The organism is Brumicola blandensis, from assembly GCF_031846165.1.
In the GTDB taxonomy this organism is placed as follows: Bacteria; Pseudomonadota; Gammaproteobacteria; order Enterobacterales; family Alteromonadaceae; genus Glaciecola; species Glaciecola blandensis.
The window spans coordinates 980,415-1,038,085 of sequence record NZ_JAVRIE010000001.1; the positions used below are offsets into that span (position 1 = coordinate 980,415).

Below are 57,671 nucleotides of genomic sequence, written 5' to 3' on the forward strand. Positions count from 1 at the left end.
TCGTGAAATTGATTTACCTTCTTGTCTGGATTAATAAAAAAGAGTGGCTATGGAACAACAAGCTTTAAACCAATTGATGCGCGATAGTGCAAACGACGCAATCACAACAAGCCAAGAAGAATTCAATGTGCAGCTAGACTATTCAGTCGACAGTGTGGCGCAAGTGGATCAAATCATTCTTCAATTCTTGGAAAACTATAAAGAACAAGCCCTAGAAGACAAAGCCGTGTTCACCATATGCAATATATACGGTGCGTACATTGGTGAAACGTTTAGAAAACTAGCTGGCGGTCAATGGCAATACAATATCGAAAACGAAGATGCACCGACCATCATGTTGATTTTTAATGACAAGTCTTTTGCTTTCGCCGGTATTTGTTATGAGAGACTTGTGAATAATAGTAAAATTAGCGTCAAACGATATTTTGACGAAGCCCTTGGGCAGTTGACGCAGTAGTAATGAATGAAAGGCCCTAGACTATTCTTTTAAGGGCCAGTCTTTTATCAAGACCTTAACATTTGCGCTTAAGAATAAATACCACACTATTAGCATTGTCACCAGCAAGCTCAGAGCGCTAGGCCAAGAAAACTGAAAGTGTAGTTTTGTGACGATATAAAGCTGCAATAATATGTCAACGCAAAGAACAATGCCGATAAACCAAGGTAAAACGTAAAACAACTTGGCTTTACCTGCTTTCCAAATTTTTTCTCTAAAACCAATTACAAAAATTAAAACCAAGGCTGGAATTGCGCTACTCAGTGATAGATAAAATTGATATTTATCTGGATAAAACAAACTCAATAGCAAACCACCGTCCTCACGAAACGATAAAGAAGCAATGAAAACGACAATGCTTCTAGCAAGAAAAACCAGCGATAGCATTAACATCAGGGGTGGTTTTACACGCCCATTCTCATCATATTTATGTAGAGGCAATGGTAATTTCATGTGCTTGCTTTTAGTTTCCTTGAGCGGCCGTAGTACAACAGCCGCATTTTATACAAGGATCATCGCTAGAAGTATAGTGCTTTTCTCAAGCCTTTACTTCGCCTTACTCTATTTTACCCTTTGCCTTTATAGGCCACTGATTTGAGACTCCCATTGAATACTCACCTCATTTTCTGCATTCACATCTTCCACCATAATCATGAATAATGGTCCACTGTCCTCATCCAAGGTTAATTCACTTTGCGTTAGAATTATTTCAGTGCCATCAATCTCAGCAACAGCGAATACCTGATACGTATTATTCCTCAAAAACAAACTCGATTGATTGCCAAATACGACGGTACGAGTCGCTTCTGCAGTGGAAATAATTTCATCACTCTTGACGAAATAAACCACTATTCGAGAGAAATCTAAATTATCAACTAGATTCACCACTTTCACTTGGTGTTCGTATATGCTGCTTCCCTCAGAATTAGTTGTTTCAAGGGTTCGCAGAACCGGCCTATAAGCATCTACAATACCGTCATCATTTTCATCAATATTACCGTCGCCGTCTTCATCAACCGCTTCTTCTTGAATGTAATAGAATATTGTTTTGTAGGTATTTTCTGGCAAGCTCAACAATTGATTGGCAAATAACTTCTCTTCTGAATTTGTGTCAATAATTCTCACGCTAAAATCGCCATTATCTTTGTCTAAAGCAGTACTGAAAGTATTTTCAGCTAAGCTGGTAACATCAGCTGTTTCCGCGTTAGTAGCGGTAAAAATATCAACTGCCCCCGTATAATCTGGTAATAATTCACTCACTTGCATACCATTAAAGAAGCGTACCCTCGCCTCTGAGTCATCATCTGGCAAATTAGTTGTCGCGCTATTGGAAAGAAGATCTAAGACCACAGGAGCGCTACCAACACCTGTGTTATCGCGAATAGCGAGGACATATTGCGCGGTTAAGCTAAAAGTCACTTCATTTGATTGATAAACAACGTCATTGCTTCCGGCCTCAGTAACATAAAAAAGGTACTGTTCTTGATCGTACTTTAAATTATCAGAAAGCTCTTCTGGACTAAAGCTACCGATCAATTCTGCTTCATTGAAGGTTTCATCAGAGTCTGACAAATAAATATCATAGGCTGCTGTATTGCTACTGATATTCAGTACTCTCAAATTAAATTGGTCAAGATCATCGTCTTCATCGTCATCTATCACAGGTATGTCATAGCTTAAGATATTAGGTGCAAGAATATCGCCTGCCAACACTATCATATGAATACTATCAGCACTGAGCCTGAGTTGTTCTTGGCTAATCAGCGTTAAATCCGAGCGCGCTGAACTATCTTCTTCTTGCCAAGCGAGTTCAACAAAATAGGTATCAGTCGGTATCGTCTTAGTAGTGCCCGCTTCGCCAAAGCGGACCGAAGAGTAAGTAATCTCGACTTCATCATCATCGTCCTCGTCAAGATCTTCGTCTAGGCTTAAGAAAATTGCTGGCGCATTGGGCGATGCATTGTAAAGTTTAATGTATGCATCTTCGCCGTCATCGTCACTATCCGAACCACAAGCAGCCATTAATAATGCACTTGCGACAATAAAAGATGCTTTAAAAAGAACGGAAAGCCCCTGCCTATTTTTGTTGTTTATCATGTTTTTTCCTATATATGTGAAAGCGAACAAGCAACTGATTATTAATGCTTGTTATCACACGATAGGTCTCTGGATTAGCGAGGAAGTTCTATACCTTTACAGTCTTTTACAAAGCTTGAACTTTACTTACATTCACGGGCAAAAACTGACACTTCTTTACATTGCACTGTCAGTTTAAGATGTTGTGTAAACTCATGTATTATTGGGCTGTTCTGATTGCAGACTAAGGCTGAGAGTCATGTCGTCAATCACGTCATCGAGATCATGAAATGTTTTGGTCGTGACATAGATACTCATACTAGACCTAACACTGATATTGATGCCTTTACTGACGCCCAAGTTTGTATTTTGCAGAGCAAATTGAATTCGTTGGAAGAAACTTTTTGCTGTTTCCTCTTCAATATCCGTCAAACACAATAAAAATTGTTCTGGCGCAATTCGACCCAGAATATCAGACTCTCTAGTGATGTTTTTAAACGTCATGGCAATTTGCTGCAGCGCTTCATCAGCGTTGCTTGAGCCTAATAAACGATTCACCTCTTTAAAATTACCCAAGTCAAATAAGGCCAAGGCATTCGACTTGTTGCCTGAGGGTGCACTAACCTTTTTGATTTTGGTTCTTGCTGCTTGGCTATTTAACAACTTAGTGACTGAATCGTAAGACTGCGCTTCAAGCTGCTTGCGATGGAACGCAAAAGCAAAAAATAGAATCACTGATAAGACAATCCCTATCGAAATATAGATAACACGCTCTCTGTTTAGTTTTGCTATGTTCAAATCCGTTTCTAGCTCATCTATTTTACTATATAGGCTCGCCACCCCTAGCACCTTTCCTGATGACTGGTTATTCGCTAATTTAATGCGCATTTGTTGGGAAAAAGTGTCTAAGTAATACTTGGCTTTAGCTTGGTCACCCAATGCTAAATGAGCCCTTGCAAGTAAATTCAAATGATCAGCGTTTCCTCGCATGAAGCTAAGCGATGCTGGACCTTTACTCTCTTCCTCAACAACAAAGCCGCCCAAGCAAGCTAAATCTTCCTCGTAAATACACACTTCGGTTTTAAACCATCGATGCATTCCGGCATATATACTGGTTTCCATTCCTTCAAAATAGGCTTTCCAATTGCGCACAACTTCCTTTAATGCTGGACCGTTCTGCAAACTTTGATGATACCGCCCTAATGCATAGTAATACCAAGCATGCACAAGATTACCGAGCTCTTCTTCACGAGCCGTATCCAATAAATCAATTACTTTCAGCGCCTCTTCGTATTGTGAGCTAGCAATCAAAGAAGTAAATACACTAATGAGAGAAGCATATTTGTTAGCCCCTTCATAGTGCTTAAACCCCAGTTCATAAGTTTTCCAAAACTGCTCTGCGGCTAATACATGTTGACCAATTCGACCATATAGCAGGCCTATTTGATTATGAATATGCGCAACCGTAGGTTGATCACCTCGAAACGAATACTTTTCTAAGAGTTGATACAAACGAGCGAGTTTTTCTCCCTCACTGATTTCTTCTTCACAATAAGTCATTAGGCCAAGCTCCGCGCTTAAGCTAATATCATCGTGTTTTTCTTTGGATAACTCTCGTGCCTGAGCGTAATAATCACAACGTTTCTGATCTTCTTGTACATCATAAATGAAGCCTTTCTGGTAGACCGAAGAGGCATAGTAATATTGTGATTGGTCAGCCTGAGGGTCTGCTAGTAACTTATCAATTTCGGTTTGCGCTTCGGAAAAATTGCCAGTACAAATTAGCCAGTGCGTTTTTTCTGCACCCAACTGAAAGCGCGCATCTTGGGGGATGCTATCGCTATCGAGAAAACGATTAAGTTGTGGCATTAATTCACTGTTTGGACAATCAAAGGTTTTCACTTTCACACGTTCGATAAAGTCATTGATGTCGGGAGTATCTTGGGCGAGAGCAACCTTGATATTAAATGAAACGAGTACTGACAATATCGTGACAAACTTGATGCTGGGATGAAAAAACACGGATTACTCTTGTCTAATTGAAAAAGATGATGGTGAATAATTACACGGCATTACTTCTTTTTCAATTTATCTGATGAATACAAAAACATTAGCTTGGCAGTCACTGGCAGGCCACTATCGAATTAAGCGCTAGTTTGTGCAGAAACAAAAGGCTGGAAAGCGATAAAGGAGTTCTGTTAAAACTCGGTTTACGCTATACTTCGCGCCATTAAAGCAAAGCATGAAAAATCTAATGACAGTTAATCAGTATAAGCCTAATCAGACCACCACTATGGAAGGTCCCAAAGACGTTTTAGCGCAGCAATCTATTGCCGTTAAACAACTTGAACCAACTCAGCAAACCACGAAAATTGGCTTTGTTAGTTTGGGCTGCCCAAAAAACCTAGTCGACTCAGAACGTATTCTAACTCAGTTACGTACAGAAGGTTATGACGTGGTGCCAAGCTATAATGACGCGGCGCTGGTCATCGTAAATACCTGTGGGTTTATCGACTCTGCAGTGCAAGAATCTCTAGACACGATTGGAGAAGCATTAGCCGAGAATGGTAAAGTAATTGTGACTGGCTGCTTAGGCATTAAAGAAGACGAAATTAGAGAAGTACACCCAAATGTATTATCTATTACCGGTCCACATGCGTACGAGGAAGTTGTCAATCAAGTCCACGAGCACCTCCCAAAGCCAGAGCATAACCCTTTCCTGAATCTGGTACCTGACCACGGTATTAAGTTAACCCCAAAACACTTTGCGTATTTGAAGATTTCTGAAGGTTGCAACCATCGCTGTACTTTCTGCATTATTCCGTCAATGCGCGGGGATTTAGTCAGTCGTCCAGTTGGAGAGGTACTGAGTGAAGCCAAACGCTTGAAAGCAGCGGGGGTAAATGAACTATTGGTTATTTCTCAGGACACTAGCGCCTATGGTGTCGATGTGAATTATAAAACTGACTTCTGGGACGGGATGCCGGTCAAAACACACATGCAACAGTTGTGTGAGAAGTTGGGTGAAATGGACATGTGGATCCGACTACATTATGTGTACCCTTATCCACACGTAGATGACTTAATCCCCCTGATGGCAGAAGGTAAAATTCTGCCGTACTTAGATATCCCATTCCAGCATGCCAATAAGCGTATTCTTCGCCTGATGAAAAGGCCTGGTTCTGCCGACCGAACGATTGAGCGAATCAAGAAATGGCGCGAGATATGCCCAGAACTCGTTATCCGCTCAACGTTTATTGTTGGATTTCCGGGAGAAACCGAAGAAGAGTTTGAAGAGTTATTGACCTTTCTGAAAGAAGCACAACTCGACCGAGTCGGTTGTTTTAAGTATTCTCCTGTAGAAGGAGCAAAGGCAAACGAGCTACCTGATCCTGTCGATGAAGATGTAAAGGAAGACAGACTCCAACGCTTCATGGCTGTACAGTCAGAAATTAGCCAACAACGCTTACAAGATAAAATTGGTAGTGAGTACAACGTTGTTATTGACAGTATTGATGCTGAAGGCGCCGTTGCTAGAACTTTCGGAGATGCTCCAGAAATTGATGGTGTTGTACACCTAAATGGTGTTTTCGACGTCCAAGCCGGCCAACGTTTATGGGTTGAAATCATTCATGCTGACGAACATGATTTATGGGCAGTTCCCGTCGAAGAAGACGATGAAACCAGCACTGATTAAGTTATTTATGGTGCGTAATTTTCCATAAATTCGAAAAAGAACAGAAAACGAGTTTTTTTCAAAAAGTCATATTGCTAAAAGCCCACAAAGGTTACGCGTATCATTACGTGTAACCTTTTTCATTCTATTCACTTAAATACTACTCACTTAAATACTACTCACCTAAATACTAAGCACCTAAATATCGCTGCGGTTTAATCTTTCTAAGTCTTCTGGTGTGTCCACACCATGAGGTGGTGCATGGTTAGCAACGTCAACATGAATGTCGTAGCCATGCCACAGCACCCTTAGCTGTTCGAGCGATTCTGTCTTTTCTAATTGGCTAGGTGCTAAACTAGCATACTGATTGATAAAGCCGGCTCGATAACCATAAATACCAATATGCCTTAAGTATACCGATGCTAATTCGGCAATATCCGCGTTTTGAGCAACGACACCACTTCCCGCAAAAGCATCGCGGTCAAAAGGTATTGGCGCGCGTGAGAAGTACATTGCTCGCTTTCGCTTATCACTTAGCACTTTGACTACATTTGAATTGAATATGTCATTTACATCTTCAATCGGATACGCAAGTGTTGCCATTGGAATATCCTGGTTGTCATGTAAGTTTTGCGCTACCTGTTGAATGTTACCACTTGGGATAAATGGCTCATCGCCCTGCACATTAATCACAATCGTATCGTCGTCAATATCGTTGATGGTGATCACTTCTGCAATCCTGGTGGTACCCGACTCATGAGTATTGCTAGTCATGCACACCTCTGCACCGAAACTACCAACGATTTTTGCAATTCGTTCGTCATCGGTAGCCACAATTACTCTTGTGGCACCTGCTTCAACAGAGCGTTCGACGACATGCTGAATCATGGGTTTTCCATGAATGATAGCCAGAGGCTTGCCAGGAAAGCGTGTTGAACCATATCGAGCTGGAATAACGACAATAAAGTCCATTTATGCTCCCTTCAGGCTTTCAAGCTCATCAAGACTTAGCTCCCTAGCTTCTGTGTCCAACAGTACGGGGATATTATCCTTGATAGGATACGCAAGCCTGTCGAAGCGACAAATAAGCTCAGATTGTTCTTTTGGCAGCAAAAGCTTACCTTTGCACACAGGGCATGCAAGTATGTCGAGTAACTGCTTATCAAAAGCCATATAACTCTCCTTTTAGTCAATTTCTAATACAAGCTAACAAATCCTACAACTTACTGTACGCTGTTAAGCTTCTGTTCTATTTTCTCAAAAAATAACGCTTCTATATCCCCTTCAACTTCCAAATACCAACAGTTGTCGTGCGCGAAAGGTTTTATTTTCACCGCGTCTTTTTCAGTCATTAGCACCATATTGTTGGGTAAATCGTGGTTGGTAAATTGGTGATGATCCGGAAATGGCAGTAATTCACTACACTCGATTTCAAGCGCTTTGAGTGTAGAAAAAAAGCGTTTTGGGTCGCCGATACCTGCTAGCGCTGAGCATTGGTTGAGTGTGGATTTTTCTCTTATATTGTCACTTATTTGACCGCTTTTGACGTTTACCCAGCGTGTCGCTCTCAGACGCATTTGGACCGTTTTAGATTTCAATTCTTGTGAAATACAAGATGGAACTAACTCGCTATTGTGAACAATAACATCGACATTCTTTAGTCGTTTTTGAGTTTCTCTAAGCGGACCTGCGGGTAGCAAAAACCCATTCCCAATGCCTCTACCATCCATGACCACAATTTCAAAATCTCTTTTTAAAGCATAATGTTGCAAACCGTCATCACAAATAATCACATCGCAAGACAGAGTGGTCGATAAATAATCAGCCCCTCTTCTGCGCACCGGATCTATCACTACCGGACAAGACAAACGTCGACTGATTAAGGCAGGTTCATCGCCAACCAAACTCGGCTCATCAGTCGACTTAACGTGGTATGGAAATTCTGTTTGATCACCACCGTAACCTCTCGATAAGATGCCACAAGAATATCCTTTCGATGATAGGTGTTTTGCAATGGCAATTACCGTGGGTGTTTTACCATTACCACCTACGGAAATATTACCCACAATAATGACCTTTGCTGCAGGTTTACCCGATGAAAGTAGACCAAGCCTAAAGGCGAGCCTTCGTAAAGCGCTCAATAAATAAAACAAGGTACTTAGCGGTAAAAGAAGGTAGACCCATTTACGCTCGCTAAACCACGCTTTTTGAAGCGACATCATTAAGCCTGTGAAAACTGCATTTGATGCAGTTGCGAATACATACCTTGCTTCGCCAGCAATTCAGTATGCGTGCCCCGCTCTATTATTTCGCCTTGCTCTACTACTAGAATAAGGTCGGCCTTTTCAATCGTTGACAAGCGATGTGCTATCACAATGTTTGTGCGGCTCCTTTGCAACTCATCTAGTGCTTGCTGAATGAATTTTTCCGATTCGGTATCTAGCGCCGAAGTGGCCTCGTCCAAAATCAATACCGGTGAATCAGCTAGGATAGCTCTTGCAATCGCAATCCGTTGGCGTTGGCCGCCGGATAAGGTCACGCCATTTTCACCAACAATTGTGTCGAACCCATTCTTTTGTTGGTTCACAAAGTCGGTAACATGCGCAATATCCGCAGCTTTAATGATTTGTTCTCTGGTAACCGTGTCTGCGCAGCCATAAGCGATATTGTTCGCTACGGTATCGTTGAACAAGGTGACTTGTTGAGACACCAAAGCAAACTGTCTGCGAAGTGACTTTAAGCTAAGGTCTTCAATAGCATCACCATCAATAATAATGTCGCCTGAATCTGCTTGATAAAAACGAGTCAGAAGATTTGATAAGGTTGATTTACCGCTTCCTGAACGACCCACTAGAGCGATGGTTTGTCCTGCTTTGACATCAAAAGTGATGTTCTTCAGAGCTGGCTCATCTTTACTCGGATAAGTAAACGTCACATCTTTAAAAGATAAATCGCCACTAATGCGCGTGAGCTCGCGTTTCCCGGAATCTACTTCGTCTTCATGGTCTAATAGCTCAAAAATGCTGGAACAAGCTGCCATACCTTTCTGAAACTCATTGTTCACGGTAGTGATCTGTTTTAACGGTTTTAGCAAAGCCATCATAGCGAACACGACAGTGGTGAATACGCCTGGGGTTAAGTCTTGTAGCATACTTGGTGTACTTGCCAAAAATAAGACAAATGCCAAGGCAACAGAAGCGATCACTTGGATGGTAGAGACACTCAAAATCTGTGCCGTAGCAAGTTTCATAGTCTGTTGACGATTGTGATTATTCGTTTCTAAAAATTTCTCTGATTCTAATTTTTGTCCACCAAACATCAACACGACTTTATGTCCTTTCACCGCCTGCTCAACACCCGTCGTCAAAGAGCCCATTGCTTTTTGGATTGCTTTGCTGACCTTTCGGAAACGTTTGCTCACAAAGCTGACAATAATGGCGACTAAGGGGGCAATGATGAGGAATATTGCAGATAGCTGCCACGAGTTGTAGAACATCACCACTAATAAGCCAATGACAAATGCCCCCTCTCTGATCAAGGTCAAGAAGGCCTTTCCTGCAGCATTTGCGACTTGTTCGGTATCAAACGTCACTTTTGATATGAGATTGCCTGCAGATTGATGATCGTGAAATTCGACAGGCAAATGAATATATTTTTCGAACAACTGCTGACGCATTTTCATCACTACTTGAGAACTTATCCAACTCAAAGTGTAAGTCCCCATGAAATTGAATAAGCCGCGCACGATAAAAATGGGAACGATCGCATAGGCTGCAATGCGCAAGAAGTCAGAATTATCGTCATTCAAGCCCACATCTATCATTGGTTGTAGTTGTGAAATCACTAAAGAATCAATACTTGCATAGCCGAGCATGCCAATAATGGCGATAAAGAATGGCAGTTTGAATGGGACTAAGTATTTTAAAAAGCGTTTTACCACTTTCTGCTCAGGCTCTAAATTGGCAGTCATTCTGCGCGTAGCTCCTTGTTTTATAATTTATTGCTGTTAGGGCCTGTTGACCTTTACCACCAGAATCTATTTCTTCGCACATTCTAACGGAAGCGGCCTTAATCCCCAAATATTCTTAACGACGACGGATATTCATGTACCAAGGGCTTAAAAAGTCGCCACGCATGGTGTGAATATGGTAACCCTGCTGTCCAATTTCAATCCCTATGCTGCCGTCATACGCTGTATTAAGCACCTTTGTACCAATCGAAGCATAATTTGAAAGAACGTACGCATGCGGAAAGCCCCACTGATTCATAAATTTGCTACTAACCAAGGCGTATTCCGCTTGCACATGCTTTACAAACGCTAGGCTTGATGACGTTTTACTGCCGTGATGTGGCGACACCAGTATCGTTGATTTGAGCTCACCTGTATTTTTATATAAAGCGACAAGCTTACGCTCAACCTCTGCCTCAATATCTCCTGTTAATAAAACGCTGAATTCCCCTTTGCTTATTTTCAATACACAAGACTCATTGTTATTCTCACCACTCACAGCATGTAAGGGCCAAAGCACATCGATTTTTACGCCTTTCAACCATGGCTCCTGATTTTTATCTGTGCTTTGATAGCAGCCATAATCAGGACCAAAGGCATTTTTAACGTTATATGTACTGAACAAGAAACCATTTCCCCCAGCGTGATCATTGTCGTAATGCGAGTTAACTAGGGTATCCACATCGAAAGAAAAGTCTCCCCTCCTGCCACCCATAGGCAAAATGCCATCAGGAAATATTCGCCCAGTATCATAAATTAACACTTCGCCTTCTGATTGAATTAACACACTTAAACCTTGTCCCACATCTACAAGGGTCATTTTCCACCTGTGTTTTGGTACAGGCCACTCAAAAATGCTTAGGAACATACAAACAATGAGGCTGGAAACAATCAACTTACGTTGAGGCCAAAAAGGTAAGGTGATGAAGAGTAAGAGTACGATTACCAAACACCAAAAAAGGCCTGGATACGCTAAGCCACGAAAACCAGACATAGGCAATGATGTAGCAAAGGTGAGCAAGGACAATAGCAGATCGAACAAATCATCAAGAACAAACAGAATAGAAGTCGCCGCACTATTGAACGAAAGCAGCAGCAAAATAATAGATAGTAAGCTAAGAGGAACCAAAACAAACGAAAACAGGGGCAACAGCAGTAAATTAATAACAGGTGAAATGATGGATATTGTGGCAAAATTAGCGGCTGTAGCGGGTAACATAAACACACTTAAAAATACTTGTAAGTAAATGAGGTTCAGTACTTTTTGTTTGAGTGACATCCCCTTTTGTGTAAAACGCCATATAAAGAAAACAATCAACAGCACTGCTGAAAAACTAAACCAAAAGCTCAGGCTCAGTATGGATAGCGGGAACATAATTAAAAAAGTACACAGTAGAAATAAGAAAACGCTAGTAAAGCGCCAATACAAGGAGAAATAGACTAAGTAGAGATAACATATTAGTCCAAGAAGCGCTCGTAAAACGGGAACTTGCAGACCGCTTAGTACGGCATATAAAGCACAACAAGGTAGGCTAAGTACTAAGCAAATTCTAATGACGTTCCTTTGTAAAAGAAATGCACTTCGATTTTTGCCGCTTAATTTGCCACTTAGCTTAGCGCGTAAGTGATAAAATAGAAAAGCGATGGCTTTGAATATTACGATGAACAAACCTGTCACAATAGCCAAGTGCATGCCAGAGATAGCAAACAAGTGTGCTGTCCCGCTAACTTGGAGTATTTCCCAATCTTCAGCTGTCAAACCCTGACGCGCGCCAACAGCAAGCGACATGATCCAGCGACTGTGCTCCAAACCTATGCTCTGAACTTGATCAACAAGGGATTGGCGCCAAGTGATACTAGCATCGACAATTTGATTTGAGGGGCTGGCGCGCACCTTCCCCAAGGCAACAATATTCTTGCTTGCCAGCCATTTTTGCAATACAAAATCGCCAGAGTTTAACACACTGTGTGGTGGCGCTAATGTCACTAGCAATTGAACTTGATTGCCCTGGCGCAGTCGTAAAATAGGTGCAAACCATGACACTCTAACAAACACGGGCTGAGTCAACGAGGTCACACCCAAACGCTTGATTTTGATTATATATACTTTGTTCGCGGGCGGTTTTTCCTGACTTTTTTTGATCTTAGCTAAAGGAGTTGGATATACATAGGTATCTTCGAGATAATTGATCTGTTCACCTTGATTTTGTTCAATATGAAGCGAGTCTACAACGCCCTCTATCATGATATTTTTATTAAAAAAACGATAGGGGAGTTGCCAAGACGAATACCAATGTCCTACACTGCTCGCCCAAAGAATGCCGATGACCAAACCTGTTATCCAATTTCTGGAACAAAAGTACAAACAAAGTGCAGTTAAAACACACAACACAGGTAGCATAGACATCGCCGGTAAGACTGGCCAGAACATGCTACTAAAGCAGATCATGATGAAGGCGAACATCGGTTTTTCATGACTTGCCAATGAGGTCTCCTAGAGAGATAAAAACAGAAGAATGCCGAAAAAGTTTATACGACGTTATATGCCGGATCACAAAGCAGTGAAAGAAAACCGTTACCTCAAGGTATTCGGTAAACTGCTTCACGATCCTAATTTGTGGCATTTAAATCGTCGTTCGGCGAGTGGCGCATTCGGTGTTGGTTTGTTTTTTGCGTTTTGGCCAGTACCCTTTCAAATGATTTTTTCTACCGCTGTGGCTATCATCTTTAGAGTCAATTTACCTTTGTCGATAGCAACCGTTTGGATTACCAATCCACTCACCATGCCACCTATATTCTACGGTGCTTACCTTGTCGGGAGTACTGTACTTGGGACTGAAGTTGATAAATTTACGTTTGAATTGAGTTGGACGTGGTTAGCAGAAAGCTTAGGCACTATTGGCCCAGCCTTCCTATTAGGGTGTGCAATTTGCTCAGTGTTTTTCGGAGTATTGGGGTATTTCAGCTTAGATTGGGTTTGGCGTTATTCGGTCATGCGCGCTTGGAAAGCTCGGAAGTCTGCATAGACTTCCAAACTCATGCAGAGTGAGCTTATTGCTCGGCGAAGAAGGCTAACATTTGGTCTTCGTTCCACACCTCGATATTCAAAGATTCAGCTTTAGTTAACTTAGAGCCCGCTTTTTCACCCGCGATCAATAAGTCGGTTTTCGCTGACACACTGCCCGACACCTTAGCACCCAAATCTTGCAACTTAGCTTTCGCTTCACTTCTGCCCATTTGCGATAAAGTACCCGTCAGAACGATGGTTTTGCCTAGCAAAGGCTGCTGTTCTTTTGATGCCTCTTCTATTGCTGGCCAAGTGATCCCCAAAGCAATCAACTCTTCGATAATATCAATATTGAGCGGCTCACGCATAAAGTGGAACACGTGCTGCGCAACGATTTCACCAACATCTTGGACTTCAATCAATGAATCAATATCCGCGCTCATGATATCGCTCAGTTCACGGTAGTGAAGGGCCAAATTTCTTGCGGTCGACTCTCCTACTTCACGAATACCCAAAGAGTATAGAAACTTGGCGAGCGTCGTTGATTTTGCAGACTCCAACGCATTTAACAAGTTGACCGCAGACTTATCTCCCATGCGTTCTAAGGATGTCAGCATTGGCAGGTTGAGTTTAAAAAGGTCGGCTGGGTTTTTAATCAAGCTTGCTTCAACTAATTGCTCTACAATCTTGTCTCCTAAGCCATCAATATCGAAGGCCTTGCGAGATGCAAAGTGCTTAATTGCCTCTTTACGCTGTGCCGCACACACGAGACCACCGGTGCATCGCGCTACAGCTTCAGACTCTGTGCGTTCAACGTGTGACTCACACACTGGGCAATGTTGAGGAAAAGCAATTTCCTTGGCATCTTTAGGTCTTTCAGCGAGCACTACAGATACGACTTGTGGAATAACATCTCCAGCGCGACGGATAATCACTGTATCGCCAATACGAACACCAAGGCGGTTAATTTCATCTTGATTATGTAAAGTGGCATTCGACACTGTGACACCTCCAACGAACACCGGCTCCAAACGAGCAACAGGGGTAATGGCCCCTGTTCTACCCACTTGAAACTCCACGTCTAATAGTCGTGTCATTTCTTCTTGTGCTGGGAATTTTTGTGCCATCGCCCATCGTGGCGCTTTAGACACAAAACCAAGTCGTTGTTGGAGGCCAATATCGTTTATCTTAAAAACGACGCCATCAATATCGTAAGAAAGGCTGTTACGCTGCTCTCCAATTTTTCTGAAATAATCGATACAAGCTTGAGCGCCTCTCGCTACTGAAGACTCTTTACATAATGGAATGCCCCAGTCACCTAGCGCTGCTAGACGTTCTGTATGCAAATCGAGCTTAGTCAAACTCTCACCTTCAATGACGCCCATGCTGTAGGCATAAAACAATAAGGGGCGTTTCGCGGTAATTCTCGAGTCTAACTGTCGCAAGCTACCTGCAGCAGCATTTCTTGGGTTCGCAAATACTTTGGCACCCGCCAATCGTTGATTATCATTAAGCTGATCAAAGCCCTGCTTGGGCATGAAAACTTCTCCACGAACTTCAACGCGAGTAGGAATATTGTCTCCTCTCAGCTTGATAGGCACATTAGCAATAGTTTTCACATTTTGCGTAATATTTTCTCCGACTTGACCATCACCGCGTGTCGCCGCCTGAACTAATACGCCATTTTCATACAAAATCGACACTGCCAAACCATCAAGTTTTGGTTCACAACTAAACTCCAGATCGTTGAAATTTAATAAGCGGTCTTGCAGACGCTTTTCAAATGCGTTGAGGTCTTCTTCTTCAAAGCCATTGTCGAGTGACAACATTGCAACTTCATGCGTGACTTGCTCAAACTTCGACAAAGGAACACCACCAACCTTCTGGCTGGGAGAATCCGGACTTTGCAATACAGGGAATGCTTTCTCTAATTTAATAAGCGCTTTCATTAAGCGATCATATTCTGCGTCAGGAATGCTAGGCGCATCCATCACGTAATATTGGTAATTATGATCTTCTAATTGTGCTCGTAAGGTTTGTACTTCAACTTGCGCTTGTTCTTGAGTTAATTCGGTCATGCCTACTACTGTCGGTTAATTCGTTTTCTTTCAAACTCGCGGATACGCTCAGAATACTTCTGCAAGCCTTGTTTCGTGAGTACGCCTCGACTGCCATCCAAAATTTGGCAACCGAATTCATCTGCCAATTTCCTGGCCGCATTGTGCATCATATTAAAAACCTGCTGTGGCTCGCCTTCAATTGGCAACATCATAAACAGGGACAAACCTCGTGTACTAAAGTTTTCAATATTATCAATATCGAAAACCCCTGGTTTGAATAGGTTGGCTAGAGAGAACAGCACAGGACCTTTGCCATTGGTATTCACATGGCGATGGAAAATATCTTGTTCGCCAAATTTAAAGCCTAAGGTGAGCAGCATGGGTAGCAAAGCAGAACCAATGATTTCGTTACCCTCAGGAGCTCTAACATTCAATACGAGAACATCAGTGGGTTGCTCGACGGCGCCGCTTTGTCCTGCTGAAGGCTCAGCGTTTGCGCGCGCATCCTCACGTGAGGCAGAAATGGGCTCTACGTTGCTACTGGTATGTGATGATGCTTCTTCAGTGAAGTCGATGCGCATTTGTTCTTCGTTCGTCTTCACTGCATTTTGCACTTGAGGCTCTTTACGGATTTTATCCGCAACGCTCTTTTTGCGCCTGGAAACCAGTTTTCTAGCCTGTGCTGCGAGGCTAATTGGCTTCTCTTCTTCCGCTTTTGGTACTTCTTCTGCGTCAAGTTTAAACTCTGGCTCTACTCGCCCTTGAGAATCAACTTCCGGACGAACTGTTTTGGTAGGTGCTGCGGCTTTTGCAGGCGCGGTGGCTTCGTTACTCATCGGCGGTGTTGAAGCTGAAGAGGTAGGTGTTTCATCAGTATTCACAGGAGGCGTTGCCGCTTCTGGTTTCAATAGGAACGGGGGTGGCTCTGGAATACTCGTATCTGAAGATTGTGGCCGACTAGTTTCACTAGGACGAGTTTGGCGTTTAAACTCTGGCTTAGGTTGTGTCACGACACTGCCATATAACTTTGCTGGCGCCTCTTCGTGCTCCGCTGCCAGTTGCGCAAAGTCCATTTCTGAGTGGCTTAGCGAAAGACCTTCGTCTAATTCTGGTGTGTTAACTCTTACGCTACTCTCAGGTTCACCACCGCTTTGGTTTACGTCACTTTGCGACTCAAGCTCTCTTTGAATATCTATATCATCACCAACCAGCGCCTCACTTCTGACCATAGGATCAGTGGGGTCGATGTCCGGCATGCTATCTTGTTCAGCAACATTATGCTCATCGTTTTCTTCAAGGTCAGGGATGCTTTGATTAGTGAATTGCTCATTGCCTGCAGATGCGCCAGAAATAATGCGCACCGGCCCCACGCCAACATCATCGTAACTGTCGTCACTGGTACTGTGTGCTAATGGATCAACTGTAGGCTCGTCACCGTCGCCCTGCCAGTCTCTGGATTGAAATTTAGGTCTTTCATTGGCTTTGGCATTTTTTCTTATTGTCCAAATACCATGTACAAGGATCGCGACAATCACCACGACCCCTAGTATTAAAAATGTATAGCGCAAATCTTCCATTTATAACTACTCTTATTTTTATTCTGTAATAGCTGACACTTATTCTGCGATTGCTAGTGCTTCTTCTACGTCAACAGCAACCATTCTGGAAACACCTGGTTCAGCCATTGTAACACCAGTTAAATGACTTGCCATTTCCATCGCCACTTTATTATGCGTTATGTAAATAAATTGTACGGTTTTCGACATCTCAGAGACCAATTTACAAAAACGTCCAACATTTGCGTCATCTAAAGGAGCATCGACTTCATCCAACAGACAAAACGGCGCAGGGTTTAACCTGAATATAGCAAACACTAATGATAATGCGGTTAGTGCTTTTTCTCCACCTGAAAGCAGGTGAATTGTACTATTTTTCTTACCGGGTGGCTGAGCCATAATAGTGACACCAGTGTCTAGCATATCATCATCGGTAAGCGCTAAGTGTGCACTGCCACCACCAAAGACCTTTGGAAAAAGCATTTTCAGGTCGCCATTAATTTGATCAAAAGTGGCCTTGAAGCGTGACCGTGTCTCTCTATCAATCTTTCTAATCGCAGTTTCTAGTGTCTCTAGCGCTTGTGTAAGGTCGTCATTCTGAGCATCAAGATGATTTTTACGTTCAGATTGCGATTCAAATTCTTCGACTGCAGCTAAATTTACAGCGCCCAGTCGCGACAGAGATGCACTTGTGCGTTCCAAGTTTTCTTGCCATAGCTTTTCATCGATGTCGTCAGGTAGGGTTTCTAAAATTGGTTTTAGTGCTTGTTGCATATCTTGCAATTGTTCTAGGTGTGACTGCGCTCTGACTTTGCAACCTTCAGCCTGTAGACGCGTGCTTTCTATCTCAGATTTAATGCGCTCCGCCGCCTGATTAATACCTGATTGTCCTTTTTCTGCCTCAAGTAAACGCGCGTCAATCTCACTGAGTTTTTCTTGTAATTCTGTTTGACGAATCTGCTCAGACTCTTTTGCCTCAAGCAGCTCTTGTAGCTTATCTTGCTGCTCTTCTAAAGGCATGGACAATTCTTCTGCTTCTTCCTGGAGCAACTCGATTTTCTCTTTGATTTCTTCCAACTGCTCTTCTCGAGAAGACTGCTTCTCTTTGAGTAACGAGTATTTATTCTTGACTTGTTGTACTTGTAATGCCGAATTATGCGCTTGAGACACTAGTTGCTCAACATGAGCACGCGCTTGTTGCAAAGCTGCAGTCAGTTTTTCACCCTGCTCTTGCGTGTTGTGCATTACCTCTTCATATTCTGCAAGCTCTAAGGCATGGATTTCAACCTGTTCATTTAAGGTTTCGAGCGTTTCCTCTTCCTCTTGAGCATTCAGTTGATTCCGCTCTTTTTCTTGATACAGGCGCTGATAACGCATTTCTTGTTGTGCTATCTGTTGTTGTAATTGTGATAATTGCGTACTCAGCTTAAAGCTTTGCTCATCGTAATCTTTACACAAGGAGTCAGCCGCTAATTTGAGTTCGTTTATTTCAGCGAGTGCTTGCTGATGTTGCATCAAAGTCGCTTGTTTTGCTCCAACCGTTTCTTCAACTGTCGCGATCTGGCTGGTCAGCGCTTTTATTTTAGCCACCCGACTCAAGCTTTGGTCAACTCGCGTGCCTGCACCGCTGATCATCGTATCTTTACTCACCCACAAGCCACATTCGCTGATGAGAGACTCGCCCGGCTTGAGCTGTGAGCGTAAAGTAAAGGCTTGATTGATATTTTCGACTAGCTTAATTTGGCAAAACAACTCGGGGACAAGTGGGTTTTGTAGCTTGGAAGCCAGCGTATTGACTGGCTTTGTTTCGCTCATATCACGCGTAAACACCAACACTTGTCCATTGCGCTCAGGTAGAGCTGATGGGTCAAGTTCGTTTAAGCTGAGGTCGTTAATGACTTTAGGAAGCTGATAAATGGCTAGAACAATTTCAAATAGTGATTCGTAGCCCTTTTCAACCTGCAAGTATTCACTCATCGGCACGGCATGGTCCATTAATCGTTGATAAGCTTGATCACCCAAGCCATTATCAGAATGGTCATTTTGTTCCTGAATAGAATCCAACGCTGCCTTTTGAGCGCTCAATCCCAACAATTCATTCTGACTTGTCGTTAACTGTTTATTCAGTTCATCAACTTTGGACTGTGCATCAGACAAGCGTGTAGATGTATATTTACGGTCTTCCTCTGCTTGTTCTAATGCTTCGTTAACCAATAACAATTCAGTTTGCAGTTCTTCAGCTTCCGTTTTTGGATCATTGTCGTTTAATTCACGGATCTCACTATCTAGTTCTCGAATACGCGACTCTGTGCGCAGCTGCATACTTAAAGTATTTTGTATTTGTCCATGACAGGTTTGGAGCTTTTGTTTGATAGCGTGATACTGCGTTTCACTTGCACGGTTCTTCTCGCTAAACTCGCTTAAGGCTTCTTCAGCCTCTTCTCTCGAGATTTGAGCATTCTCCAAGGCCTCTTCCATCAGAAGTTTATTGGGTTCTAGTTCAACCAATTCATCTTGTACGACAGATAATTCAATCGCGGTTTCGGCATACAGTTCGTCCAACTGTTGTGATTGAGTTTGCAGTTGCTGCAACTCCATTTGGATTTGTTGTTTTCGTTTTTTCGAAAATAACTGAGACTGTTCTATTTTAGTGATGTTGGTGCTGGTTTTAAAAATTACCTGCTGAATATCGTTGATACTTTGTTTGAGCGCTTCCTGCTGTTCGCGAAAAGCAATGATGTTGGATTCATCGCCCCTTTTCCTGGAAATAACTTCCTCTAACTCGGTTTGTTTTTTTTCAATTTCAGCTTCAGCTTGAGTAATCAGCTCATTTTGTTTTAACCAACGAGCCACCGCTAGCTGCCCTTTTAGCTCTCTCTCACTGGCTTTCAATTCTTTATATCGGGTAGCTGCGGCGGCTTGACGTTTTAGTTTACTCAACTGCTCACCCAACTCTGAACGCACATCATCTAAACGTTCTAAGTTTTCTTTCGTGTGCTTAATTCGGTTTTCAGTCTCACGTCGCCTTTCTTTATACTTGGAAATACCCGCAGCCTCTTCCACAAACACCCTAAGTTCTTGGGGTCGACTCTCGATGAGCTTTGAAATCATGCCTTGCTCAATAATCGCATAACTTCTTGGCCCTAAGCCCGTCCCTAAGAATAGGTCTGTGATATCACGCTTACGACATTTACTGCCGTTCAGCATATAGCTCGACATTGCTTCCTTCGTTACTATCCGCTTAACAGACAATTCATTGTAACCGGCGTACTCGCCAGCAATGCGTCCCGATGAGTTATCAAAAACCAATTCGACAGAGCATTGAGATACTGCTTTTCTCGCTGTGGAACCATTAAAAATAACATCTGTCATAGCATCGCCGCGTAGGTTTTTAGCAGAGCTTTCACCCAAAACCCAACGAACCGCATCAATAACATTCGATTTTCCACAGCCATTCGGCCCAACCACTGCAGTCATTTCCCCAGGAAATGGTATGGTGGTAGGATCGACAAATGATTTAAAGCCCGCGAGCTTAATCTTTTTTAGGCGCATGAATCTCTACTGGTTTACTTTTATGTTATGAATAATCCCTAAGCTCAAAGCTTAAGGCCAAATGAAATGTAACAAAAGAAAAACTTAGTAACAATTCGCCTTAATTTACGGATTACACTACGATTTTTGTTCTATATACTGCTTTCGTAGAGTGCTAAAATCTAAAAAAGGAAACTAGAAAATATGAGTAATAAAAGTGGGGCAAGTTATTTTTTTGATGGCTTCAGCCTAATTGGAACCAAGGGCTTGAAGCGTTTCGTTTTTGTGCCTTTGTTTATAAATTTATTGCTTTTTTCTACTGCGTTTTATTTCTTAATTCCGCAAATCCAAAGTGGTGTTGAATACATTGTCAATTTAATCCCCGAGTTTTTAGGCTGGTTAAAAACCATGCTCACTTATATTTTATGGCCGCTGGCACTGATCAGTGTGTTACTCGTCTTTGCACTGATTTTCGGCAGCCTTGCAAACTGGATTGCGGCACCATTTAATGGGCTATTGAGTGAGAAAGTTGAGCGTCACTTAACAGGTCAGAGTATGGGCGATGAGGGCTTGCTAAGCGCTTTGAAGGATGTACCCAGAACCCTCGGGCGAGAAATGTCAAAAATGTTGTATTTTATTCCTCGGGCGATTGGTTTTTTGATTTTATTCTTCCTGATCCCAGTATTTGGTCAAATACTTTGGTTTATGTTTACTGCGTGGATGATGGCTATTCAGTATTGTGACTACCCTTTCGATAACCACAAGGTGGGTTTCCAGCCAATGCGAAACCAGTTGCTGCAACGCAAAGGTCAATGCTTCAGCTTTGGGATCATGGTTAATATATTCTCTTTAGTCCCTATACTGAACTTCTTAGTAATGCCTGTCGCCATATGCGGCGCTACCTCTCTTTATGTCGATGAGTTTTCAGGCCAACGACGCACAGTAAGATAGTAACTTAGCGAGGCTCTATAAATCTGTCCAAAAAACGCCAGCGTCATTGTCGCCATTTTCAAATGCGGCAATGGCTAGGTTGTCATTAATAGCCGAGTAATTAGCTGTATTAACCAAAACCTGTCGCCATAAAGTTCTGTAAACACGGGGGATATTGCGTAGGTCGTGATATTCTAAAAAGGTCATTTGATGACTTGGTTTATAAGACTTTACGTCGGTATTTTTACATGTATTCGAAGGACTAATTCGATGAAGAATGGGATTATTACTCTCAAGCATTTGTAGCTTGTTGTGTGCGTCTAATGCTGTTGTCCACGTTGTATAGCGTTGCTCTGGTTCATATACTAAAACTGTCGCTTGTTTCTCTTCAACTAAGGACGGTTCCGAATCTCCTGCTTCATCTTGAGGCTTAGGATCAGCTAGCTGATTTTCATTATTTGCCGGCTCAACTGGCATTTGTTTCGCCAAGAGTAAATTTGGCGCCTGGTTCTTATTACAATGATAGTTTGCTAATTCAGGAGGTAGTGCATATTCATCGACAAAACCCGCAAAGTGAGCCAATTCATGTACGAATACCGCATAGGTATCTGATTGATCTAAATACATCACGCCATTGTTAACATTCGCTTTACCTTGTTCAGCAAACACTACCATGTGAGTAAAGCCCAAGGGTGTTTTCATTTTACTCAAGGGATATAGGTCGCATGAAAGGCGTGGCTGACCATCGAAGTTGGCTTGGCAATCTAGGGCGTTCGGCTTCAACCAGATCGGTTCGGCTAGGCAAATTGGTAAGGAAGCGAGTCTCGCGTCTTTTTCATATTCAGCTCGGAAAGATAACGCCTGTGCAAAAGAAACCAATGAGTTCGCAACAAATTGAACTGATTGAGCACACTCAGCATTTTCAGGGGGAACATCCCTTAGTACAGAAAGAGATTGAGGTGAGTATTTATCTAAGATCTTGAGCATGGTGACTGACGCAGCATAATCTTGCTCAGCAGCTGTTTTAAAAAATGCCTTAGCCTGCTCCTTCTCTCCTTTCTTCCAATACAAGTTCGCGACTTTATGAGCACTACTCGCATCAAAGGCAGCGGCTTTTGATAACCAACGCATAGCCTCATCATCATGCTTAGCTTCAAAGGTATATTTGGCCATTGAAATAATGGCGGGTTCATAACCTTGCTCGGCCGACTTTGTCATCCACTTCATTTTTTCGTCAAACTTTCGCTGCAATAAGGCGTATTCGAATTGACTCTGTGGATGCCCTAATTCTGAGGATTTTTTCAACCAACGACGAATCGATTTGGCGTCTTTACTCTGCATCGCATTGTAATAAAGAGCACCGCTACTGCCCATATCACCGGCAAGTTGCAACCAATGTTGTTTATCGAGTTGAATAGCAAGTTGGGTGAATAAGGTTTGCGCGTCGCCATTTCCGTTTTCAACGGCTGGGAAGAGTAATCGCAAAGCTTGCTCTTTATCATCTAGCTTAGTCGCTTGCGCAACCAAACGTTGTGGTGATTGACAAACATCGGCGAAAACCAAAATGCTTAGCGCACTAGCTAGAAGCAAGAGTCGAAGATATGCAAAAAGTAGTATCAAGCTTGTTCCACCTTAAGGTTCAAGACAGGTCATTAGCGCTAGACTCATTTACTGTGTAATCTCAGCGCTCTTACGTTTCTCTCTTAAGCGACTTAGCTCAATGCGCGAGTACCGATGTTCAACATACTCATAAACATTCGTACTAAGAGCTAATTTAAAGTAATTTGAGGCTTTGATTCGGTTACCAAGATCACTGTGGTACTTGCCTAGATAAAAATAAGCCTCGCACAGTCGATCGTTAAGCTGTTTTTGGCTTGTCACGTCGTCAACCAGGTCAGCGACAACAGCGGATTCGTCTATTTTACCTAGATAAAAATCAACGATACTGGTGGCCCAATTATCATTGCTTAAGCCCTGCCGGTTCTTTGCTAGGTTGCTTAGTGCCGACGCACGATCTACTTCTTGCTCGACAATAAACGTCCACAACACTCGATATGGGTCAGCTTTATCTCTTGCTTGAAAACGGTTAAGGTCATCTACCGCCAATTCAGCACGGCCACCATAATACAAAGCAATACCGCGGTTCAGAATGGCAAATTCATAATCTGGATTGATATCTAGGGTTGAATCGAACGATTCATATGCTTGTATGAAGTCCATCTGCTGGATATGGTGAATACCTATCGAATTGTGTGCTTCCGCCATATCAGGCTTCAATTGCAAGGCTTGGGAATAGTCGAAACGAGCTAAACCTGCCAAGCCAACGCTGTCGTAGAGCATACCACGTTGGAACAAAAGCTCAGCTCGCTCTTCATCCTTCAAAGGTGCTTGAGTCAATATATGATTGTAGCGAGCGATTGCCATTTGAGAACGCGCATTAATTGGTTCAGGTTCAGCTAGCAAGAGGTTACCCATCGGCCCGTTAGCGCTGTCGCGTGAGCTTGCACAGCCCCCTGCGAACAAGATAGTAGATAACACTAAACTAATACCGACAATTTTAAATTTCACTATTGCTCAATTCCTTTTATTTCACACTTTAGCGTGTGCTAGATAGGTCTCAATGATTCAATTAGCTTAAGCTAACAAGTTCCTCAACAGATATAAAGCACTTCAGGCCTTATTTAGCTGACTTTGCCGCTCTTTTTGCATTAAATGCAGCCATTTGTTCGTCAGTAGCTGGAAGCTGGTGATTCTCTTTCCACTCACTGTAAGGCATTTTATAAACCGCTTCGCGCGCTTCCTCATCACTCAAGTCAATGCCACGGTCTGTCGCTGCGGCTAGATACCACTTAGAAAGACAGTTTCGGCAAAAATCTGCTAATAGCATTAATTCAATGTTTTGAACCTGCTTGTTATTATCTAAATGATCTACCAGACGACGAAAAGCTGCAGCTTCGACTTCTATTCTCTCTTGATCGTTCATTATTTTATCCAAAATAGGTCAGTTGTTATAAACAGAAAAAGGAGCCGAAGCTCCTTTTTATTCACTTTTACATGATGACTCTTGTTATACCAACAGAATCGTCATTAAATGTGGTCTTATTCGCCTTCGCTTGGTGCTTCAGGAGCTGGCTTTTCTAGTAGCTCTTTGATACTCAAACGAACACGGTTTTGACGGTCAATTTCCATTACCTTAACGTCGACCATTTGGCCTTCTTCTAGGTAGTCAGTCACTTTATTCACACGGTCATGAGCGATCTGACTGATGTGTACTAGACCTTCTTTACCAGGTAATACTTCAACAAAAGCACCGAAGTCAACAATACGCATCACTTTACCGTGATACGTTGCACCAACTTCAATCTCAGCAGTGACTGCTTTGATTCTATCAATTGCAATGTCAGCTTTCGCTTTTTCAGTTGCAAAGATTTTGATAGTACCGTCGTCTTCAATTTCGATGTTTGTATCTGAAGCTTCAGTAATAGAGCGGATTGTTGCACCACCTTTACCGATAACATCACGAATTTTATCTTGGTCAACCTTCATCTGATAAATGCGTGGTGCATATTCAGACATTTCTTCACGGTGACCAGAAATCGCAGAATCCATTACGCCAAGAATGTGTAAACGTGCTTCTTTTGCTTGTTTAAGCGCAAGTTGCATGATTTCTTGAGTGATACCTTCGATTTTAATATCCATCTGAAGTGCAGTAATACCGTTTGTAGTACCTGCAACTTTAAAGTCCATATCGCCTAAGTGATCTTCATCACCTAATATGTCAGACAAAACAACGAAGTTTTCGTCAGACTTCACTAGACCCATCGCAATACCAGCAACAGAAGCTTTAATAGGAACACCAGCGTCCATTAGTGCTAATGACGTACCACAAACAGATGCCATAGAAGATGAACCATTCGATTCAGTAATTTCAGAAACCACACGAACAACATACGGGAATTCTTCAGCAGAAGGCATTACAGCTTGAATACCACGCTTCGCTAAACGACCGTGACCAATTTCACGACGCTTTGGAGAACCAACAAAACCCGTCTCACCTACACAGTATGGAGGGAAGTTGTAATGTAGCATGAAGCGGCTATCTGAACGGCCACCTAACTCATCAATCATCTGTGCGTCACGTTCTGTACCTAAAGTAGCAGCAACGATTGCTTGTGTTTCACCACGAGTGAACAATGAAGAACCGTGAGTTCTTGGTAGCAAACCAGTTGCTACGTTCAATGCACGGATTGTTTCAGGATCACGACCGTCAATACGTTTTTCACCCGATAAAATGCGTGAACGTACTACGTCACTTTCAAGATCATGCAGCAATTCACTTGCTTCTTTCGGGTCTTGTTCTGGGTTTGCTTCTAAGATTGCAGCCAATGCTTTTTCAGTCACAGCAGTTACCGCATCTTTACGAACCATCTTATCTGAGATTTGATAAGCTTCAGTCATACCAGCTTCAGCAAGCTCTTTTACTTTTGCTTTCAATTCAGTATTTTCTGCTTCAGCTTCCCAGTTCCAAGATTCTGTTCCAACATCAGCAGCAAACTCTGTGATTGCGTTGATAACAGTTTGAGACTGTTCATGACCGTACATTACGGCACCAAGCATGACGTCTTCAGATAAAATATCAGCTTCAGATTCAACCATGAGTACAGCGCTTTCTGTGCCTGCAACTACAAGGTCTAATTGGCTGTCTTCTTGCTCTGAAGTACGCGTATTTAGGATGTAACCACCATCTTTATAACCAACACGAGCAGCGCCAACTGGGCCGTTGAACGGCATACCAGAAATAGCTAATGCAGCTGAAGTACCGATTAAAGAAATGATATCTGTTGGGATTTCTGGGTTAGCAGAAACAACAGTAATGATAATTTGCACTTCGTTTTTAAACCCGTTCGGGAATAAAGGACGAATTGGACGGTCGATCAAACGAGCAATCAAAGTCTCGCTTTCTGAAGGTCGACCTTCACGTTTGAAAAAGCCACCAGGGATCTTACCTGCAGCGTATGCTTTTTCTTGATAGTTAACTGTTAATGGAAAGAAGTCTTGATCTGACTTAGCTTCTTTTCTACCAACAACCGAGACCAATACGGACGTGTCGTCCATGCTTGCCATTACTGCTGCGGTTGCCTGTCTTGCGATTACACCCGTTTCTAGGGTGACAGTATGCTGACCATACTGAAATGTTTTAGTAATAGGAGTCACACTCTATCCTTTAGTTTATATGTATTTTATGCTTTTTAATGCGCCGCATAGTATAGCCGTGAAATACCCTGATTACTATTAAGTTATGGTGAATCTCTTCGATTTTTCAGAATTATTTAAAAATTTTATCTCTCGCGCTATTACAAACAGCAGCGACTGCTGGGTGGGTCACCTTTCGCTCAGCCGATATTGCATAGAATTTTTGTTTGATCTCACTAAGGCGCCCTACGATCTCAACCTTAAAGGTTTCGCATACTTCTTCTTCAATAATGGTGGGCATAAAGAACATACCGAAACCCGCTTGGCCGAAAGACTTCATCAATGCGCTGTCGTCGTATTGCCCTCTAATCGTTGGAAAGATGCCATTGTCGTTTGACCACTTATCGAAAAGTTGCCTAATCGCATACTGCTTAGTGGGTAGTAATACCGGTGCTTGATGTAAACAATCTGGAAATGAGCCGCTTAATTGCGACTTCACCGCGTTTGAAGCAAAAAACGTGAGCCCTGATTGCCCAAGGTAATGGTTGTAAGCCCTGACACTAAAGTTACTAGATAATGGTGTGTCGGTGAGCACCATATCGACTTCGTGTATCGCCAACTCGGCTAAAATAGTTTCTACCGGGCCCTCTCGACAAACTAGACTCACTTCTTTCGATAATTTTAAAGCGGGTTCTATAATCTTATAGACAATCGTTTTCGGTAAGGCACTCGCTGCACTGATTATGAATTCTGACGTACCGACCAATGGTGCACCGCGCAAGACATCACTAAGCTCTTTCCCTAATTCAAAGATTTCATCTGAATAGCGAAGCACTAATCGGCCTGTTTCTGTCAGTCTAAGTCTTCGACCCACTCGGTCAAACAAGGGTTGTCCAATGCGCTCTTCTAACATGCTCAGTTGGCCACTAATTGTTTGTGGCGTGATGAACAACTTCTCAGCAGCCTTTGCTATGCTGCCTTCTGTAGCCACTACCCAAAAGTAATGAAGGTGCTTGTAATTTAAGTTGTCAGACATTGTTTTGGGGGTTCCTTAGAATATGAACGTCAGTTTTTTCGAGCCTTTCTTATACATTTAAACGAATATATTCGTTCACTTTTAATTGATAATCTTGCTTCATCAACAGGATTTTCTTTCATAAGTGTAGTCATGCATTTCAAAATTGTGCAATTAGATGTAGAAATAAGTGAAGCTCAAGCTGAGTACTTGAACGAAACCTTACGCATGCAGCTCGGACGCTATACACAAGCGATTGATTTAGTCACTGTCACCTTCTGCAAGGATACCGATCAGTTTGGGCAAGCGGTCATTCACTGTGCCATTGACATAGACAACTTACCTGAAGGAAAAACTCAGGCTAATAATATTTCCACTACCTTAGAAATGGCTGCATACAATGCGGCAAGCAGGGCTAAACGACAATTAGATAGACATCGCCGCGCCAGTATGCGGCAAAACGTCCCTCCCTATATTTGCAAATAAAAAACACCTATCAATAAAAAAAAACCGGCACGCGGCCGGTTTTTTGCAGTGACTATTTAGTCTTACTCGACAATAACGAGTTCGTCTAGCAAACTCTTCGCGCCATCGACTTCATCCATCACCCAAAGCATATAAGTACTGCTAGCATGGATCGCTCGGTTATATGTCGGATCATAATCCCAATCACCGATAATTGACTCATAAACACCGTCGAAGACGACACCAACAAACTCGCCTTTAGCATTTAAAGTCGGGCTACCACTATTACCACCGGTAATATCTACAGTACTTAAATAATTGATGGGTACTGAGCCCAACTTTTTATTCAAGTACTTTCCGTAGCGCTTCTGTTCAATGGCTGCTCGGAGACTTTCTGGCATATCAAACTCATCATCACCGGGAATATATTTAGCTAACATACCTTCTGCAGTAGTAAATGGCGTTGCTTGTAAACCATCTTGAGGCGAATAACCTGTTACATTCCCATAAGTAATGCGTAGTGTGCTATTCGCATCAGCATACACGGCTTCGTCGCGCGATTTTTTAAACGCAATTAAGGCCTTCATATACTCTGGTCTCACTTGCTGAAGCTTCCCTGCTAGGGCTTTGCTCTCTTTTTCTTGCGACATGTCATATTCGAATTGACTAGCAGCAAACTGCATGAATGGGTCATTACTGTTGCTTAACGAATCAAAATCTTGCTCCATGATTGCAAGACGGCTATCGGCATCAACTAAAGTCGTTTCAGCATACATGCTATCGATTTTTTTATAGGCATTGACTAAACTCTTGCCTTTAATATCAAAAAACGCATCTATTGTCGCCACTCGTTGTTGAGCAGGTAGTTCAACGTACTTTGCCATGAAGTGCTTCAATAATGCTTTATCAACCTCAGCAACAAAACGCGAATTCATTGCTTGCACAGATTGCTTGAACCTCGCCATGTCTCGTTCTTGATAACCGCGATCTCGTTGCGCATCAGGTTTCGCTTTTTCATAAGCAAGACGCAGCAAACGCTTGGAGCTAGACCATAAACTTGTTCTACCCATGTAAGCTAAAAGAAGGTCGCGCTCTTTGGTCGCTTCAGATTCACCAATCAACTGATTTAGTAAAAGCAAACTAGCCCCATATTTGGCATTCATGTTCGGTGACGCGGCTAACCAGTTAGTAAGATCTGACTCTAACTGCTGCTTACGTTCTAACATGTCACCTTTTTTGTAGCTTTCGACCATCGAACCATAATTTTTCGCGTAGTTTGCAAGCCCAGCAATGGTGCTTTCATACTTGATCCTTTCATCACTTCCTGCTTTAGAATGCGCCTTGATCACATCAATAAATTCTTCACGATATTGCTTTGCTGTCGGATAGGTCCAAGTAAAAGTACTCTCAACTTCAAGAGAACTTCGGTAGCGGTTTGTTGTGCCAGGATAGCCAAGGATCATGACATAGTCGTTTTCTTCAACACCGTTGGCATTTACTTTTAAAAACGCTTTGTTTTGATAAGGAACGTTGTCCTCACTATAGTCAGCAGGTTTTCCATCTTTCCCCACGTAAGCACGATAAAACGCCCAGTCACCGGTATGACGTGGCCATTGCCAATTATCGGTGTCACCACCAAATTTTCCGATACTTGAAGGTGGCGCGTAGGCAAGACGTACATCTCGAATAGTTAATAGTTTAATTAACACATACGATGCACCACCATGAAAGCTAGAAACTGTGCAACGATAATCTTGACTGACTTCGCACTCTGCAATTAAACGCTTTCGATTGTTTTCGACAGCTTCATAGTAAGCATTACCGCTAAGTTCAGATGAAATATTGCCGGTCACTTTCTCAGTTACATCGCTCAACGATTCAGTAATGTAAACCCTACTCCCTGGTGCAGCGGGTAACTCATCTGATTTATTGTTCGCGACGAAACCGTTTTGAAGTAAGTTATTGGCCTCTGAACTGTTGTGTTGAATTGAACGATATGCACAGTGATGATTTGTGACTACTAAGCCCTGTGGAGAAAGGAAACTCGCAGTACATCCCCCTAGGCTAATAATCGCATTCATCGGAAATTTGGATAAATCAGACATATCATCGGGGTTTAGTTTTAAACCGGCATCGATTAATTGCTGTTTTATATCGGGTAATTGATGGGGTTGCCACATTCCTTCGTCCGCTATTGCTTGAGACGCTACTATTGTAAGTGCGCCGATTAGCCATTTTTTCATGTCGTTTCCTTTTTATGATTTCTTATTGTATTGGTTTTAATGTTTATTTTTATTTTCAAACCAAGCCACATTGTAATCTAAGATCTCAAAAGAGCAAAAAGGCTTGCGACTTTTCTTTAACTATTTTAACATTCAAATATAGACGTTTAGACGTCTAAACATCCATTTGGAAATATGAATAATAATGCCCTACTATTGAGGTCTTAAGATACTTAGATAGGAACGGCGAGCTGACTTGGGGAGTTTCTGCTAGTGTTAAACCCAGCTATCGCAAATATTCACCTACAAAGTGACCCAGATAAAATCGATGGCGCTGAGATCGATAGGAATATGTGTGAGTTTCACGCCTTATTAACGAATGGCTGTCACCAAATACAAGTACACCACAAGACCCAAAATGAACACCTATTTCATCTCTACCTGCAAGCCCATTATCCATACTATATTTGTTTATACGTTAACAACTTATCTTAGTCGTCGTTTATGTTCCTATAGCAGAACTAATAGCAAAGGCGTGATTATCAGTCTAAATATCAACGCGCCAATGGAAAACGCCCGATTAAATCTTAAGATTTAGGCATAAAAAAACCCATATCTTTTTCAAGATATGGGTTTTTTAATTGGTGCGGAAAGCGGGACTTGAACCCGCACGTCTGTTAAGACACCAGCCCCTCAAGCTGGCGTGTCTACCAATTCCACCACTTCCGCATTGTTTGTTTTGCCTTAGTTAGGCTTGTCTTCAACTTTTTCATCTTCAGCTTTGTCGCCTTCCGTTACGGCAGGGACAGCTGGTACATCGCCAGATGCTGGCAATGCTTGAGTTACCGATGGTACGTCGCTAACAACAGGAACTTCACTTACTGGAGCTTGCAGCAATTCAAACTCATCAACTTCAGTATTGTCTTTAGAAGCAATCGTTCCTAAAGTTAAGCTGATACCAAAAAATAACGTTGCTAAGATAGCCGTTGTTTTAGTCATAAAGTTACCTGAACCCGATGAACCAAAAACAGTGTTTGAGCCGCCAGCACCAAAAGATGCGCCCATATCTGCACCCTTACCCTGTTGAATTAGCACGAAGCCAATCAAAAGCAGTGCAACAATAAGATAAGATGCCATTAAAATCTGATAAACCATGTAACCCTCGTTAACTTGCCGCTTGGCAAATTGTAGTAAAATCTTGAACTTTCAAACTGGCGCCACCAATAAGGCCGCCATCAATATCTTCTTGTACGAATAGTTCATGCGCATTCCCCGCATTGACACTACCGCCATATAAGAGTCGAACACTTTGTGCTGCATTCGCATCTAACTTACTTAATTCTTGCCTAATAAAAGCGTGTACTTCTTGCGCTTGTTCAGGACTTGCTGTCTTGCCTGTGCCGATGGCCCAAATTGGCTCATAAGCGATAACTGATTGGCTAATATATTGCTTACCGCATTCGTTTGCCACCGCGTCAAGCTGCGCCTTTACGTAATCGAACACGCCACCTGATTCTCTTACTTCTAGTGGCTCACCAATACATAATATTGGTGTTAATCCGGCTTCGATTACCGCTTTGACTTTACTAGCAACGATGTCATTCGATTCACCGTGGTTTTCACGTCGTTCAGAATGGCCAACAATCACATATGTGCATCCAAGTTCGCTGAGCATCGCCAGAGAAGTTTCACCGGTGTGCGCACCTGATGCATACTCACTGACATTTTGAGCACCCAACGCGAATGCCGCATTATCAAAGTTTGATAGATAGAGACTCGGCGGACAGATGACGACATCAACACTGTTGTTTGCTGGTAGATTAGATAGAAAATCAGACACTAAAGCCTTATTTCCGTTCATTTTCCAATTACCTGCAACAAATGGTTTGCGATTGTTATTTGACACTTTAACTCCGAAGCCCTTTCAAAGCGGGCGTGATATTAACCAACCACTCACAAATATACAAGTGCTTGATACACAAATAAGTGCTTAGCCTAAGCTTATGACGCTTTTTTAACCACTTCAGCAATCTTTTCAGCCCAATGATCACTCAAAGACTTATCAATTGCTTCAACCATGACTCTAATTAAAGGCTCTGTCCCGCTTTTTCTTAGCAGTACGCGACCAGCATCACCCATTTCTTTCTCAGCTTCTTTAACTATGGCCTCAACTTCCACATTTTCAAGTGGGTTGGTCTGAGGATTTTGGTATTTCACATTGATCAAACGTTGTGGGAAACGAGTGAAGCCTGAATTCAGAGCACTTAAAGTCATATCAGAGCGCAGCATAGCAGCAATAACTTGCAAGCCAGCGACAATGCCATCGCCTGTTGATGCCAAATTCAAATTTAATACGTGACCAGAGTTTTCACCGCCAATCTTCCAACCGCGTTGCATCAGCATTTCCATCACATAACGATCGCCAACATCTGCTCTCGCAAAAGGAATACCTAACTTCTCAAGCGCTACTTCCATACCTAAATTCGACATCTTGGTACCAACAACACCGCCGTTTAATTGGCCGGTTTTCATCGCTTCTCTTGCGATAATGAAGATAATTTCATCACCATCTATCACGGCGCCATTCTCATCTACCATCATGATACGGTCACCGTCACCATCCAGAGCAAAACCTAAATCAGCTTTATGCTCTTTGACCGCATCTACAGCAGCTCTCATGGAAGTTGCACCGACTTGATGGTTTATATTTGTACCATTTGGTTTCGTCCCAATTTCAATGACTTCAGCACCTAATTCAGACAACACATTAGGAGCGATGTGGTATGTTGCGCCGTGAGCACAATCCACCACTATTTTAAGGCCTTTTAACGACAAATCTGAAGGGAACGTGCCTTTACAATATTCAATGTAACGGCCGGCAGCATCGTCGATACGACTTGCTTTGCCTAATTTATCTGATTCAACGCACTCAATTGGCTTTTCTAATTGAGCTTCGATTGCTAATTCGATTTTGTCGTCTAATTTGTGACCGGTCGATGAAAAAAACTTTATACCGTTGTCGTAATATGGATTATGCGATGCACTAATAACAATCCCCGCTTCAGAGCGAAATGTTTTAGTCAGATATGCAATCGCTGGAGTAGGCATAGGACCCAGTAGGCCTATGTTAATACCGGCAGCTGACAAACCAGCTTCTAGTGCCGATTCAAGCATGTAACCTGAAATACGAGTATCTTTTCCAATCAGCACCTTATTAGTGCCCTGACCTGCTAAGACTTTACCTGCAGCGTAACCAAGTTTGGTAACAAATTCTGGCGTAATTGAGCTCTCCCCAACTTTACCTCTGATACCATCTGTACCAAAATACTTTCGCTTAGCCATACGACTTCCTTTTTATTATTCTACGTTTTGCAATTTATTCACGATGTTAACCGCATCCATGGTCTCTTCAACATCGTGCACTCTAATGATGCTTGCACCAGCAAGGGCGGCAATGGTAGCAGTCGCTACACTGCCTGCCAACCTTTGTTCAACATCTCTACCTAATAATTTACCAATCATGGACTTTCGAGATAATCCAGCTAGCACGGGAACATCAAACTGATTAAAATTTTGCAGATATTTTAGTAGCTGGTAGTTGTGATCTAGCGTTTTTCCAAAACCGAAACCTGGGTCAAGGATGATGTGCTCATAGGCAAGACCTGCATGCGTGCAGGCCTCTATTCGCTGCTCAAAAAAGCTGATAACTTCTTCAACAACGTGACCATATTGTGGCGCCTTTTGCATCGTTTCTGGATCGCCTTTCATGTGCATCAAACAAGAAGGAACATTGTGCGTCTGAGCAGCCCAAACAGCTGCATCAAGTGCACCTTCATTTTGTAGGGCTCTGACGTCGTTGATCATACTAGCACCGGCACCAACAGCTTCACGCATTACCTGAGCCTTATTTGTATCAATAGACACGATCACATCGAGCTCTTTTGTTAGCGCTTCAATGACGGGGATCACTCGTTCTAGCTCTACATCAACACTAACCGCTTGAGCGCCAGGACGGGTTGACTCGCCGCCTACATCAATGAAGGTTGCTCCGGCTGCCAGCATACGCCTTGCTTGCTCGATGGCTGAATCGACCTGATTAAACTTGCCTCCATCGGAGAACGAATCAGGGGTGACATTCAGAATACCCATGACCTTAGGGCTTTCAAAATCTACTTCAACATGTCTAAATTTCATGAGGCTCGATATTTAATTCTTTAGGCTGCATAGCATGCCTGATTTTTTACTATTTTAAAATTGGATTATGTTATTCGACAGTAAAAAAAACGCCAGTTTGAATGGGCTCAAACTGGCGTTTTTATTATTTAGAACAGCGTTTAGATGCTGATGTTTGATTACCTAGTGCGTAACATCACTTGGGTCAGAATCAGGCGTATCTTTAGGCTCGCTTCCGGCGTTTAATGACGCGCCACCAGAAGGTTTGTCTGAATCTACTTTGTCATCTTTCTCCCAATCAGCGGGCGGACGAACTTCAACACGATTCATTAAGTCATCGATTTGTTTAGCATCGATAGTCTCATATTTCATCAACGCATCCTTCATTGACTCAAGGATATCCATGTTGTCTTTCAATATTTGTTCAGCCAATTTGTAATTACGGTCAATCAACATACGAATTTCAGCATCGATATCTCTTGCTGTCTCTGCTGACATAGGATTGCTCTGCGCACCCATGAACATTTCGTTATCGTCGTCTTTATAGTTGATAGGACCCATCTTTTCTGACAAACCCCATTGAGTTACCATTTTTCTAGCGATATCAGTTGCTCGCTCGATATCGTTCGAGGCTCCTGTGGTCACGCCGGCAGCGCCTAATGTCACTTCTTCCGCTATACGTCCACCGAACAGGGTCGCAATTCGAGACTCTAGTTCTTCTCTCGAGCTACTATATTTATCTTGTTCAGGTAAATACATAGTCACACCCAGTGCACGCCCACGAGGGATGATCGACACTTTGTACACAGGGTCGTGCTTAGGTACCAAGCGACCGACAATTGCATGTCCTGCCTCGTGATACGCAGTATTGGTTTTTTCTTCTTCAGACATAACCATCGTTTTGCGCTCAGAGCCCATCATGATTTTGTCTTTCGCTTTATCAAACTCATCCATGCTTACGACGCGCTTATTCGTGCGAGCAGCAAATAACGCAGCTTCATTGACAAGGTTAGCTAAGTCAGCACCAGAGAAACCAGGCGTACCACGTGCGATAAGAGATGCTTCAACGTTATCACCCAACGGTACTTTGCGCATGTGAACTTTCAAAATTTGCTCACGACCACGGATATCAGGAAGTCCTACCATGACTTGACGGTCAAAACGACCAGGGCGCAACAACGCAGGGTCAAGTACATCTGGACGGTTGGTCGCTGCAATCACGATGATACCTTCATGGCCTTCAAAACCATCCATTTCAACCAACATTTGGTTCAAGGTTTGTTCACGCTCATCATGGCCACCACCATGGCCCGCGCCACGCTTACGGCCTACGGCATCAATCTCATCGATAAAAATAATGCATGGCGACGACTTCTTCGCTTGGTCAAACATGTCTCTCACACGTGAAGCACCGACACCGACGAACATTTCCACAAAGTCTGAACCAGATATACTAAAGAACGGTACTTTTGCTTCACCTGCGATAGCTTTGGCAAGTAGTGTTTTACCAGTACCTGGAGGACCCACCATTAAGACGCCTTTCGGGATTTTACCGCCAAGCTTTTGGAATTTCGTTGGATCGCGCAAGAAATCTACGAGTTCAGTCACATCTTCTTTCGCTTCATCACAACCAGCAACATCTGCGAAGGTTGTTTTTATTTGATCTTCACTTAATAAGCGAGCTTTGCTTTTACCAAAGGACATAGCACCTTTGCCGCCGCCACCTTGCATTTGTCGCATGAAGAATATCCACACGCCAATGAGTAGCAACATTGGGAACCAGTTGATGAAGATGGACGCCAGTAAAGATTGTTCTTCAGGCTTTTTACCGGAAACAACAACATTACCTTCTGTCAGAAGTTCATCCATCAACTTCATATCTAGATAAGGTATCTGCGTGGTGAACGTGTCGTTATTGCGACGCACGCCTTTGATTTCGTTAGTTGACTGATTGATCGTGACTTCTTTGATATCACCCCGCTTCACTTGCTCTAAAAAAGTGGAGTACGGAAGCTTCGAACCCGGGTTCTCGCCACCTGAAATACTTTGGAAGACCATCATAAGCACAACTGCTATAACAAGCCATAAAATGAGATTCTTTGCCATGTCGCTCAACGCTGCATACCTCTAAAAAATAAAATGAATCTGAATTAACCCAGTAAACATCTATACGGCGGTTTTACCAGAATAGATGAATAAAAGACTACTATACTTTGCTAGCCTATGCCACACAGTCATTTCGCTATGTCCGCATGCGGCTTGAATACGTTTTTTTACACTTGTCCACCCATCACTAAGGCTAGTTCACAAGCTCAATTAAATCCAATCTCTCGTCTAGCGATTGCCATCTTTCCTCGCCAATCAAGTATTCAAAATTTCTTTAGCCGATGAGTGAATGAAATTAGGAATGTTACAGAGATAGAGGTAGAATACTATTTTTCAAGGTATGCACCAAACATTTAAGGCTGTATATCTCATTTTAAACGTTACAAAAGATAACAAATGAACTTAACAAATAAACAAAAGCAATATCTGAAAGGCCTCGCGCACCCACTTAAACCTGTTGTTCAGCTAGGCAACAATGGCTTAACAGAGGGCGTATTAGCCGAAATTGAAAACGCATTAAGTTTTCATGAACTAATCAAAGTGAAAGTGCCATCTGATGACAAAGAGGAAAAGCAACTGATTATGGACGCCATCGTGGGTGAAACCAAAGCAGTGCATGTTCAATCTATCGGTCATGTACTTGTTATTTATCGTCAAAGCGATGAGAAAAAGATAAGTATTCCAAAAAAGTAACGCTGTATAGCAGCGTTTACATCCCAACTCTCTCTTTTCCTTCGCAATATTGCTTGGCAACGTATTCTCGATACTGTTGAACGTCAACAGTGTCTAATGCAAACATAATAATAAAAAAAGAAATCAAAAAGAGGATGATATGACGACAGAACAAACTGCAAACGCCGACCTTGGTATTGCTATTGTGACGGGTGCTTGCTCAGGCTTAGGTCATGCTAGCGCTGTGGTTCTAGCCAATGCTGGCTATAAACTCGCAATCTTCGATTTAAACGAAGAAGTGGGTCAACAACGAGTTCAGGAATTTGGTGCAGATCGTTGCCAGTTCTACAAAGTTGACGTTACCAATGACGAGAGTGTTGAAAAAGCAGTCTCTGATGTAGCCGCTGGCAAAGACGAAATTCGTTTATGCGTAAATTGCGCGGGCGTCGCACCGGCAAAGCGCACGCTCGACCGCGAAGGTGAAGCTATGCCATTAGCCAATTTCAAAACTGTGATCGATATTAACTTAGTGGGTACCTTTAATGTTGCACGTGTCGTCGCAAGCGCAATGGCTAAAAACACACCTAAAGGCGAAGCTCAGCAGCGTGGTCTTATCGTGAATACAGCTTCAGTAGCAGGCTATGAGGGCCAAATTGGCCAAACCGCTTATGCCGCGAGTAAAGGTGGCATTATCGGTTTGTGCCTTCCAATGGCGAGAGATTTAGCGCCTTTGGGCATACGAGTGAATACCATTGCACCTGGTGTTATGGGCACGCCGATGTTGTTGGCAATGCCAGATAAAGTGCAAGATGCGCTAGTACATAACGTGCAATTTCCTAAGCGTTTAGGCTTACCTGAAGAGTTTGGCAAGCTAGTGCTACATATGAGCGAAAATGCTTACTTAAACGGTGAAACTGTGCGCTTAGATGGCGCGCTTAGAATGCCGCCAAAGTAGTTATAAATAAGCCACCTTCAATAAGTGCTTGTAAATACAAGCACTTACAAACCTACCACACCTACCAAACCAAGAGTTACTCGTCACCGCCACCATTGACTATGTTCGCAATGTTGTACAGGCGATTGACGGCAAGATAGTGGATGCTTTTCTTAGGATAGCGCGACTTCGTATTTAGTTCGCCAGCTTCTCTATCCATCAGTATCGATAAAGTTTCGTCAACCGTGCTCGCGGCATAGATATGAAATAGGCCTTGCTCTACGGCTTGAATAATTTCGTTATCTAACATCAGATTGAGTGAGTTAGACTTGGGAATAATAACACCTTGTTTGCCGTTCAAGCCACGCTGCAAACAGAGTGAAAAGTAACCTTCCACTTTTTCATTCACACCACCTACGGCTTGTACTTCACCATACTGATTGATCGAGCCAGTTACCGCTATTCCCTGCTGAACAGGTACTTCGGTTAACGCAGAAATTAACGCTACAAGCTCCCCCAGCGAGGCGCTATCGCCATCGATATAACCATACGATTGTTCCAACGCAATATTCGCCGACAGGGTTAGAGGGAAAAACTGCGCATACTTATGTCCCAAGTAACCTGTCAGTAACATGACGCCTTTGGAATGAATGGACTGCCCTAATTCTACTTCGCGCTCGATATCAACCACACCATTACTTCCTGCATAAACAGTTGCGGTTATCCGAGCAGGTGTACCGAAGGCGGTATCTCCGACTTCTAATACAGTAAGACCGTTGACTTTACCTACCGCTTCACCTTCAGTGGCAATCAGTACATGACCCTCTTTGATATCTTCAAGAAGTGACTCACTGACTCTGCCTGTGCGATTTTTCTTAGCTGCCAATGCTGATTCAATATGAATGGCGTCGAGAACTTGTTCCCCTGCTTGTGTGCAGAAATAATTCGCTTCGTTAATCAACTCGATAACGTCGGCAAAGCGAGCGCTCAACTTGGTTTGATGCTCGGCTAAACGCAAGCTGTACTCGACTAAGCGATTAATTGCACTGGCTGATACAGATTCCAAACCAAGTTTTCGAGTATGCGCTTTAGTGCGCGCAACAAAATCATTCAGGTTTTGCTGATTTAGCGGGATCTCATGATCAAAGTCGACCAAGACTCTAAATAACTCTTTAAATTCGTCATCATAATCCTGTAAAGCGTAATAAAGCTCACGCGAACCTAAGAGGACAACTTTCACGTGCAAAGGGATCACTTGCGGGGTTTGCGTAATTGAATTCACCATCCCCACATCTTGCTGTGGTAATTCCATTTTCAACTGACTAAACTTGAGGGCTAACTTCAAAGACTCCCAAACGTAGGGTTGTTCCAGCAATTTATCTGCATCTAACAATAAATAACCACCATTCGCCTTGTGCAAAGCCCCCGGCGTAATCATTCTATAGTTTGTATAAACACTGCCCTGCACGCTGGTATACTCGATTTTACCGAACAAATTTTGATGGCTAGGGTTAGCTTCATAGACAATCGGCGCCCCCGCATCTAAAGAGTGACGCACTAGTACATTAGGCACATAGGTATCGACTAAAATTGCACGCTTATCAAAGTCTTCTTGTTTCTCTTCTTTGGACACGGGTGCGAGTAATTCCGTAACTGTATCGATCAAATGGGGCTTGAGCTGGCGTAAATGCTTTAGAATAGCAATATCGCCAGAATGCTTATGCTCTAATTCTTTCAGCAATGGCCGAATACCCTGTTCGGCGGTTTCTTGCTTTAGCTTTCTTAGTTGCTCGGCACCTTGTCGTTGCCATAGCGGGACTTCGATCAGAGCTTCACTTAAACAGTCTTCCAGTTCATCAATCAAGTCATAGTATGTTTGGCGTTCTTCATCGCCTCGTTGAGCAAAGTCTGTATCGCTCATCGGCTTACCGTCGATGATTGGTGAAAAGCTTATACTGCCGCCCTCTTCTAGTAAGGCAACACCTTTGTTTAAAGCAATTTTCTCGACCGCATCAATTGCTTTGTCATATCGCAATTCTGTCGCTCGGGTGATCGCCGCTTTTTTGCGCTGATAACTTGGATTCTCAAACACAGCAGGGAACGTATCGAGTAATTCATCAAGCAAACTTTCAATATCTTTTACGAAGCCTTTGCTCTGGTTTGTAGGTAATTGCAAAGCAATCGGCTGACGCTCATCTTCAAAATTATTAAGGTAACACCAATCATTTGGAGTCTCTTGGTGCTGTGCTTGTTGACTGATAAAACTATGTACCAAGGTATAGCGCCCTGTTGCTTGCTCACCCATTACATAAAGATTATAGCCTGTAGAATTTACGCCAAGACCAAAGCTAAGGGCTTCTTTGGCTCGATTTTGGCCAATTAAGGCAGAATCTGCTTCCGGACTTTGCATTGCGATATCGAGCTCTTCTGTGGACAAGGCAGAGTTTAGCTCTGAAGCTGATATGGATAGTTGTTGTCGCATTTTAGCTAGCGTCGATATCGGTAGTGGCATGTGTATTCTTTTAATTAAGGCTGCATTCTTAAGCTTTTACGCTCATGTTATTCAGGTTTTCACTTAGGACTCAAGGTCAGTTGCTCAAAAAACCAACTGCGGATACTCTTTGTGAAAATAGCTTCATCTGCAATGGTAGAGGAAGTGCTAAGAAAATTCTTCAGTTTTATCTGCTAATGAAGATTTATTTCTTCATTTCAATTTTCGTGTGTTGTTCTATGCTCAGCGGTTTCCTTGCAGTGTGCCAGCATTATGACCTCAACTCGGCACAAAGTTTCTTTGCTTATTCTATTGTCGTTCAACCCCTCAACAAGGTATTCTATAAGGCAGAAAATAACAATAAGCCCAGAGATTTAGATTTACATGGCCAATACAGACCAAAACGAAGTGCAATACAACCCTCAAGAAGTAGAAAAAGCAGCTCAATCCCACTGGGAAGAAACGCAAGTATTTACTGCGAAACAAGATGACAATAGAGAAAAGTTCTATTGTATGTCGATGTTCCCTTATCCAAGTGGTCGACTGCACATGGGCCATGTGCGAAATTACACCATTGGCGATGTGGTCAGTCGCTTCCACCGTATGCAAGGCAAGAATGTTTTGCAACCAATGGGCTGGGATGCGTTTGGTCTTCCAGCCGAAAACGCCGCTATTGATAACAAAACAGCACCAGCGAAATGGACCTATCAAAACATTGAGTACATGAAGACACAGCTTAACTCGTTGGGTTTTGGTTACGATTGGAGCCGTGAGTTAGCAACGTGTAAGCAAGACTATTATCGCTGGGAACAATGGTTCTTCACTCGCTTGTTCGACAAAGGTTTAGTGTATAAGAAGAATGCCACTGTTAACTGGGACCCGATTGATCAGACAGTCTTGGCAAATGAACAAGTCATTGATGGACGTGGCTGGCGCTCTGGGGCAGAAGTCGAGCAAAAAGAGATCCCTCAATGGTTTATTAAAATCACTGACTACGCCGACCAGTTGCTCGCCGACCTTGATAAGCTCAGCGATTGGCCGCAACAAGTTGTAACCGCCCAACGTAACTGGATTGGTCGTTCAGAGGGCGTTGATGTTACTTTTGATCTAGTCACTGAAACAGCTGGCTTAACGCAAGTTGAAGTATATACGACTCGTCCTGACACACTTTATGGCGTGTCATATTTGGCGGTTGCAGCACAACATCCTATCGCTCTAGAAGCTGCAAAATCTACTCCTGAAATCGCCGCTTTCATTGAAGAATGTAAGAATACCAAAACAACTGAAGCTGATATGGCGACGATGGAAAAGAAAGGTATGCCAACAGGGGTTGAAGTCATTCACCCTCTCACTGGTGAAAAACTACCGATCTGGATCGCTAACTTTGTGTTAATGAGTTATGGCTCGGGTGCGGTAATGTCGGTACCTGCGCACGATCAGCGAGACTGGGAATTTGCAACAAAGTACGATCTACCCATCTTACAAGTGGTTGAGTTCAAAGCAGAAGACGCCGAAACCGCCAACATCAAGGAAAGCGCATATACAGAGAAGAACAACTTAGTAAACTCTGGTGAATATAGCGGACTTTCATTCCAAGCTGGCTTCGATGCTATTGCTGAAAAACTTGCCAGTTTAGGTTTGGGTAAAAAGAGTACGAACTATCGCTTACGTGATTGGGGTGTATCGAGACAACGCTATTGGGGTGCACCTATTCCAGTGGTAAACGACGAAGCTGGTAATTCTTATGCGGTTAATGCAGAAGACCTGCCTGTTGTCCTGCCTGAAGACGTTGTTATGGACGGTGTTACATCTCCTATCAAAGCAGATCCTGAATGGGCAAAAGCGACTCACAATGGCATGCCGGTTACACGAGAAACAGACACCTTCGATACCTTCATGGAATCATCTTGGTATTACGCTCGTTATGCTTCGGCCCCAAATGATGCAATGTTAAATCCAAATGAAGCCAATTACTGGTTGCCAGTAGACCAATACATTGGTGGTATTGAACATGCGATATTACATTTATTGTATGCACGCTTTTTCCATAAACTACTGCGTGACGAAGGCTTAGTAAGTAGTGATGAACCTTTCAAAAAGCTACTTTGTCAGGGCATGGTCTTAGCAGATGCATTTTTCAATAAAGATGAAAAAGGGAAAGAAATTTGGCATGCACCGAAAGACGTTACAGTTGAGAAAGATGATAAAGGACGCATTGTAAAAGCCTACTTAGCTGACGGTACTGAAGTGCAACATGGCGGCATGATAAAAATGTCGAAGTCGAAAAATAACGGTATCGATCCTCAGTCAGTGATTGATATTTACGGGGCGGACACTATTCGTCTATTTACGATGTTTGCAGCGCCACCTGAGCAAACACTTGAGTGGATAGATTCCGGTGTCGAAGGCTCCAATCGCTTCTTGAAACGTCTATGGCGATTAGCTCATGAGCACTTCAGCGCATGTAAAGAAGCGGGAGCTGCACCAAGCCTGCAGCTTGATGCTTTGAGTAAATCTCAGAAAGCTTTAAGACGTGAAATTCATCAAACTATTGAAAAGGTGACGGACGATATAGGTCGTCGACAAACGTTTAATACGGCCGTTGCAAAAGTAATGGAGCTATTAAATAACCTGCAAAAAGCAAACGTTGAAGACGATCAGGACTTAGCATTGCAAAGAGAGGGTATTATGGCCATGATCCAACTGCTCAACCCAATCACACCGCATATCTGCGAACAATTATGGCACTTGCTAGATGGTGAAGGTGAATTACAAACATCTGCATGGCCAGAAGTAGATAAAGCAGCTTTAGTTGAAGATGAGAAGCTGATTGTCGTGCAAGTTAATGGCAAGGTACGCGCAAAGATGACGCTAGCCGCGGATATCTCAAGCGAAGACGCCCAAGCCGCTGCACTAGCGCAAGAAAATGTTCAAGCGTTTATTGAAGGCAAAACGGTAAGAAAAGTTATTTATATTGCCGGTAAACTCGTCAACATCGTTGCCAACTAAAGGTATACATCTAATATGCTTAATCATATAGGCAATACACAAGAGAAAGACAGTTTGCTTCAGCAAACCAGTCTTTCTTTTTGCGCGCTATTCTCTAAAGTGAAAATTGCCTTTGTCCTGGTGATATTTGTGCTAACTCTGCAAGGTTGCGGTTTCAAGCTTCGCGGCTCACAAGCCTTACCCAGTTTCTTAAACAATGTGGTTATTTTGTCGCAGTTTGATTACTTACCCCTTGCTAGAGCCTTAGATGACCGCCTACCGGTTTACCAGTTGAACAGTATTGTAGGTGAGAAAACGATCCCAAGTGGCATTGAGCCAACAACCGTCGTATTAATAAAGCTGCAGCCTGAGGGCTTAGAGCGCCGCCTACTCTCCGTTTTTTCAACAGGCCAAGTTGCTGAGTATGAGTTAATTTATTCGGTAGAATACGAAGTCATTTTTCCTTTTGCTGAACCCATACAGTCGAAAATGATTGTCGCACGCGAATATCAAGACGACCCTGATCAAGTGTTGGCTAAATCGCGAGAGCTCGACCTCGTATTAGACCAAATGCGTCAAGAATCAGCGGACCGCATCATTCGTCTTCTTTCAAGCCAATACACTGAAGCACTGAGTTCAATCGAAGATAGAAAGGCCAGAGCAATTCAGAGCAGAGATAATTAAATGCAGGTATATCCCAACCGTTTTGAACAGCATGTTCAACAACAAGGACTTAGCCCCTTTATTTTGATCTTTGGCGACGAGCCTCAACAAAAACTAGATATGATTGATTGCGTTCGAGCACACGTCAAAACGCAAGGGTTTGAAGAGCGACAAACCTTAGTAGCAGATACCGATTTCAGTTGGTCACAATTGATTGATGCCACTCAAACAATGTCATTATTTTCTGACAAGCAATACATTGAATTAACCTTACCGACGGGTAAGCCTGGCGCTGAAGGCAGTAAAGTACTGACAGCCATAAGTGAAAATCCTTCTCCAGATACAATAATTTTAATCCAAGGTCCCAAAATTGGTAAAGATGTTCAAAAGGCGAAGTGGTTTAAAGCCCTAGATAGCAAAGGCATGTTTTCTCACTGCTACCCACTTGAAGGCAAACAATTGCAGCAATGGGTGCAACAACGGTGCCGCGAACAACAAGTCAACGTTACCCCTGCTGGTATGGCAATGATTTGTGACTTTAGTGAAGGAAACCTGTTAGCTGCCAAACAAGAAATAGAAAAGCTATCCTTGATGTATGGAGACTCTGGTCAAACAGTGGATGAGAAAATGTTGGCCAATAGTATGGTCGATCAATCTCGTTTCACGGTTTTTCAATTTATCGATGATTTACTTGCTGGTGATATGCAAAAGGCGATAAAAATTCTCTATCGCTTGGAAAGTGAAGGTGTTGAGCCGAATATTATTTTATGGAGTCTCATTAAAGAGGCGCAAACCTTACTAGAATGCAAATCGATGCAAAGCTTGGAAGGTAATATCAACTTTAATAAAATGCGGATTTGGCAAAGTAAACAAGGCCTGTATCGAAGCGCTCTGCAAAGATTGTCAGACGCAGATTTACAGTTAATGATGACGCATTTACAACAAGCCGATCTTATTCTGAAAAGTGAACAAACTCGAAAGCCATTTATACTACTGAGTCATTTAGCTGTCATGTTCATGCCTGCACCTTTGCAGCATTTGCCATTACGCTAATAAAATAGGCCACCTATGCCCTATTCTGAGCCGAACTCCGCAACATTAACGCCGACCGCTATTTTCGGTGGCATGTTTAATCCCCCGCACTTTGGCCATTTGCATCCATTGCAAGACGCATTGAACCTATTGTCTTTAAACAAGCTCGCATTGATGCCTTGTCATATTCCGCCGCACAAAGTAACACCAGAGGTGAGCACAGAGCATCGACTTGCGATGCTTGCTTTGTTATGCGCGGAAGACCGTCGCTTTTGTATTGAAGATATCGAAATACGCTCAAACAAAACAAGTTATACAGTTGAAACCCTTAAGCAATTGAAAAAAAGAACACAATCGCCTCTTTGGTTATTCATGGGCACTGACTCATTCAATAGTTTACGTTCATGGCATCAGTGGCAGTCACTTATTCAATTGTGTAACATTTTCGTGTTAAAGCGTGGTAGAGAAGCACTACTGCACTTTCCAGAAATATCAGAGTATATGGACTGTAGCGCTAAAAAACCCCTAAATGAAGCGCAGTTACTCAGTTTACACACACAAACTGGTAAGGTAGTTGCATTGGAAACGAAGTTGCTGAATGTCTCCTCAACTCAAATAAGAAACGAAATTCGTACTCGAAATGAGTCTGAAGCAAAAATCAGCGAAGCATTGTTGCCTGAATCGGTGTTAAACTATATCCATAAACACCATTTGTATGAATCATAAACGATAGGAATCAACTTGAACCAAAGTGAAATCGTAAAATTCGTCGTCGACAAACTAGACGACATGAAAGCTAGAGACATCATTGAAATAAACGTAGAAGATAAATCCACGATAACTGACATGCTTATTGTCTGTTCGGGAAATTCTAAACGCCACGTGTCATCCATTGCCGAGAACTTAGTCGTTGAAATGAAAGCGGCTGAAATGCCTCCCCTTTCTGTAGAAGGTAAAGAAAGCGGTGAATGGGTGCTAGTCGACCTAGGTGATGTTGTTGTGCATGTCATGCAGGATGAAACGCGCGACTTTTATCAACTCGAAAAGCTTTGGCAATAGCCTAGTCAAATCTGGCTGTCACTATGCAAATTCAAATTGTCGCGGTAGGGAACAAAATGCCCAATTGGGTTGTCGAAGGCACGAATGAGTATATTCGACGCTTCCCTAGAGATATGCCAGTGTCCTTCTTAGAAGTCACTCCTGGTAAACGCGGCAAAAATGCAGATGTGCAAAGAATTCTGTATGAAGAAGGGCAACGTTGTTTACAACAGATACCAAAGGGAAACAAAGTAGTGACTTTGGAAGTGTTGGGTAAACCCCTCTCTACACCGCAATTAGCCAAAGAGTTGGACAAGTGGAAAATGGACGGGCGCGATATCAGTTTATTGATTGGCGGTCCCGAAGGCCTATCACCTGAGTGTCAACAAGCTTCAGAACAACGCTGGTCTTTGTCTAACTTAACGCTACCCCATCCAATGGTTAGGGTTATCGTCGCAGAGAGTTTATACCGAGCATGGTCTGTCACACAAAATCACCCTTACCATAGAGAGTGAGTAGAAAAGCATAATGCCACAAAAGCGCCAAACGATACGCGACCACACTGCAGAAGCGAATTTATTTGCCCGTAGAACGGTAGTGGCGATTGTCTTTGTTTCATTGCTGATGCTGGTCATTATTATCAACTTGTATAAATTGCAAGTTACCCAATATGAAGATTATCAAACTCGTTCAAACGGTAACCGAATTCAAGTATTGCCAGTGGCGCCTAATCGAGGCCTCATTTACGACAGAAATGGTGTTATTTTGGCTGAGAACAAACCCGTTTTCAGCCTGGAGATTACGCCTGAAAAAGTAGACGAACTCGACGAAACACTGGAACAGCTATCCGCTTTAATGTCATTGACTGACGCCGAGGTCAATGCATTTAAGAAACAAATGAAGCAACAACGTCGTTTTAAACCGATTTCTATTCGACAACAACTTTCACACGACGACGTAGCGTTGTTTTCAGCAAAGCAGCATCAGTTCCCGGGTGTCAGCATCGAAGCCCGTTTATCTCGATACTATCCTTTCAAAGATACGCTTACACATATGCTAGGTTACGTCGCTAAGATCAATAAAAAAGACTTAGAAAAGCTCGGACAAAGCGAGCAACTGTCGAACTATGCTGCAACACATGACATAGGAAGACAAGGTGTTGAGCGTTTCCATGAAGAAACACTGCATGGCAAAGTAGGATACCAGCAAGTAGAGGTGAATAACCGTGGGCGTATTATTCGGGTATTGAGCTTCGACCCTCCTACTCCGGGTAGAGACATCGTACTTAATATAGATATTAATTTACAAAAGAAAGCTCAAGAAGTACTGGCTGGCCGCAGAGGTTCGGTGGTTATCACCGATCCCAAAACTGGCGGTGTCATGGCCTTGTATAGCAGCCCAAGCTACGACCCTAATTTGTTCGTTCATGGTATAAGTACCAAAGATTATTCTAAACTTCTGCAATCAAAAGACAGTCCACTCCTTAACAGAGCAACACAAGGCCGGTATCCCCCTGCCTCTACAATCAAGCCTCACCTCGCTTTGCTTGGCTTAGAAACCGGCGAAATTGACGAGACCACGACAATTAAAGACCGCGGTACATATCGATTGAAAAACGTTGACCATGTTTGGCGTGACTGGAAAAAATGGGGACACGGCGACGTAGATGTCACTAAGTCGGTCGAAGTATCTTGTGATACGTTCTATTATGATTTGGCCTTTAAATTGGGCATAGATCGTATCAGTGATAGCATGAAGCAGTTTGGCTTTGGTAGCCGTACTGGTATTGATTTGCATGAAGAGTCTGGCGCCAATATGCCTAGTCGTGGCTGGAAACGTGCCAGGTTCGGAGAGCCTTGGTATATCGGTGATACGATTCCCGTAGGGATTGGACAAAGTTTCTGGAATGCGACGCCGCTACAACTCGCTCAATCACTCAATTTCCTTGTGAACAAAGGTGAAAAACACACCCCTCGTTTAATTCAGGGCTACATGGTTGAAGGCGCTGTCGATCCAATTCCCGTGGTAATGCAAGAACCGATACAAATGATCGATGAAAAGAACTGGGACATTATACTCGATTCACTATATGGAACGGTGAACCGAGAGCATGGAACAGCGCATACTGCATTTAGAGGGACCGATTATGTTTCAGCCGGTAAAACTGGTACAGCACAGTTATTTTCTGTTGCTCAAGACGCTGAATATGAAGAAGAGAACGTTTCTGCTCGTTTGCGAGACAACGCCATGTACGTAGGTTACGCGCCCTACTCTGAGCCTGAAATTAGTTTATCTGTAGTCATTGAAAATGCTGGCGGCGGCAGTTCTAATGCAGCACCGGCCGCTCGCACGATAATGGATTATTACTTCAGTGAAATTAAAGCAAAAGGTATTGCACAAAAGGCAAATAGCACAGCTCCTGACAACGTCAGTATTGTGAGTGGAGTCAGTAGTGGCAACTAAATTTACAACCGTAAAAACCACTTTTCTGGAACGCCTTCACATCGATGGCTTTTTATTGTTCGCCTTACTGTGCCTGATGGGCATTGGTTTAGTCACAATCTACAGTTCGGGTGGCCAAGATTGGGACTTAGTCACTCGTCAGTTCACACGCCTAGGTATTGCATTGTTAGTGATGGTTGTCTTGGCGCAAATACCACCGATGGCCTATCGAAGACTGGCTATTTATTTTTATGGTTTTGGGCTGATCATGCTACTCGGGGTTCTATTCTTTGGGGTTGTGGGTAAAGGTGCACAACGCTGGCTAGATCTTGGCATTATCCGGTTTCAGCCGTCTGAGGTAATGAAACTTGCTGTGCCGTTAATGATTGCTTGGTATATCAGCAAGTTCAACCTGCCGCCACGTACCCGCAATATTGCAATCGGCTTCATTATCGTTTTTATACCCACCATCTTAATTGCTAAACAACCCGATTTAGGTACCAGTTTATTAGTAGCAAGCTCTGGTATCTTCGCACTTTTTCTCTCCGGAATGACATGGCGCTTAATCTCAGTGATAAGCATTATGGCGAGCTTGTTCGCGCCGATAATGTGGATATTTCTCATGCAGGGTTATCAAAAACAAAGAGTACTCACTTTTTTGAATCCTGAAAGCGATCCATGGGGATCTGGTTACCACATTATTCAATCTAAAATCGCGATAGGCTCTGGTGGAGTCAGTGGTAAAGGTTGGTTGCAAGGTACTCAATCTCAATTAGAATTTCTACCAGAGCGGCACACTGATTTTATCTTTGCTGTTTTCAGCGAGGAGTTTGGTCTGATTGGCGTAATCGGTCTATTGTTTATTTATATGTGTATTATTATCCGGGGCATGATGATTGCGAACTTAGCCCAAGATGCATTTAGTAAATTACTGGCAGGCAGTATCACCCTGACCTTTTTTGTTTATGTATTCGTAAACATGGGCATGGTATCTGGCTTGCTGCCAGTGGTGGGTGTTCCTCTTCCCCTTGTGAGCTACGGTGGAACATCAATGGTGACTCTGCTGGCTGGATTTGGTATTTTAATGTCAATCAGTACACAAAAACGACTGATGTCGAGATAAATTTATAATAATAACTCAAAAGTGACAATGGAATGAACGCGCTAAATAGACACTTGTGCTTATGTTTGATGGGCTTGAGCTTGTTCGCCTGTGAGTCAAACAATAGTAGCCGCTACACCCAAAAACAAGATAGTGCTCCACAGTTTCGCTATGGAGAACTCGAACTTGAAGATGCCGTACCTCGGTATGAGCCCTATGCGCCGGCAAATAGCAGGCCCTATACTGTATTTGGTGAATACTATACGCCGATGTTTACAGGGAAAGGGTTTGTGGAAGTTGGCGGTGCATCTTGGTATGGACAGAAATTTCATGGCCATTTAACTTCCAATGGCGAAATTTACGATATGTTCGAAATGACCGCCGCACACAAAACATTGCCTCTACCTTCTTTCGTGAAAGTCACTAATTTAGACAATAATAAAACGACGATCGTACGAGTAAATGATCGCGGCCCTTTTCATCCCGACCGCGTGATTGATTTGAGTTATGCCGCTGCGAAAAAACTAGACGTGATTTCCCACGGGGTCGCAAATGTGAAGATTGAAGTCATCCATATTGATGAAAATGGCATCATGACAGTAGGCAATGGCGAACCACAACAACCACAAGTGCCTCCATCGATCGCTGCACCAAATCAAAAACGAACCGCATTAGCAGCCCAAGCTGAACCCAAATCAAACGATAATAATAGAGTTGACCTCGCTCCCGCAAAGGCACTTAGCCCTAGCCTATTGGCTACCGAAAGACCTAGTTTAGATGAGTTATTTGTGCAAGTGGGTGCATTTTCAAATCAAGAGGCAGTCATCGAATTATCCGAAGGTTTAAGTCGCTTATATCAAGTACCTGCCGACACGCCTTTAATAGATAATGTGTACCGATTACGTTTAGGGCCATTAAAAAATGAACAAAAGGCCGAAAAACTTATCGAAGAATTGAAAAATATTGGATTTGATAATGCCTTTCCTCTCGTCGTGCCAGCAGATTAAACAATAAATCCTGTATTGCACTAGTAGTCGGTGGGTAGAATGTTATAAAATCCACAGTTAACAAATCATGAATGAAAAGCTGTATTCGTCATCATAAAAATAATAAAGGCGGGTAAGTCAGGCAATTCATATCAAAATGATAAACCACAAACCAACGGTTGAATAAATGCGCTTAAAAATAGTTTCTACGTTACTCCTTGCCGCGACTTGCTTTTTAGCTAACGCTGCGATTGTTATCCCTCCACCACCGAGTGTTGCCGCCGGCGGCTTTATGCTAATGGACCACAACACCGGTCACGTTATTGCTGAAAAAAATATTGATATGCGTCTTGCTCCAGCAAGTTTGACGAAAATCATGACAATCTATGTCATCGGAAAAGAAATCAAAGCTGGCAACATAAGCCTTGATGACATGGTGACAATTTCTGAGAATGCTTGGGCGAAAAACTTCCCAGATTCTTCAAAAATGTTTATCGAAGTAGGTACAAAAGTCTCCGTTCGTGAATTACTCAACGGTATAGTTGTGCAATCAGGTAACGATGCTTGTGTGGCGATGGCTGAACACATCGCAGGAAGCGAAGACGCTTTTGCTAGTATGATGAACGCACACGCCCAAAGCCTGGGCATGAGCGCGAGTAATTTTGTGAACAGTCATGGCCTACACGACCCTGACCACTACACTTCACCTCGTGACATGGCGACCCTATCTTCTGCGTTAATTTCTGAATTACCTGAAGCCTACGCTTTGTATAGCATTAAAGAGTTTACGTATAACGGCATTAAGCAATTTAATCGAAATAGTTTGCTATGGGACAAAAGCCTTAATGTAGATGGCATTAAAACGGGTCACACCTCTGACGCAGGCTACAGCTTAATTACTTCTGCAACTCAAGGTGATATGCGCCTGATATCGGTTGTTATGGGCACAGACAGTGAGCGCTCTAGAAAGGTGGAAAACAAAAAGCTGCTGCGTTATGGTTTCCGCTTCTATGAATCAGTCACGCCATACCAAGCCGGTGATAGCTTCGTTGCTCACCGCATTTACATGGGTGATCGTGAAACGGTCGACTTAGGTTTAAATCAGTCCACTCCTATCACTATCCCTCGTGGCCAAGTTGACAAATTAAAAGCCCATTTCGAGCTTAGCGAAAGCTTAGAAGCACCGATTGCCAAAGGCCAGGTCGTTGGTAAGTTGTTTCTGCAGCTTGAAGGCGAAAATGTGGCGACTTACCCTTTAGTCACACTACATGAAGTAGAGGAAGGTGGCTTCTTTGATAAAGCAATGGATTGGGTATCTCTTAAATTAGGTTTCGAAGATTAATATGACGATGGATACAAAGTTCGATGAACTCCTAGACTTTCCTTGTTTACAAACATTTAAAGTCATGGGTGTGGCGCACCCAACGCTACCTGAGGTTGTTGTAACACGTTTGCAAGAGTTAGCGCCAGGCGACTATTCGCCTAGCGTTAAGCCTTCAAGCAAAGGGACTTATCACTCTATGTCACTCAGTGTGAAGGTAGAAAGCAAAGACCATATGGAAACCATTTACACAGAGTTGTCAAAACTCGAGTTAGTACGAGTGGTTCTGTAGCTTGAGTGAATCGACACTCCCTACTATCGTGCGTCAATTAGGTAGGAAAGAATATACGCCTACTTGGCAAGCTATGCAGAAATTTACTGACGAGCGTAATGAGCATACTCCTGATGAAATTTGGTTAGTTGAACATCCACCTGTATTTACTCAAGGCCAAGCAGGCAAGTCAGAGCATATCCTAGCGGCTGGAGATATTCCGGTAGTGCAAGTTGACCGCGGTGGTCAAGTGACCTATCACGGTCCTGGACAACAAATGCTGTATATTCTCATTGACGTTCGACGTAATAAATTAGGTGTTCGTCACTTGGTCAGCGCATTAGAAGATAGTATTGTCGCGCTGATGGCCGACTATGACGTTAAAGCCTACGCAAAGAAAGACGCACCTGGTGTTTATGTAGACGAAAAGAAGTTATGTTCTGTTGGCCTGCGCATACGTAAAGGATGTTCATTTCATGGTTTAGCCTTAAATGTTAATATGGACCTGAGTCCTTTTCAACGAATAAACCCTTGCGGATACGCGGGAATGGAAATGGTGAATAGTATCAGCCTAGGTGGCCCGGAAAGTTTATCGCAAGCAGGTCCACAATTAGTTGAACATTTTTGTACTCTTTTGGGTATTAAGCACAAAGAATTTAGAGAAGGTGACGATGAATAATACACGTCCACAAGCTGGTGTAAAATTAAGAGATGATGAGAAAGTTAAACACATTCCCATCACAATTGTCCCCACCGAAAAAGAACAAATGCTACGAAAGCCTGAATGGATTAAAATCAAGCTTCCTCGCACCACTGATCGCATAGAACATATTAAAGCGACCTTACGTAAAAATAAGCTACATTCGGTATGTGAAGAAGCGAGTTGCCCTAATTTAGCAGAGTGCTTTAACCACGGTACAGCAACCTTTATGATCTTGGGTGATATCTGTACTCGTCGTTGCCCTTTCTGCGACGTTGCTCATGGCAAGCCACTTCCACCTAGCGCGGAAGAGCCTGAAAAATTAGCCAAAACGATTGCAGAAATGGGATTGAGCTATGTCGTTATTACTTCGGTTGACCGTGATGACCTGAGAGATGGTGGCGCTCAGCACTTCGTTGATTGCATCAATGCCATTCGCGAGCACAGCCCAAGTACAAAAATTGAAGTCCTCGTTCCTGACTTTAGAGGAAGAATGGATCGTGCCTTAGAGATTTTCAAACAAGGCGTTCCTGATGTTTTCAATCATAACTTGGAAACTATTCCACGCTTGTATCGTGAATGCCGACCTGGCGCTAATTATCAGTGGTCACTTGATTTGCTGCGCAAGTTCAAAGAACAGCACCCTGATATTCCGACAAAGTCTGGCCTAATGATGGGCATGGGCGAAGAAGCGGATGAAATGCAAAAAGTACTAGATGATCTTAGAGCCCACAATGTGGACATGCTGACACTTGGTCAATACTTACAACCAAGTAAGCATCACTTCCCAGTTAAACGATATGTGCCGCCTGCAGAGTTTGATGAACTCGGCGACTACGCAAAAGGAATTGGTTTTACCCATGCTGCTTGTGGGCCGATGGTACGTTCTAGTTACCATGCTGATAAACAAGCGGCGGGTGTAGAAGTTAAATAAGAAAGGGCTATTTTGCCCTTTCTTCCTTCGCTTTTTTGATAGTAAAAAGCCACTGTGGCGTTACCACAATTAAAATGAGCAAGATGAACGGGAATAATATGGATGCAAGCGTACTAAACAATGCGTAATTCATAAGATACCCGAACTCTGGGTACTCCGTATCAAAGGCCACCGTCACAGTATCTCCTGTCGTGAGGAAGCCCGCAGCACTATAGACGTGCGCATTAACCCAGAACCAATACTTCGTATCATCATAGATGTACTCAACAAGTACTTCATGCATTTCCGGCGTATGTTGAGAAGCCGTCATATACGATGGTCTGTCTCTGGTAACACTATATTCGACGACTTCTCCGCTGACCGTTTCTGAGAATAAATAAGCAGGTAGCGCCTCTCTCCCAACAAACAAAACACTACATATCATCCCTAATAATATGCACATGCTGACATTTAATTGCCGCAGCTTTTTCTGGTAGTTCATAAAACATCCTTATAGGTACACCTCATCCTAGACTAGCAGATTTATCAGCAATTTGCCCTATGTGCTTGATTGCTTAGTAATAGCGTAAGTCCTCGGTTTTGCCTCTAAAGGTGTAGTATGAGAACACTGTGTAAGCCCCAATAAATGGCAACACAAACAAACTACCTACCAATATAATCATAAGTGATTCTGGTGCACTCGCGGCCTCAAACAAGGTAAGTTCGCCAGGCACAATGTAAGGATAGAAGCTGAAGCTTAAGCCTAAGAAACAGCACACGAATACAATCACGACAATCACAAAGGGAAGCCAAGCTCCTCGGTCGTCTTGCAGAGGAAGTCGATGCAAAACTGCGTATCCAAGTGCAAACATAGCGACACAAAGTAGCGGTATGGCGGCATAAAAATAGGCCCAAGGTAACTCTGTCCATATTTTTAAGACAGAAGGATTTATGTAGGGGTTAACCAGACAAACCGCAATAATACCGATAGCACTGACCGTACCGTAACTCTTCGCCCACATGATGGCTCTGTTTTGCAGTTCGCCCGAGGTTTTCATGATCAACCAAGTTGCCCCTATCAAACCATAGGCGGCGACCACACATAAGCCGCTAAACATGGCGAAAGCAACAGAGATCAAAGTATATTCCAAACCCATAACATACAAGCCAAGCATAAAACCTTGCATGAAAGCCGTGCCGATCGAGCCAATTTTGAATACGTAGTCCCAAATGATTTTTCGTTTGGGTTTTACTTTCGCTCTAAAATCAAAAGCTACACCACGCAGAATGAGCGCTAACAGCATGAGCGTAGCCGGTAGATAAAATGCCTTTAAAATCGCACTGTGCGCTGCTGGGAAAGCAACTAATAACAAACCTACCGCAAGTACTAACCAAGTCTCATTAGCGTCCCAGAATGGCCCTATTGAAGAAATAGAAACATCTCTACTGTGCTCATCTTGCATAGGAAGTAAAATCCCGACACCTAGGTCAAAGCCATCAAGGATCGCATATAGCAAAATAGAAACAGCGGTCAGGATGGCAAATACAAGCGGCAGACCTTGTGCTGAAAATAAGAAGTCCATTTTATACCCCTCCCGCGCTTGCATTTGCATTGAATTGATTATCTTTTCGCTCTGGTAAGCCCGGTGGTGACAAATCATATTCTTCAATTTTCACTGCACGTCTTGCCATTAAAAATAGCGTACGCACATATACAACAAGCAAGACAACATACATGGTCATGTATAGAACAAAAGTCAGTAAGACATTCTCGGAGGCTATCGTGGTCACCGCATCTGCGGTTTTCAAGACGCCGCTGACAAGATAAGGTTGACGTCCAATTTCAGTAACATACCAACCGGCTAACGTCGCAACCCAACCCGCAAAAGTCATACTAATAAGAGTCATTAGCTGGAATGTAGACATAGCGCGCTTTTTCACTAAGGTAAAGGTACACCACCAAGCGACAAGCAACATAGTAAATCCTAAGCCTACCATAAGCCTGAAGCTATAAAATACAGGAGCCACAGGTGGATGCTCGCCTGCAAAGTCATTCAAGCCTTGCAACTCACCTTCCGGATCGTGGGTTAAGATCACACTAGCAAGCTTTGGAATTTCTAGGGCGTATTTATTGCTTCGTGATTCTTCATCTGGGATCGCAAACAACACTAACGGCACGCCTTCTTGAGTTTCCCATAAGCCCTCCATTGCAGCTACCTTTTGAGGTTGATGCTCGAGCGTATTTAAGCCGTGTAAATCCCCCACAAAAACTTGCGTAGGCGCTAACAACGCAGCACTAAAGATCGCTGTTTTTAGGGTTAGTCTTGGGGCTTTTTTATTGTCACCCCGATAAATTCGATAGGCCGATAGTCCTGCGACTAAAAAACAAACAGTCAGAGCAGAAGCCAATAGCATATGAGTGAAGCGATACGGAAAAGAAGGATTAAAAATAATGGCCATCCAATCCGTAGCATAAGCTACCCCTTCCCTCATTTCGAAACCATCAGGTGTTTGCATCCATGAGTTTAGTACCAATATCCAAAAGGCCGACATCGTTGTGCCAAATGCGACGAGGAAAGTGGCGCCTGTGTGAACCCACCGAGGAACACGATGAAAGCCAAATAGCATAATGCCTAACATCGTTGCTTCTAAAAAGAATGCCGTTAACACCTCGTAGGCAAGCAAAGGTCCAGCGATGTTACCAATGGTCTCCATGAAACCGGGCCAATTGGTACCAAATTGAAAGGACATTGTAATACCGCTCACAACCCCAAGCGCGAAGGTTAAAGCGAATACTTTTACCCAGAAACGATATGCTCGCATCCATACTGGGTGATTCGATAAGTCATAGCGTACTTTGAAATAAAACAGTAACCAACCAAGTGCAATGGTGATAGTTGGAAATAGAATATGAAAGCTAATATTAGCGGCAAACTGAATTCTAGATAGTATCAGTACATCAAACATAATAGACCTCGGACACAATCGCTCTAAAAAATGGTGAGCGTGGAGAAAAAGAAAAAGGACTTATTTAAAGATTGACTAAGATTTCCTTCATTCCGACTTTTTCATTAAAAACTTATCTTTCATGTCTAAAACTTTGCCCACCCCAGAGCCCAGTTTCATTAAGGTATTCAATTTTTCAGGGCTGAGTGACTGCAGACTTTGCGTCCAGTGAGTGATATTTTCCAATAGATCATGGATTTCTGAAATCTGCTCTTGCGCATACACTTCAGATGCATTCCCGGGCTCATCGAGCATAATATCTCTAAGCAGGCTTAGGGTTGGATCCATCTCGCGCTTACGGCGCTCCTCAAAAACTCGATTGGCCATATCCCAGATAGACCCTTTGTTGCGATAGTAGTCTTTTCTATCACCGGGTTTGTGAGTTGTCGTCACCAACTGCCAAGACGCTAATTCCTTCAAGCCCATGCTCACGTTACCACGCGAAATACTGAGCGTTTCTGCAATATCATTCGCGCTCAGTGGCTCCTCAGTCATCACAAGCAAAGCATATATTTGCCCAACGGTACGATTAAAGCCCCAACGGCTGCCCATCTCACCGAAGTGCATCACAAAAGACGCTATCATGGGTGTCATTTT

48 protein-coding genes and 1 tRNA gene (2 of these 49 cut by a window edge) are annotated in these 57,671 nt (G+C 43.0%); 21 read left to right on the forward strand and 28 right to left on the reverse strand.

Annotated features, from left to right (window positions below):
- Together RM544_RS04265 and RM544_RS04270 are read left to right on the forward strand one after the other, a co-directional pair.
- Positions 1-34, forward strand: partial view of a LysR family transcriptional regulator gene (locus tag RM544_RS04265; RefSeq protein ID WP_311360520.1) — the final stretch only. 875 nt of this gene lie to the left of the window's left edge; only the last 34 of its 909 coding nucleotides appear in the window; the start codon falls outside the window, past its left edge; it ends in the stop codon at positions 32-34.
- Positions 35-49: 15 nt separating this feature from the next.
- Entirely contained in the window at positions 50-457 is a 408-nt protein-coding gene (locus RM544_RS04270; protein ID WP_311360521.1) for a hypothetical protein, read from the forward strand.
- Between the two features lie 21 nt (positions 458-478).
- Here RM544_RS04270 and RM544_RS04275 read toward each other — a convergent pair whose 3' ends face one another.
- From RM544_RS04275 to RM544_RS04285, 3 genes are all read right to left on the reverse strand, one after another.
- A complete protein-coding gene (locus RM544_RS04275; RefSeq protein ID WP_311360522.1) occupies positions 479-949 on the reverse strand; it encodes a DUF2919 domain-containing protein in 471 nt (156 codons plus the stop codon).
- A 126-nt stretch (positions 950-1,075) separates the two neighbouring features.
- Positions 1,076-2,593 (reverse strand): hypothetical protein, encoded by a 1,518-nt coding sequence (locus tag RM544_RS04280; protein ID WP_311360523.1) that lies wholly within the window; start codon positions 2,591-2,593, stop codon positions 1,076-1,078.
- A 192-nt stretch (positions 2,594-2,785) separates the two neighbouring features.
- Positions 2,786-4,594 (reverse strand): GGDEF domain-containing protein, encoded by a 1,809-nt coding sequence (locus tag RM544_RS04285; protein WP_311360524.1) that lies wholly within the window; start codon positions 4,592-4,594, stop codon positions 2,786-2,788.
- Between the two features lie 232 nt (positions 4,595-4,826).
- On the opposite strand from RM544_RS04285, the gene rimO reads away from it, so the two are divergent.
- The gene (gene rimO, locus RM544_RS04290) at positions 4,827-6,269 is read left to right on the forward strand and encodes a 30S ribosomal protein S12 methylthiotransferase RimO (RefSeq protein WP_311360723.1); all 1,443 of its coding nucleotides are present in this window, start codon (positions 4,827-4,829) and stop codon (positions 6,267-6,269) included.
- Between the two features lie 177 nt (positions 6,270-6,446).
- Here the strand turns inward: rimO and kdsB are convergent, their stop codons facing one another.
- From kdsB to RM544_RS04315, 5 genes are all read right to left on the reverse strand, one after another.
- Entirely contained in the window at positions 6,447-7,220 is a 774-nt protein-coding gene (gene kdsB, locus RM544_RS04295) for a 3-deoxy-manno-octulosonate cytidylyltransferase (protein ID WP_311360525.1), read from the reverse strand.
- Positions 7,221-7,421 (reverse strand): Trm112 family protein, encoded by a 201-nt coding sequence (locus tag RM544_RS04300; protein WP_311360526.1) that lies wholly within the window; start codon positions 7,419-7,421, stop codon positions 7,221-7,223.
- A gap of 50 nt (positions 7,422-7,471) precedes the next feature.
- A complete protein-coding gene (gene lpxK, locus RM544_RS04305) occupies positions 7,472-8,467 on the reverse strand; it encodes a tetraacyldisaccharide 4'-kinase (RefSeq protein ID WP_311360527.1) in 996 nt (331 codons plus the stop codon).
- A gap of 2 nt (positions 8,468-8,469) precedes the next feature.
- Complete coding sequence (gene msbA, locus RM544_RS04310) at positions 8,470-10,218, reverse strand: lipid A export permease/ATP-binding protein MsbA (protein ID WP_311360528.1); 1,749 nt, start codon at positions 10,216-10,218, stop codon at positions 8,470-8,472.
- A gap of 115 nt (positions 10,219-10,333) precedes the next feature.
- The gene (locus RM544_RS04315; RefSeq protein WP_311360529.1) at positions 10,334-12,742 is read right to left on the reverse strand and encodes a DNA internalization-related competence protein ComEC/Rec2; all 2,409 of its coding nucleotides are present in this window, start codon (positions 12,740-12,742) and stop codon (positions 10,334-10,336) included.
- Positions 12,743-12,773: 31 nt separating this feature from the next.
- Between RM544_RS04315 and RM544_RS04320 the strand changes: the two genes are divergently transcribed.
- Entirely contained in the window at positions 12,774-13,283 is a 510-nt protein-coding gene (locus tag RM544_RS04320; RefSeq protein WP_311360530.1) for a DUF2062 domain-containing protein, read from the forward strand.
- Positions 13,284-13,308: 25 nt separating this feature from the next.
- Here the strand turns inward: RM544_RS04320 and ligA are convergent, their stop codons facing one another.
- From ligA to smc, 3 genes are read right to left on the reverse strand one after another with little or no spacing between them, the layout of a single operon-like run.
- Positions 13,309-15,342 carry an NAD-dependent DNA ligase LigA gene (gene ligA / locus RM544_RS04325; RefSeq protein WP_311360531.1) on the reverse strand — a complete coding sequence of 678 codons (2,034 nt, stop codon included), beginning with the start codon at positions 15,340-15,342 and terminating at the stop codon, positions 13,309-13,311.
- 5 nt (positions 15,343-15,347) lie between these two features.
- Positions 15,348-16,901, reverse strand: coding sequence for a cell division protein ZipA (gene zipA, locus RM544_RS04330; protein WP_311360532.1), 1,554 nt, complete (start codon positions 16,899-16,901; stop codon positions 15,348-15,350).
- A 39-nt stretch (positions 16,902-16,940) separates the two neighbouring features.
- Positions 16,941-20,432 carry a chromosome segregation protein SMC gene (smc, locus tag RM544_RS04335; RefSeq protein WP_311360533.1) on the reverse strand — a complete coding sequence of 1,164 codons (3,492 nt, stop codon included), beginning with the start codon at positions 20,430-20,432 and terminating at the stop codon, positions 16,941-16,943.
- A gap of 183 nt (positions 20,433-20,615) precedes the next feature.
- On the opposite strand from smc, the gene cysZ reads away from it, so the two are divergent.
- Positions 20,616-21,362, forward strand: coding sequence for a sulfate transporter CysZ (cysZ, locus tag RM544_RS04340; protein ID WP_311360534.1), 747 nt, complete (start codon positions 20,616-20,618; stop codon positions 21,360-21,362).
- 15 nt (positions 21,363-21,377) lie between these two features.
- Here the strand turns inward: cysZ and RM544_RS04345 are convergent, their stop codons facing one another.
- The 5 genes from RM544_RS04345 to nhaR form a co-directional block, all read right to left on the reverse strand.
- Entirely contained in the window at positions 21,378-22,961 is a 1,584-nt protein-coding gene (locus RM544_RS04345; RefSeq protein ID WP_311360535.1) for a tetratricopeptide repeat protein, read from the reverse strand.
- A 48-nt stretch (positions 22,962-23,009) separates the two neighbouring features.
- The gene (gene nlpI, locus RM544_RS04350; protein WP_409220097.1) at positions 23,010-23,909 is read right to left on the reverse strand and encodes a lipoprotein NlpI; all 900 of its coding nucleotides are present in this window, start codon (positions 23,907-23,909) and stop codon (positions 23,010-23,012) included.
- A gap of 109 nt (positions 23,910-24,018) precedes the next feature.
- Positions 24,019-24,324, reverse strand: a complete 306-nt coding sequence (locus RM544_RS04355) for a DUF1244 domain-containing protein (RefSeq protein WP_311360536.1) — start codon at positions 24,322-24,324, stop codon at positions 24,019-24,021.
- 116 nt (positions 24,325-24,440) lie between these two features.
- Positions 24,441-26,555, reverse strand: coding sequence for a polyribonucleotide nucleotidyltransferase (gene pnp / locus RM544_RS04360; protein ID WP_311360537.1), 2,115 nt, complete (start codon positions 26,553-26,555; stop codon positions 24,441-24,443).
- 112 nt (positions 26,556-26,667) lie between these two features.
- Complete coding sequence (nhaR, locus tag RM544_RS04365; protein WP_311360538.1) at positions 26,668-27,570, reverse strand: transcriptional activator NhaR; 903 nt, start codon at positions 27,568-27,570, stop codon at positions 26,668-26,670.
- Positions 27,571-27,702: 132 nt separating this feature from the next.
- Here nhaR and RM544_RS04370 point away from each other — a divergent pair, with 132 nt between their 5' ends.
- On the forward strand, positions 27,703-28,035 hold the full coding sequence (locus RM544_RS04370) for an HPF/RaiA family ribosome-associated protein (protein ID WP_311360539.1): 333 nt from the start codon (positions 27,703-27,705) through the stop codon (positions 28,033-28,035).
- Between the two features lie 62 nt (positions 28,036-28,097).
- On the opposite strand, the gene RM544_RS04375 is transcribed toward RM544_RS04370, so the two are convergent.
- From RM544_RS04375 to ftsH, 7 genes are all read right to left on the reverse strand, one after another.
- Positions 28,098-30,257 carry a S46 family peptidase gene (locus tag RM544_RS04375; protein ID WP_311360540.1) on the reverse strand — a complete coding sequence of 720 codons (2,160 nt, stop codon included), beginning with the start codon at positions 30,255-30,257 and terminating at the stop codon, positions 28,098-28,100.
- Between the two features lie 621 nt (positions 30,258-30,878).
- A tRNA-Leu gene (locus RM544_RS04380) sits at positions 30,879-30,965 on the reverse strand.
- A gap of 15 nt (positions 30,966-30,980) precedes the next feature.
- The gene (gene secG / locus RM544_RS04385; RefSeq protein ID WP_311360541.1) at positions 30,981-31,391 is read right to left on the reverse strand and encodes a preprotein translocase subunit SecG; all 411 of its coding nucleotides are present in this window, start codon (positions 31,389-31,391) and stop codon (positions 30,981-30,983) included.
- Between the two features lie 10 nt (positions 31,392-31,401).
- Positions 31,402-32,142, reverse strand: coding sequence for a triose-phosphate isomerase (tpiA, locus tag RM544_RS04390; RefSeq protein ID WP_311360542.1), 741 nt, complete (start codon positions 32,140-32,142; stop codon positions 31,402-31,404).
- 95 nt (positions 32,143-32,237) lie between these two features.
- Positions 32,238-33,578, reverse strand: a complete 1,341-nt coding sequence (glmM, locus tag RM544_RS04395) for a phosphoglucosamine mutase (protein WP_311360543.1) — start codon at positions 33,576-33,578, stop codon at positions 32,238-32,240.
- 15 nt (positions 33,579-33,593) lie between these two features.
- Positions 33,594-34,430, reverse strand: a complete 837-nt coding sequence (folP, locus tag RM544_RS04400; RefSeq protein ID WP_311360544.1) for a dihydropteroate synthase — start codon at positions 34,428-34,430, stop codon at positions 33,594-33,596.
- Positions 34,431-34,592: 162 nt separating this feature from the next.
- On the reverse strand, positions 34,593-36,524 hold the full coding sequence (gene ftsH / locus RM544_RS04405) for an ATP-dependent zinc metalloprotease FtsH (protein ID WP_311360545.1): 1,932 nt from the start codon (positions 36,522-36,524) through the stop codon (positions 34,593-34,595).
- 387 nt (positions 36,525-36,911) lie between these two features.
- Here ftsH and yhbY point away from each other — a divergent pair, with 387 nt between their 5' ends.
- Complete coding sequence (gene yhbY / locus RM544_RS04410; protein WP_311360546.1) at positions 36,912-37,208, forward strand: ribosome assembly RNA-binding protein YhbY; 297 nt, start codon at positions 36,912-36,914, stop codon at positions 37,206-37,208.
- Positions 37,209-37,347: 139 nt separating this feature from the next.
- Positions 37,348-38,142 carry an SDR family NAD(P)-dependent oxidoreductase gene (locus tag RM544_RS04415; protein ID WP_311360547.1) on the forward strand — a complete coding sequence of 265 codons (795 nt, stop codon included), beginning with the start codon at positions 37,348-37,350 and terminating at the stop codon, positions 38,140-38,142.
- Positions 38,143-38,218: 76 nt separating this feature from the next.
- Here RM544_RS04415 and RM544_RS04420 read toward each other — a convergent pair whose 3' ends face one another.
- Complete coding sequence (locus RM544_RS04420) at positions 38,219-40,603, reverse strand: Lon protease family protein (protein ID WP_409220099.1); 2,385 nt, start codon at positions 40,601-40,603, stop codon at positions 38,219-38,221.
- Positions 40,604-40,996: 393 nt separating this feature from the next.
- On the opposite strand from RM544_RS04420, the gene leuS reads away from it, so the two are divergent.
- From leuS to lipA, 13 genes are all read left to right on the forward strand, one after another.
- A complete protein-coding gene (gene leuS, locus RM544_RS04425) occupies positions 40,997-43,621 on the forward strand; it encodes a leucine--tRNA ligase (protein ID WP_311360549.1) in 2,625 nt (874 codons plus the stop codon).
- A 15-nt stretch (positions 43,622-43,636) separates the two neighbouring features.
- Positions 43,637-44,284 (forward strand): LPS-assembly lipoprotein LptE, encoded by a 648-nt coding sequence (locus tag RM544_RS04430; protein ID WP_311360550.1) that lies wholly within the window; start codon positions 43,637-43,639, stop codon positions 44,282-44,284.
- Positions 44,285-45,316, forward strand: a complete 1,032-nt coding sequence (gene holA / locus RM544_RS04435; RefSeq protein ID WP_311360551.1) for a DNA polymerase III subunit delta — start codon at positions 44,285-44,287, stop codon at positions 45,314-45,316.
- A gap of 15 nt (positions 45,317-45,331) precedes the next feature.
- Positions 45,332-46,021: a nicotinate (nicotinamide) nucleotide adenylyltransferase gene (gene nadD, locus RM544_RS04440; RefSeq protein WP_311360552.1), complete on the forward strand. Its 690-nt coding sequence runs from the start codon at positions 45,332-45,334 to the stop codon at positions 46,019-46,021.
- 15 nt (positions 46,022-46,036) lie between these two features.
- Positions 46,037-46,354: a ribosome silencing factor gene (gene rsfS, locus RM544_RS04445; RefSeq protein ID WP_311360553.1), complete on the forward strand. Its 318-nt coding sequence runs from the start codon at positions 46,037-46,039 to the stop codon at positions 46,352-46,354.
- A 23-nt stretch (positions 46,355-46,377) separates the two neighbouring features.
- Positions 46,378-46,848, forward strand: a complete 471-nt coding sequence (rlmH, locus tag RM544_RS04450; protein WP_311360554.1) for a 23S rRNA (pseudouridine(1915)-N(3))-methyltransferase RlmH — start codon at positions 46,378-46,380, stop codon at positions 46,846-46,848.
- Positions 46,849-46,861: 13 nt separating this feature from the next.
- Positions 46,862-48,796 carry a penicillin-binding protein 2 gene (gene mrdA / locus RM544_RS04455; protein ID WP_311360555.1) on the forward strand — a complete coding sequence of 645 codons (1,935 nt, stop codon included), beginning with the start codon at positions 46,862-46,864 and terminating at the stop codon, positions 48,794-48,796.
- On the forward strand, positions 48,786-49,898 hold the full coding sequence (gene rodA / locus RM544_RS04460) for a rod shape-determining protein RodA (RefSeq protein WP_311360556.1): 1,113 nt from the start codon (positions 48,786-48,788) through the stop codon (positions 49,896-49,898). The genes mrdA and rodA overlap by 11 nt, the downstream gene beginning before the upstream one ends.
- 32 nt (positions 49,899-49,930) lie before the next feature.
- A complete protein-coding gene (locus RM544_RS04465; protein WP_311360557.1) occupies positions 49,931-50,884 on the forward strand; it encodes a septal ring lytic transglycosylase RlpA family protein in 954 nt (317 codons plus the stop codon).
- A 166-nt stretch (positions 50,885-51,050) separates the two neighbouring features.
- Positions 51,051-52,205 carry a serine hydrolase gene (locus RM544_RS04470; RefSeq protein WP_311360558.1) on the forward strand — a complete coding sequence of 385 codons (1,155 nt, stop codon included), beginning with the start codon at positions 51,051-51,053 and terminating at the stop codon, positions 52,203-52,205.
- Positions 52,206-52,212: 7 nt separating this feature from the next.
- On the forward strand, positions 52,213-52,476 hold the full coding sequence (ybeD, locus tag RM544_RS04475) for a DUF493 family protein YbeD (protein WP_311360559.1): 264 nt from the start codon (positions 52,213-52,215) through the stop codon (positions 52,474-52,476).
- A gap of 1 nt (position 52,477) precedes the next feature.
- Positions 52,478-53,134: a lipoyl(octanoyl) transferase LipB gene (gene lipB, locus RM544_RS04480; RefSeq protein ID WP_311360560.1), complete on the forward strand. Its 657-nt coding sequence runs from the start codon at positions 52,478-52,480 to the stop codon at positions 53,132-53,134.
- The gene (gene lipA, locus RM544_RS04485) at positions 53,127-54,089 is read left to right on the forward strand and encodes a lipoyl synthase (RefSeq protein WP_311360561.1); all 963 of its coding nucleotides are present in this window, start codon (positions 53,127-53,129) and stop codon (positions 54,087-54,089) included. Before lipB ends, lipA begins: the two co-directional genes overlap by 8 nt.
- A 7-nt stretch (positions 54,090-54,096) precedes the next feature.
- Here lipA and RM544_RS04490 read toward each other — a convergent pair whose 3' ends face one another.
- The 4 genes from RM544_RS04490 to RM544_RS04505 all read right to left on the reverse strand — a co-directional run.
- Positions 54,097-54,531: a DUF3592 domain-containing protein gene (locus RM544_RS04490; RefSeq protein ID WP_311360562.1), complete on the reverse strand. Its 435-nt coding sequence runs from the start codon at positions 54,529-54,531 to the stop codon at positions 54,097-54,099.
- Between the two features lie 112 nt (positions 54,532-54,643).
- Positions 54,644-55,651 (reverse strand): cytochrome d ubiquinol oxidase subunit II, encoded by a 1,008-nt coding sequence (gene cydB / locus RM544_RS04495; RefSeq protein WP_311360563.1) that lies wholly within the window; start codon positions 55,649-55,651, stop codon positions 54,644-54,646.
- A 1-nt stretch (position 55,652) separates the two neighbouring features.
- Positions 55,653-57,035: a cytochrome ubiquinol oxidase subunit I gene (locus RM544_RS04500; RefSeq protein ID WP_311360564.1), complete on the reverse strand. Its 1,383-nt coding sequence runs from the start codon at positions 57,033-57,035 to the stop codon at positions 55,653-55,655.
- An 87-nt stretch (positions 57,036-57,122) separates the two neighbouring features.
- Positions 57,123-57,671 carry the 3' portion of a GbsR/MarR family transcriptional regulator gene (locus tag RM544_RS04505; RefSeq protein ID WP_311360565.1) on the reverse strand. It continues 3 nt past the right edge of the window, so the window shows 549 of its 552 coding nt (coding positions 4-552); its start codon lies off the right edge, out of view — the gene reads right to left on this strand; it ends in the stop codon at positions 57,123-57,125.

What these genes read in the sequence shown, in the direction of transcription:
- RM544_RS04270 (WP_311360521.1), top strand. Translation starts at nt 50, where the DNA reads ATGGAACAACAAGCTTTAAACCAATTGATGCGCGATAGTGCAAACGAC.
- RM544_RS04275 (WP_311360522.1), bottom strand. Translation starts at nt 949, where the DNA reads ATGAAATTACCATTGCCTCTACATAAATATGATGAGAATGGGCGTGTA.
- RM544_RS04280 (WP_311360523.1), bottom strand. Translation starts at nt 2,593, where the DNA reads ATGATAAACAACAAAAATAGGCAGGGGCTTTCCGTTCTTTTTAAAGCA.
- rimO (WP_311360723.1), top strand. Translation starts at nt 4,827, where the DNA reads ATGACAGTTAATCAGTATAAGCCTAATCAGACCACCACTATGGAAGGT.
- kdsB (WP_311360525.1), bottom strand. Translation starts at nt 7,220, where the DNA reads ATGGACTTTATTGTCGTTATTCCAGCTCGATATGGTTCAACACGCTTT.
- RM544_RS04300 (WP_311360526.1), bottom strand. Translation starts at nt 7,421, where the DNA reads ATGGCTTTTGATAAGCAGTTACTCGACATACTTGCATGCCCTGTGTGC.
- lpxK (WP_311360527.1), bottom strand. Translation starts at nt 8,467, where the DNA reads ATGTCGCTTCAAAAAGCGTGGTTTAGCGAGCGTAAATGGGTCTACCTT.
- msbA (WP_311360528.1), bottom strand. Translation starts at nt 10,218, where the DNA reads ATGACTGCCAATTTAGAGCCTGAGCAGAAAGTGGTAAAACGCTTTTTA.
- RM544_RS04320 (WP_311360530.1), top strand. Translation starts at nt 12,774, where the DNA reads ATGCCGAAAAAGTTTATACGACGTTATATGCCGGATCACAAAGCAGTG.
- ligA (WP_311360531.1), bottom strand. Translation starts at nt 15,342, where the DNA reads ATGACCGAATTAACTCAAGAACAAGCGCAAGTTGAAGTACAAACCTTA.
- zipA (WP_311360532.1), bottom strand. Translation starts at nt 16,901, where the DNA reads ATGGAAGATTTGCGCTATACATTTTTAATACTAGGGGTCGTGGTGATT.
- smc (WP_311360533.1), bottom strand. Translation starts at nt 20,432, where the DNA reads ATGCGCCTAAAAAAGATTAAGCTCGCGGGCTTTAAATCATTTGTCGAT.
- cysZ (WP_311360534.1), top strand. Translation starts at nt 20,616, where the DNA reads ATGAGTAATAAAAGTGGGGCAAGTTATTTTTTTGATGGCTTCAGCCTA.
- RM544_RS04355 (WP_311360536.1), bottom strand. Translation starts at nt 24,324, where the DNA reads ATGAACGATCAAGAGAGAATAGAAGTCGAAGCTGCAGCTTTTCGTCGT.
- nhaR (WP_311360538.1), bottom strand. Translation starts at nt 27,570, where the DNA reads ATGTCTGACAACTTAAATTACAAGCACCTTCATTACTTTTGGGTAGTG.
- RM544_RS04370 (WP_311360539.1), top strand. Translation starts at nt 27,703, where the DNA reads ATGCATTTCAAAATTGTGCAATTAGATGTAGAAATAAGTGAAGCTCAA.
- RM544_RS04375 (WP_311360540.1), bottom strand. Translation starts at nt 30,257, where the DNA reads ATGAAAAAATGGCTAATCGGCGCACTTACAATAGTAGCGTCTCAAGCA.
- secG (WP_311360541.1), bottom strand. Translation starts at nt 31,391, where the DNA reads ATGGTTTATCAGATTTTAATGGCATCTTATCTTATTGTTGCACTGCTT.
- glmM (WP_311360543.1), bottom strand. Translation starts at nt 33,578, where the DNA reads ATGGCTAAGCGAAAGTATTTTGGTACAGATGGTATCAGAGGTAAAGTT.
- folP (WP_311360544.1), bottom strand. Translation starts at nt 34,430, where the DNA reads ATGAAATTTAGACATGTTGAAGTAGATTTTGAAAGCCCTAAGGTCATG.
- yhbY (WP_311360546.1), top strand. Translation starts at nt 36,912, where the DNA reads ATGAACTTAACAAATAAACAAAAGCAATATCTGAAAGGCCTCGCGCAC.
- RM544_RS04415 (WP_311360547.1), top strand. Translation starts at nt 37,348, where the DNA reads ATGACGACAGAACAAACTGCAAACGCCGACCTTGGTATTGCTATTGTG.
- RM544_RS04420 (WP_409220099.1), bottom strand. Translation starts at nt 40,603, where the DNA reads ATGCGACAACAACTATCCATATCAGCTTCAGAGCTAAACTCTGCCTTG.
- leuS (WP_311360549.1), top strand. Translation starts at nt 40,997, where the DNA reads ATGGCCAATACAGACCAAAACGAAGTGCAATACAACCCTCAAGAAGTA.
- RM544_RS04430 (WP_311360550.1), top strand. Translation starts at nt 43,637, where the DNA reads ATGCTTAATCATATAGGCAATACACAAGAGAAAGACAGTTTGCTTCAG.
- holA (WP_311360551.1), top strand. Translation starts at nt 44,285, where the DNA reads ATGCAGGTATATCCCAACCGTTTTGAACAGCATGTTCAACAACAAGGA.
- nadD (WP_311360552.1), top strand. Translation starts at nt 45,332, where the DNA reads ATGCCCTATTCTGAGCCGAACTCCGCAACATTAACGCCGACCGCTATT.
- rlmH (WP_311360554.1), top strand. Translation starts at nt 46,378, where the DNA reads ATGCAAATTCAAATTGTCGCGGTAGGGAACAAAATGCCCAATTGGGTT.
- mrdA (WP_311360555.1), top strand. Translation starts at nt 46,862, where the DNA reads ATGCCACAAAAGCGCCAAACGATACGCGACCACACTGCAGAAGCGAAT.
- RM544_RS04465 (WP_311360557.1), top strand. Translation starts at nt 49,931, where the DNA reads ATGAACGCGCTAAATAGACACTTGTGCTTATGTTTGATGGGCTTGAGC.
- RM544_RS04470 (WP_311360558.1), top strand. Translation starts at nt 51,051, where the DNA reads ATGCGCTTAAAAATAGTTTCTACGTTACTCCTTGCCGCGACTTGCTTT.
- ybeD (WP_311360559.1), top strand. Translation starts at nt 52,213, where the DNA reads ATGGATACAAAGTTCGATGAACTCCTAGACTTTCCTTGTTTACAAACA.
- lipA (WP_311360561.1), top strand. Translation starts at nt 53,127, where the DNA reads ATGAATAATACACGTCCACAAGCTGGTGTAAAATTAAGAGATGATGAG.
- RM544_RS04490 (WP_311360562.1), bottom strand. Translation starts at nt 54,531, where the DNA reads ATGTGCATATTATTAGGGATGATATGTAGTGTTTTGTTTGTTGGGAGA.
- cydB (WP_311360563.1), bottom strand. Translation starts at nt 55,651, where the DNA reads ATGGACTTCTTATTTTCAGCACAAGGTCTGCCGCTTGTATTTGCCATC.
- RM544_RS04500 (WP_311360564.1), bottom strand. Translation starts at nt 57,035, where the DNA reads ATGTTTGATGTACTGATACTATCTAGAATTCAGTTTGCCGCTAATATT.